Source organism: Flavobacterium sp. 2755 (assembly GCF_031455715.1).
Lineage (GTDB): Bacteria > Bacteroidota > Bacteroidia > Flavobacteriales > Flavobacteriaceae > Flavobacterium.
This window is the reverse complement of the sequence record NZ_JAVDTG010000005.1, coordinates 1-56,111: the sequence shown is the minus strand read 5'-3', so window position 1 is coordinate 56,111 and position 56,111 is coordinate 1. Positions and strand designations below refer to the sequence as shown.

The following is a 56,111-nucleotide window of genomic DNA, read 5'->3' as shown; positions in this document are numbered from 1 at the left end:
TACTACTCTAATATTATTTTTAACTGTATACCTTGGAATGCTGGCACAAATCCCTTTGGGAATTATTCAAGTAATTTCAGCTGTTTATTTAACAATAAAAACATTTAATCATTCGGATTATGCTAAAAAAAACCTAACCTATTATTGGATAGCAACAGTTTCTGAACTTACATTATTTCACATACAACATTACTATTTTCCAACATCAAACGACGCAATCGAATGGTCTTTAATGGTCATTTTCCCTATGTCAATTGCAATTTATTTTTATGTAATAATGAGAAAAATAGTAGCTGAATATGAATATAATCTAGGATAATGAAATAAACAAAAAACTAAAATTACCAAAATTCATTTTTCGGAAAAGTTTAGAACATAAATAACTATGAAAGCAATAAATTACCTCAATTATTTTTTTACCGGAGTTCCAGCTATTTTAATCTTGATTGGTCTCTTAGACAATTCCCCTCTTTCTGGCCTCTTTGTATATGGATTGCTTTTCAGCATTTTGACAGGATTATTTCAGGTTGCAATTGGAGGAAGTATGCTTGCCGATGAGCCAAGAGATAGAAATCTTCAATTATATGTATACGGAGTTATTTTCTATTTTATAACCTTATTTATTATCAACCCTTTTTTACCAGAGTACTTTTTTAAAAAACATTTCATATTTGGAATGCCAGCTGTCCTCGCCTTATACCTTTCAATAATAATTTACAAAAAAGCACACAAATGAACTTCTTAAAAGCAGAATGGAAAAACTTAGCACTTTTCAATTATGAAGTTGATGCTAAATTATTGGAAAAATATATTCCTGCAGGAACTGAAATAGATATCTGGAACAACAAATGTTATGTTAGTCTTGTTGGATTTATGTTTAAAAACACAAAGGTTTTAGGATTGAAAGTTCCGTTTCATGTAGATTTTGAAGAAGTGAATTTAAGATTCTATGTAAAACGTTTTGAAAATGGTGAATGGAAACGCGGTGTAGTTTTCATTAAAGAAATTGTTCCTAAAAAAGCTATCACTTTTATCGCTAATACTTTGTATCAGGAACATTATGAAACTCAGAAAATGAGACATGAAATTATTGAGAATGAGAATACCAATACTTTTATTTATCAATGGAAAAATGAGAAAAAGTGGAATACAATTAAACTGGAAACCAAAAATGTTTTAACTCAAATTGAAATTGATTCTGAAGCTGAATTTATAACAGAACATTATTTCGGATATACAAAAATTGATGAAGAAACAACTTTTGAATATGAAGTACAACATCCAAGATGGGAACAACTGGAAGTTTTAAATCATACAATTGATATTGATTTTGAAAAAACTTATGGAAAGGATTTTGGATTTCTTCAGCACACGCAGCCAACTTCAGTTTTCATGGCTAAAGGCTCAAAAATCACCGTTAAAAATAAAAGAAAACTACAGGCAATTCCAGTTTTAGAAGAAATGTATTAACCCATAAATAAAACCAGTCATGAATTTCAACATCATTGGATATTTAATATATCTCAGCATTACGACTTTCATCATTCTAAAAGTTGGAAAAATCTGCTACAAAAACGGAAATATTTATGTTGCAGATCTGATCCCGAATCACGCTGACATCTGCCAAAAAATTAATCAGGTTTTGCTTTTAGCTTATTACCTCTTAAATATTGGTTATTGCGCTATGACTTTAATTTCCTGGCAGAAAATTATTTCATCAACACAATTGATTGAAACTATCTGTATAAAAACAGCTGTCATAATTTTTATTATTTCAATTCTGCATTACCTCAACATTTTAATTATAACAAAATACATTCAAAAACTAATTCATAACAACAAAAACTAAATATTATGGAAACTACAAAAATCTTAATCGGTTATAGCATTTATTTACCAGTTGCTTTATTTTTAACTTATTACGTTTCTAAAACGCTTTTTAAAAACGGAAAAATCTTTATGCTTGACATCTTTAAAGGCAGAGAAGAAATTGCTGAGGCAACCAACAAACTTTTTGAAACCGGTTTTTATCTTTTAAACATTGGTTTTGCCTTAATGATCTTAGAAATGCAATTATATAGAGACAGTTATCAGGAATTAATTGAAAACTTAAGTTATAAAATTGGAGGATTTTCTATTTATCTTGGCATCATGTTATTCTTCAATTTGTATTTCTTTTTTAGAGGAAAACGAAAAGCTAAAGAAGCTCAAAGAGAAGAAAGATTAGTCTTTAAAGCATAAAAATTCCTAAACAAACCCGACAGGTTTTAAAAACCTGTCGGGTTTAAAGAAAACCATAAATCATAAAAAAATGACACATCAGGAAATACTCAGAAAAGTGCAATGGAAAGATTTGAAAACGCTTAGCTTTAAAGAAATGCTAATTGAAAACAACTTGACAATTCCGTGGTTTCTAGTTTCTATGACACTTGCTTATTTTGGTTATTATTTAGCAGCCATTCCTTTTTCAGCTTTTTTCTTTTTAGCCGGATTAAGACAAGTGCATAATGGTTTTCATAATTCATTGGGAACCAACAAATTCTTAACCTGGTTTACACTTTATTCTAATAGTATTTTATTGATGGTTTCAATTCATGCCGTTAAATTCAATCATATCCGACATCATAAATATTGTTTGTCTGAGGAAGATTACGAAGGAAAATCAGCAAAAATGACTTGGTACGGCGCTATTCTTTATGGACCAGTTCACATGTTTTTGATTCATAAAGTAACTTTGCAGAAAGGGAATAGAAATTATGTCAAAAATGTAATCTTAGAACTTTTTTCAATTGCTGTAGTAACCTTTATAATTTTCTATTTTCAAATTCATTTCCTGATCTATCATTTTATTATAATGGTCTTCGCCGAATTTTTAATGGCTTTCTTCGCGGTTTGGACAGTGCATCATGATACAGAAGATTCTCCGGAATTTGCCAGAACACAGCGAGAAGGCTGGAAAAACAAAATTACTTTCAGCATGTTTTATCATTTAGAACATCATTTATTTCCGGCAGTTCCAACAATTAAATTACCAGAACTGGCAAGAAGAATTGATGATGTATTTCCAGATATTGAAAAAAAGAATACTTTTTAATTGACAAATAATGTTCGCCACTAATTGCACGAATTTTCACGAATTAATATTCAACAAAAACATTTCCAAAAAAATTAGTGGAAATTCGTGCAATTAGTGGCAAAAAATCTACCCTCAATGAAAAAACTCATAATCGCAGCCGGAACTGGTTTTCTCGGACAAGTTTTAGTCAATCATTTCAAAGATAAATTTGAAGAAATTGTAATTCTGACTAGAGGAAAATCGCATAGAATTGACAAAATTAAATATGTAAACTGGAACGCCAGAACTTTTTCCGGCTGGGAAAATGAATTAGAAAACGCTTCAGTTTTAATTAATCTCGTTGGAAAATCTGTTGATTGTCGTTATACAAAAGAGAATAAAAAAGAAATTCTTTGGTCCAGAATCGAAAGCACCAAGATTCTAAATAAAGCAGTTTTGAATTGTAAAAATCCGCCAAAACATTGGCTGAATTCATCAACAGCAACTATTTATCGTTTTTCTTTAGACAAACAAATGGATGAAGTTGATGGAGAAATTGGAAATGATTTTTCCATAAATGTGGCTCTTTCCTGGGAAAAAGCATTCTTTAAAACCGAAACTCCAAATACGCTAAAAACAGCTTTGCGAACTTCTATTGTTTTAGGAAAAAAAGGAGGCGCTTTAATTCCGTTGAAGACTTTGGCTAAAATTGGTTTTGGAGGAAAACAAGGAAAAGGAAATCAGTTTGTAAGCTGGATTCATGAGGCAGATTTTGCGAATGCGGTTGATCTTATTATTCAAAAAGAAATTACAGGCGTTATAAATGTGGTTTCTCCCGAACCTATTCGAAATGCCGATTTTATGAAAAAACTTCAAAAAACTGTTGGTTTTCCTTTTGGAATTCCCTTAAATAAATTCTTTCTGGAAATTGGAGCATTCTTCATTCGAACAGAACCTGAATTGATTTTGAAGAGTAGAAATGTGATTCCGAAAAGGCTTTTGGAAAATGGATTTCAATTTAAATTTGGAGATATTGATAATGCTTTTAAAAATTTATTAAAAAAATGAATTGGACCTTTACAGGTAGACGGACTTTCACACTATTATGTGGGCCACTTATTTTTGCAGTGATAAATGGTCTTAATACCAATTGGAGTCCAAACAATTATTTTGATTTTTTTCAACTATATCCACTTACAATACTCATCGGGCTTCTATTTTCCCTGCCAACTTATGTTTTTTATATTGTTCTTTTTACCTTTTTTAAAAACAAAAAGATAAAAACGATTAATGAAAAAACATCTCTAATTATCATCGTAATAATTGGAATTTTTATAACAACAGCACTTATAAATGGAACTGTATGGCTTGACCTTGCCATATCTTATTCAATCTCATCAATTATAACAGGATTATTTTTTACGCAATATTTTAAAGATCAAGAAGAATCATGACAACAATACACCTCACAACAAAAATAAAAGCCTCAAAACAAATCGTTTTTGACGCCTCACGAAATATCGATATTCACCAGCAATCTGCAAGTCCTACAAAAGAAAAAGCAATTGCCGGCGTGACATCTGGTTTAATAAATTTAAACGAAACGGTAACCTGGCGTGGCAGACATTTCGGGTTTTATCTCACGCACAAAACCCGAATTCCCGTGATGGATTTCTACGATTATTTTGTGGATGAAATGGAAGAAGGAAAATTCAAATCTTTCAGGCATGAACATATTTTTGAAGAACAAAATGGTGTAACAATCATGAAAGATATATTACAATACGAAACTCCGTTTGGAATATTTGGAGAACTTTTCGATATTTTATTTTTAGAAAAACATATGACTCAGTTTCTTTTGGAAAGAAATAAGGTTTTGAAAGAAGTTTCAGAAAAACTTAGTTAAGATAATTTTCTTACTTTTATAAGTAATTCATTTCTGAATGATTCAGATAAATTAATCAAAAACATACTTATGAAATTAAAAACGATATTTACTGTACTTCTTTTTACTGTTTCTTTTATTGGATTTTCGCAAAGCAATTGCACAACTTTAAAAGGCTGCGAACGAAAATTATGTGAGTTAAATACAAAATTAACCGCTGCTAAAAAAGCAGGAAATCAAAACCAGATAAAAGGTGTTGAAGATGCTATCGCGCAGACCAAGAAAAACTGTACCACAAAAACAGTCAATAAAGATCTGGACAAAAAAGTTAAAGAGAAACAGCAAAAAGTAAACGAAAGAACTGCTGATTTGAACGAAGCTATTAAAGACAAAGAAAGCAAAAAAAAAATCGACAAAAAAAGAAAGAAATTAAATGAAGCAAAAGCTGATTTGAATAAAGCTTTGGCGGAACAAAAAACGAAATAGATTATTGTTGATTTGTTTCACGCAGTCTCGATAGCTATCGGGAGCAGACCTGAGCAGATTAAAAAAATAATTTCAATTGCCTCCAGCTTTAGCTGGAGGAGAAATAGGATTAGATATTCTTGGCTTTAGCCAAACTTTATCATTTGGCTAAAGCCCTCTTAGGAGACTTATTTTTTACCTCCAGCTAAAGCTGGAGGCAATTAAATCAAAATTTATTTTCAAACTCTACAATTCAAACATAGCCCACGGTTTCAACCGTGGGAAACGTTGTCAAAAGAAACCGTCCCAATGGTTGAAACCATTGGCTATGTTCAATAGAAAATAAATAATATATTTTGGAAAATGAATTTTCTCGTTTTACGGTTTGCGTGAGGGATAGAAGCGGATAGCCCACAGCCTGACGAAGGAAGTGCGAGGACTTGGAGCGGATAGCCCGACCCGGAGGGGCACGCCCAAATTATTTAGAAATTTTGACTTCTTTTTATAAAAACGCAATCATCAGCCACCAAAAGATGGGCACACTTTCTACCCAAAAAGAAGTATAATATCGAGAGCGATTTGTATTAGCAAAAAAGATAAAAAGCATTAAAGTCACAACCATTATCAGGTTGATAATAAGATCGTGAAGCGTAAAAGACAAAATTCCTAAAACCCAAAAAGGAACTAAAAGAGAAAATCCTAAAATCTTAGTTCGTTTTACTCCAATGGTTTGCGGAACGGTTTGCAAATGCGGATCATCATTAGCTAAATCTATTATTTCAAAAACCAAAATCAGGACAAAAACCAATACAAAACGCTGGACGCATTTTATAAAAAAGTTAGCTGTAAAGGGAATTTCGGCATTAATGTATGGCAAAACCAAAGTCGCACCAACCCAACAAAGTGCTACGATATAAATTTTTACACCTGCCCAATTTCGGGCATTTTTTCTGTTTGGAAAAAACGGTAAAGTATAAAGTGCTGTTATGGCAAAAATTACTACGGAAACAATTTGGGTAATTCGCTTTAGGTGGAAAAAATAATAGCCGACTAAAATGACCGAAATGAAACTTAAAACAGCGATAATTTTTAATTGAATGCCAACCGGTTTTCTTTTCACGCGAACCAAAGCATCATATTTTACAAAATTATATCCTACAATTGTTCCGAAAAAAACAAACAATGCCATAGGTTCATCATACTGAATATGAAAGAAATGAAAAGTAATACGAACTAAAGCATAACACGATAAAGCCACGTGAATACTGCTGTTTAAATAAAAATCTAATATTTGTTTTAGAAGTTTCATGCCTCAAATCTAATCAATTGGTAACAAATCAACTCTTTAGTTATAAATTTGATAAAAATTGAAGTTAAAAATACCCATTAAATTATTAATAATACTTAATTTTGCGCCACAAAAAAACAACACATTTACTATAAATTGTAATAAACCTTGTAAAATCGTATAGAAACACTCGGTAAATTACTTTTGATCTTTAAAAAAATAGACTGCTACAGATGAAAACAGATGCTTTTGCTTTAAGACACATTGGTCCAAGAGAAACAGATCTTCAACACATGTTACAAACAATTGGCGTTGACTCGATCGAACAACTTGTTTATGAAACCCTTCCGGACGATATTCGTTTAAAAGCGCCTTTGAATTTGGATCCTGCAATGACAGAGTATGAATTTGCAAATCATATTCAGGAATTAGGAAAGAAAAATAAAGTATTCAAATCATATATTGGTTTGGGTTATCATCCAACTATTGTTCCGGCTCCAATTCAAAGAAATATCTTCGAAAACCCGGGATGGTATACTGCTTACACGCCTTACCAGGCAGAAATTGCTCAAGGTCGTCTTGAAGCAATTTTAAATTTCCAGACTACTGTTATCGAATTAACAGGAATGGAAATTGCAAACGCTTCTTTATTGGATGAAGGTACTGCTGCTGCAGAAGCTATGGCGTTATTATTTGATGTTCGTACGAGAGATCAAAAGAAAAACAATACACATAAATTCTTCGTTTCTGAAGAAATTTTACCTCAGACTTTATCAGTTTTACAAACACGTTCAACTCCTATTGGAATTGAATTAGTTGTTGGAAACCACGAAACATTTGATTTTTCAACTGAGTTTTTTGGAGCTATTTTACAATACCCAGGAAAATATGGTCAGGTAAATGATTACAGCGCTTTTGTCGCTAAAGCAAAAGAAAATGAAATCAAAGTTGCCTTTGCTGCTGATATTTTATCATTGGCTGCTTTAACTTCTCCGGGAGAAATGGGAGCTGCGGTAGTGATTGGAACTACACAACGTTTTGGTGTACCAATGGGTTACGGTGGTCCTCACGCTGCATTTTTTGCAACTAAAGACGAATACAAACGCTCAATGCCAGGTCGTATTATTGGAGTTTCTATTGATGTAAACGGAAACCGTGCTTTACGTATGGCATTAGGAACTCGTGAGCAGCACATTAAACGTGAAAAAGCGACTTCAAATATTTGTACAGCTCAGGTTTTACTAGCGGTTATGGCTGGAATGTATGCAGTTTACCACGGACCAAAAGGATTACAATATATTGCAAACAAAGTTCACGCATCGGCAGTTACTACTGCTGAAGCTTTAAATAAATTAGGAGTTTTCCAAACTAACACGGCTTACTTTGATACTATTTTAGTAAAAGCTGATGCTCAAAAAGTAAAAGCTGTAGCGGAGAAAAACGAAGTAAACTTCTTCTATCCTGATGCTGACTCAGTTTCGATTTCATTAAACGAAACAACTTCAATTGCCGACATCAACCAAATTATTGCCATTTTTGCTGAGGCTTTAGGAAAAGAAACTTTCACTGTTTCTGAATTAACTGAAGCAAGTCAATTACCGGCTTCATTAGAAAGAACATCGCCTTTCTTAACGCATGATGTATTCAATAATCATCATTCAGAAAGTCAGATAATGCGTTACATCAAAAAATTAGAGCGTAAAGATTTATCATTGAATCATTCAATGATTTCATTGGGTTCTTGTACGATGAAATTAAATGCAGCTTCAGAAATGTTGCCTTTGTCAATGCCAAATTGGAACAGCATTCACCCGTTTGCTCCAGTTGAACAAGCTGAAGGTTACATCACAATGCTTAAAAAATTAGAGCAGCAATTAAATGTAATTACAGGATTTGCTGGAACAACATTACAGCCAAACTCAGGAGCTCAAGGAGAGTATGCTGGTTTAATGGCTATTCGTGCTTATCATTTATCAAGAAACGAAGGTCACCGTAATGTATGTTTAATTCCATCATCGGCTCACGGAACAAATCCTGCTTCTGCAGCAATGGCTGGAATGAAAATTATCGTTACTAAAACGACTCCGGAAGGAAATATTGACGTAGAAGATTTAAGAGAAAAAGCGATTGAGCATAAAGATGATTTATCTTGTTTAATGGTAACGTATCCTTCTACTCACGGAGTTTTCGAATCTTCAATTATTGAAATCACTAAATTAATCCACGACAATGGTGGATTAGTATATATGGATGGTGCAAACATGAACGCGCAAGTTGGATTAACAAATCCTGCTACAATTGGTGCTGATGTTTGTCACTTAAACTTACACAAAACATTCGCTATTCCTCACGGTGGTGGTGGACCTGGAGTTGGACCAATTTGTGTGAACGAAAAATTAGTTCCGTTCTTGCCAACAAATCCAATCTTAAAAGTAGGCGGAGAACAAGCGATTACAGCTATTTCATCTGCACCTTACGGATCTGCTTTAGTATGTTTAATTTCTTATGGTTACATCACAATGATGGGAGCTGAAGGATTAAAAAGTGCTACTGAACATGCAATTTTGAATGCGAACTATATGAAATCTCGTTTCGAAGGACACTATCCAATTCTTTATACTGGAGAATGCGGAAGAGCAGCGCACGAAATGATTTTAGATTGCCGTTCATTTAAAGAAAACGGAATTGAAGTTGGTGATATCGCAAAACGTTTAATGGATTACGGTTTCCACGCTCCAACGGTTTCTTTCCCGGTAGCAGGAACTTTAATGATTGAACCAACTGAATCTGAAGATTTAGCAGAATTAGATCGTTTTTGTGATGCTCTTATTTCGATCAGAAAAGAGATTGAAGCTGCAACTGCCGATGATAAAAACAATGTATTGAAAAATGCACCTCACACATTGGCAATGTTGACTACAGATGCTTGGGATTTCCCTTATACTAGAGAAAAAGCGGCTTACCCATTAGAGTATATTGCTGAAAATAAATTCTGGCCATCAGTTCGTCGTGTAGATGATGCATACGGTGACAGAAACTTAGTTTGCAGCTGTGCTCCTATTGAAGCTTATATGGAAAACTAAGAAATTATTTTTCTTATAAATATTCAAACCCGACAAGTTTTAAAAACTTGTCGGGTTTTGTTTTTGTTTCAAGTTTCAGGTTTCAAGTCTAAACAAAAACTTGAAACCTCAAACCTGAAACAAAAAAAACTTTTACTACCACTTTGACTTCAATCGTTTGAAATCTCGGAAAAATTAAAAAATCATTAGAAAATAACCATTATATCATTCAAAAAATCGTTATTTCATAATTATATGCATGCATAGTATTTTTTATGATAGTTATCATGTTTTTATTTATACTTTAGCAGGAAATTTATCGGATAATTAAGGAAAAAAATGAAAATAAAAATTATTGGCATTGGGAGTTATATTCCTAATTTAGAAGTAAAAAACACAGATTTTGACAAGCATATTTTTTTGAATGAAGATGGAACCCCTTTTGGTTACCCGAATGAAGTCGTAATAAAAAAATTTAAAGGTATTACCGGAATTGAAAATCGCCGTTATGCCGAACCTCAATATACAGCATCAGATTTAGCTTTTTTTGCAGCTGAAAAAGCAATTGCAAATGCGGGAATCGATGCCGAAACTTTAGACTACATTATTTTTGCCCACAACTTTGGCGATGTAAAAACCGGAACGCATCAAACTGATATTTTGCCAAGTTTAGCGACTCGTGTTAAAAACAAATTAGGTATCAAAAATCCTAAATGTGTAGCTTATGATATTCTTTTTGGATGTCCGGGGTGGATTGAAGGAGTTCTTCAAGCCAATGCATTCATTAAATCTGGAATGGCAAAAAGAGTTATGGTAATTGGTGCAGAAACACTTTCAAGAGTTGTTGATGATCACGATCGTGATTCGATGATTTATTCTGACGGAGCCGGAGTTTCTATTTTAGAAGCTTCTACTGATGAATCTGGTCTTTTATCTTATGAAAGTGCTACTTATGCTAATGATGAAGCAAATTATCTTTTCTTCGGAAAATCATACAATCCAGATTTAGATCCGGATATTAAGTACATCAAAATGTATGGTCGTAAAATTTACGAGTTTGCTTTAAGCAACGTTCCATTAGCTATGAAAAGTTGTTTGGATCAAAGCGGAATTGGCATTGACGATGTGAAAAAAATCCTGATTCATCAGGCAAATGAAAAAATGGACGAGGCTATTATCGAACGTTTCTACAAATTATACGATAAAACAGCTCCTAAAGATATTATGCCAATGAGTATTCATGATTTAGGAAACAGCAGTGTTGCAACCGTTCCAACTTTATACGATTTGATTCTACAAGGAAAAATTGAAAATCAAGAAATCAACAAAGGCGATGTTATCATTTTTGCTTCTGTAGGAGCCGGAATGAATATCAATGCTTTCGTTTATAGACATTAATTTATAGTAATCAGTGTTCAGTTTTTAGTATTCAGCGCATTTTATGCAGAATTTAATTTCCGTTTAAAAAGAAATAATTAATTCCACTGACTAAAATCTGAACACTGTAAATCTAATAACTACACTGTTCACTAAAAACTGAACACTGAATACTTTTTTAGTATATTTGCGACCTAATTAAAATCAAGAACGATAGCTTGTTTCGTTCCTCGCAATAACTATGTACGAAAAAACGTTTCCGAATAAAAGATTCAAACTTACTTTAGAGTTTTTACAAAAGCACGTTAGCACATCAGAAACCATTTTTGATTTTGGTGTACCAAATCCGTTTTCTAAAATAATGGAAGAAAATGGTTATACCGTAAAAAACACAAAAGGCGAAGATTTAGACAACGATCAAACGGCTTTACAAACAGAAGATTATACTGTTTTTACGGCATTTGAAATTTTCGAACATCTGCTAAATCCATATACAATTTTAGAAAATGTAAAATGCGATAAATTGTTAATTTCAATTCCGTTACGTTTATGGTTTTCTCCGGCATATCGCTCAAAAACTGATATGTGGGACAGACATTATCACGAATTTGAAGATTGGCAGTTAGACTGGCTTTTAGAAAAAACGGGATGGAAAATAACAGATCGTTTGCAATTTACACATCCGGTAAAAAAGTTTGGATTGAGACCTTTACTTAGATATTTCACTCCAAGATATTATCTTGTTGTTGCTGAAAAAGTTAAGAACTAAGATTGCAGATTAACGATTTTTGATTTTTGATTTATAGATGACTTTTACACAATCTAAAATCTGAGATCTAAAATCTAAAATTTTTCACATGAAATACTATATCGTCATTCCCGCGCACAACGAGCAAGATTTAATTGGCCTGACTTTACAATCATTGGTTTCTCAAACTGTTTTGCCATCAAAAGTTGTGGTTGTAAATGACAATTCTACTGATAAAACAGAAGAAGTTGTTTTGGGATTTGCAAAGGATAATCCTTTCATTTCTGTTGTAAACAAAACTTCAGATGCGATTCACCTTCCGGGAAGCAAAGTAATTCAGGCTTTCCAAAAAGGTTTTGAAACTTTGGATTCTGATTACGATATTATTGTAAAAATAGACGGCGATTTAATTTTTCCTTCAAATTATTTTGAAACCATAATTAAACATTTTGAATCCGATCCAAAAATTGGAATGGCTGGCGGATTTTGTTATATCGATAAAAACGGCGAATGGGTTTTAGAAAACTTAACCGATAAAGATCATATTCGCGGTGCATTAAAAGCATATAGAAAAGAGACTTATCAGCAAATTGGCGGTTTAAAACCGGCAATGGGCTGGGATACTGTAGATGAATTATTGTGTAAATATTACGATTGGAAAATTGTTACCGATGAATCTTTACATGTAAAGCATTTAAAGCCAACAGGCGCTAATTACAACAAAACAGCTCGTTATAAACAAGGCGAAGCTTTTTATACTTTAGGTTATGGTTTTTGGATCACGGCAATTGCTTCGGCAAAACTGGCGATGATGAAGAAAAAACCTTTCCTGTTTCTAGATTATATCAAAGGATTTTTGAAAGCTAAAAAAGCTAAAACTCCTTTATTAGTTACCTCTGAACAAGCTAAATTTATTAGAAATTACCGTTTACAAAAAATGAAACAAAAGCTTTTCTAGTTTTTTAAAACTTAAAAAACTGTAAAGTGAAACGGTAAACTGTAAACTAATCCTTAATTTAGCCAATATTTGTAAAACTTATGATGCTAATTCGTTATTTATCCCAAATAGGAAGATATTTTTTAATGCTTAAAGAAATTTTCAATAAACAGACTAAATGGCCTGTTATGAAAAATTTGATTTTCAAAGAAATCGATGACTTAATAATCGACTCTCTTGGTATCGTTTGCTTTATATCTTTTTTTATTGGAGGAGTTGTTGCCATCCAAACGGCTTTAAACTTAACTAATCCATTAATTCCAAAATATTTAATTGGTTTTGCTACACGTCAATCTGTAATTCTGGAGTTTGCCCCCACTTTTATTTCGGTAATTATGGCCGGAAAAATGGGATCTTACATTACTTCAAGTATCGGGACAATGCGTGTTACAGAGCAAATCGATGCTTTAGAAGTTATGGGTGTTAATTCCTTAAACTATCTTGTTTTCCCTAAAATAGTAGCTTTATTAATGTACCCTTTTGTAATTGGGATTAGTATGTTTTTGGGAATTTTTGGCGGATGGCTTGCTTGTGCATACGGCGGATTTTCGACCAGTCAGGATTTTATTCAGGGTGCTCAAATGGAATTCATTCCGTTTCACATTACATATGCCTTCATTAAAACTTTAATTTTTGCAATGTTATTAGCTACAATTCCATCTTTTCACGGATATTACATGAAAGGTGGAGCATTAGAAGTGGGTAAAGCTAGTACGGTGTCATTTGTTTGGACATCTGTTTGTATTATTCTTTTTAATTATATATTAACTCAATTATTATTAGGATAATGATAGAAGTAAAAAATATAGAAAAATCATTTGGTGACAGCAAAGTTTTAAAAGGCGTTTCGACGGTTTTTGAAACTGGAAAAACCAACTTGATTATTGGACAAAGTGGATCTGGTAAGACTGTTTTATTAAAAACTTTACTAGGAATTCATACCCCGGATTCGGGAACAATTGAATTTGACGGAAGAGTTTATTCGGAATTAGATCCGGATGAAAAAAGAGAATTAAGAACTGAAATTGGAATGGTTTTTCAGGGAAGTGCCTTATTTGACTCAATGACTGTTGAAGAAAATGTCGCTTTCCCTCTAAAGATGTTCACAAACGATAATAAAGCTAAAATCAAAGAACGCGTTGATTTTGTTTTAGAAAGAGTAAACTTGGTTGATGCACACAAAAAACTTCCTTCTGAGATCTCTGGAGGTATGCAGAAACGTGTGGCGATTGCCCGTGCGATTGTAAATAATCCAAAGTATTTATTTTGTGATGAACCTAACTCTGGTCTTGATCCAAATACCTCAACTTTGATTGATAATTTGATTAAGGAAATTACAGAAGAATACAACATCACAACTGTAATTAATACGCACGATATGAACTCTGTAATGGAAATTGGAGAGAATATTGTTTTCTTAAAAAAAGGAGTAAAAGCGTGGCAGGGAACTAAAGAAGAAATCTTTATAACTTACAACAAAGACATTGTCAAATTTGTTTACTCTTCAAACTTGTTTAAAAAAGTACGTGAAGCTTATTTGAAAGGCTAGAAGTTTTTTAAATTTCAATTATATAGGAAATCTCAATAAATAAAATTCCAAATTCCAATCTTAGTAAATTGGAATTTGGAATTTTTATAATAATTCTCTCTAATATTTTTTGCTTAAGCCAAAACCAACTGTTACTCCTGCGCCAATAAAAGTGTATTTTCCAAAATTTCCAAAAAGCTTAACACCAACACTTGGAATTATGGCATTATAGATAAGTCTAGATTTCTTTTTTGAATAAAACCATTTGTAATTAGCTTCAAAAGGTACACCATAATAACTTATAGATTTAGCCGAAAAAACCTCTTCAGATTCAAACTCTTCATGATCAATTGATTCTACTAGTTTTTTCATTTCTAAATTATTACGACTCACACCAACCGAAACGCTATAAGAATGATTAGAGCTCAGCCAGCGTCTTCCATATAAAAAAGCATATTCTTTATTATCTTCTGATTTATAATATCTCGGCATTATGATATAATTATCTGATCTTTCAGAATATCCTACTGCATTTGTAAATCTAAAAGTAAAAAGATTTTCTCCGGTTTGATAATTCAATTCCAAACCTCCGGAAATACCAACACTCTGACCAATTGTAGGCCCTCCAAAACCTTCAAAATAAATTATTGGGTTTGAAGTTTCATTGGTTTCTTGTGCATAAATTGAATTGGAAAGCATTAGAACAAAAATAATCTTAAGTAGTTTTTTTATCATAATCTATTTATAAGAATGAAATATTTTCTAAATATAGACAAATCGAATATCTTATATATACGTAAAACTAACCGTTTTTGAAATTCAATAAAATTGGGGAAATCTCAATAAAAAAATTCCAAACTACAATCTTAATAAAATTGGAATTTGGAATTTAATATATTGGAATTTTTATATTCTAATGATTACCGGGCAGAAGTTCAACCTCAGCATTTGGATTAAAAAGATAGGTCTTTCCTGAACTTATTTCGAGACATTCAAAACGTTTGGTTCTAACCGCTATTTTCTTGAATATTTTACCGTTTTTAATTCGGAAGACACTTCCGTATGGAATTTCAAAAACATAATTTTTATCATTGGTCAAATCATATTGTTTTAAAGCCAAAGATAAAGTAGTATCTGTATCGCTGCTCGCCGAAGGGTTTTTAAAATGACGTGCCAATAAAGGCAGCAAATGACTCGGAAATATTTCTGGACGAATAAACGGAACCATTAAACGCTGAAAAGAATATTTCCACTCATTTCCGTGCGGTTTTATATTTCTCCCAAATTTCTCAAAAGCAACTAAATGGGAAATCTCATGAATCAGCGTAATCAAAAATCGGTATTTATTTAAACTCGCATTAACCGTAATTTCATGTTTACCGCTCGGCCCTCTCCTATAATCGCCATGACGCGTCTGACGCTCATTTACGATCTTGAGATGAACCTGATTGGCTACAATCAAATCAAAAACAGGCTTTACTGCATGTTCCGGAATATATTTTGCTAATGTATCGCTCAAAATAATTATGAATTATAAAGTATGAGTTATGAGTTATTTTTCAATTGGAATTTAATTATGGGTTCGTTGATGAAACTTCAAGTACTTTTCCATTAAAATATTTATTTCCATTTAATGTAAAATCGTAAATATAAGTCGCCATTCCTTCAGCAGAAATTGGAGCCTGATAACCTGGGAAAGCTTCATTCAGCATTTCGGTTTGTACAGAACCCAAAGCTAGAACATTAAATGAAATACCTTTCTCTTTATATTCTTCTGCTAATAATTCGGTTAAAGTAATTACTGCACCTTTACTTGAGCTGTAAGCTGCTAATCCTGCAAATTTTAAACTTCCTCTTACACCGCCAATTGAACTTATTGTTACAACGTGGCTTCCTTTTTGTAAATACGGCAGACAAACTCTGGTAAGATTTGCTACAGCAAAAACATTTACTTTATAAATACTTTCAAAATCAGCTTGTGTGGTTTCTGCAAAAGGTTTTAATAACAAAGCTCCGGCATTATGCACAACAGCATCGACTTTTTTCCAGGTCGAAGAAAGAAAATTTTCTACTTCCTGCAAAGCAGTTTCATTGGCTAAATCAATTGACAAGCAAGTTACGTTTTGATGTTCTAAAAGTGTTTTTGGAATTTTTCTCGAAATCGCTAAAACCTGATTTCCGGCATTGGCAAACTGCAATGCTAATTCATATCCAATTCCTCTACTCGTTCCGGTAACAATAATATTTTTCATGCAGCAAAAATAAGCAAAACCAAAATAATGGACTGTTATTTATTCATTACAATTTCTTCTGTTGGAGTTGTCGCAATTTTAGTTACAGCAGGTAAAAACTCCTGAATAAAAGCCGTCATGTGCGGAATATCCATTACTTTAAATTCATCTGAAACGTGGTGGTAAAAATCGAAATTCTCAAAATCAAAAGTACTTATCGATTGACACGGTTTCCCGAAAGCTTCAAAAAACGAAAAGTTATCAGATCTGTAAAACAGTTTATATTCGGCTTCTTTTGGTAAAAAACCAATTGTCTTTTTTCCGGTATATTCATTTATTTTTTCGGCCATATTCGATTTATCAAAACCTGTTATGTATGCCAAATAATCACGTTTCATAGGAACGCCAATCATTTCGATATTTAATTGTGTGTATAAATTGAAGTTCTTTGCTTTAAGTTTCGGAGCCATACTTTTTGATCCCAAAAGGCCTTTTTCTTCTCCGGCAAAAAACACAAAAAGAATACTTCTTTTATTGGAATGGGTTTTACTGAAATATTTTGCCAATTGCGCCACAGCGGTTACACCCGAAGCATCATCATTGGCCCCATTAAAAATTTGGTCAGCTTGTTTCTTTTTTTCAATTCCGATATGATCGTAATGTGCACTTAAAACAACATATTCATTTTTAAGAACCGGATCTGTTCCTTCTAAAACGCCAACAATATTAAAAGCCGGAGATTTAAAATTAGTCAAGGTATCTCTATAAGAAGCGAAATATGGTTTTACATTATTCTTTTTAAAGAAATCTTCTAAAAAAACTGCCGCTTTTTCTATTCCTTTTGTTCCCGTTTCACGTCCTTCTAATTCATCTGAAGAAAGATATTTTAAAAAATCAGAAACCTCAGATTCTTCCACTTTATAAGTTATTTCAGTTGATTCTGATTTCGATTCTTTTTCACTTACAGCTGGTGTGCTCGTTTTACAGGCAATAAAAACAAATGGAAGAAGAAAGTATAGTTTTTTCATAAACGAAAGTTTGATGCTCTTTAGATTAAATTTCTAAAACTGCTGATTTAAAATATTTTTTATACACTTTAAATACCTGAATACTTCCCAGAATTATGAAAAAAGCGGGAATAAAAACCGGCATTATATACTCTGAAAAATGATTCGTTTTTTGAAAAAAAGTCTGCAAAATTACAATCAAACTAAACATCCCAAAAAAAACACCAATCAAAGTTCCTGCAATATAATAATATTTTAACTTTCTTTCGATGGTAATGTACTTTCCGTTAAGCAAATATAGATTCCAGCTCGCCCAAAAAGGAAGCTGTAAAAAATTGAAACAGTTTAAAATAATCCCAATTACAAACGGAGAATAGATTAAATAGTTCTGTAAAATTCCGTTTGATTTTGTTTCCTGATTAAAATTGAAATAAAAAGCAAAGGCCAAAACAAACATAAATCCTACCGCAAAAAAATCAATAATCTTCATTAATTTTTTATTGTTAGTGAGTTGTTTAGCAAAAAGCAGTGTGAAATAAATAACAAAAGTTTCTACTACAATAACTCCGAATAAAAAGAAGACTAAATCATGAAGTCCCGATTTGGTATAAATTTCTAATCCAACAAGGTTTAAATATCCTAACGGAATTGAGCCCAGAAAACTCACGACAAATCCAACTAAGCTATTTTTTAAACTTTTCATTTTTAAAAGTTCATGATTTTATTGTTTTGCGCCAAATGCAGTTTGTACTCGCGCATTCCCACTTTGTAATCTAAATATGGAACTCCCATTTTATGGTTTTCAACACTTATTTCATACATATAAGTAATATGTCTTGCCAGTTCTTTCCAGGCAAACCATACGGAATGTTTGGGATCGTAAATGTGCGTAGGCTCGCTCGCGGCGCCGTTGAGTTCTACAATTTGAAAATTTTCTCCTCGTTCTAATTCCTCAAAAGTGTTGTACATGATATCAAAACGTCCGAAATAGAATCCCGGAATTTGAGTTGCAATTTCATCAATTGTCTTTGTTAATTTTGGTGTAATCCAATCACTTCCGTCAAGAAATTTTGCCCCTCGGGCATGATTGCCAAATGGAACTAAATTTAATGTTTCGTCTTTAGGCAAAATTCGCTGCAGCTCTTCTCCATATTCTTCTTTTAAAACCTCAAACTGCAGTTCAAATCTGGGAGTTTGTTTGATTAAATTTTCAATTGTAGATTTTCCGTCTCCGGTTACAATCAAAAATTCTTTAGAAACAATTCCTGTAATTTTTCCGTTTTTTTGAAGCGGACGGCGTACGTAAAAAATACCGACTTCTTTTTCAAACGGAATAAGATCCTGCAGTAAAAAATCAAAATTTGCTTTACTCGCATAATCAGTCAATTCAGAAACAGTTTTTATTTTTTTTACTCCAGAACCGCGCAATCCAATATCTGGTTTTGCGATTAATGGAAAATAGATTTGTTTTTCGACCAGTAAATTAACGATGTCTTTTAACTCCGTTTTCTCCCGAATCAAAACTGTTTTGGGATAATGTTTTTTAGGCAGTAAATCGTAAATCTGTTTTTTACTTTCCATAATAAAACCGCCATTTTTAATTTTGGGATTGGAGGCATTAAAGAAAAAAATTGATCTTGCTTTGACCGCATAATAAGCCCAAAGAAAATAAATAGGAATGTATAAAACCTGAAAGGGCCAATATTCCCAATTGGTTACTTTGTGAAAAAATAGTTTCATAGGTTTACATTTTAAATTCGAATAAAAGAGGTTGAAAAATCTTCTGTTTTTATTAAATCGTAATATTTCATTGCACCTTTATTTTGTTCTGTCACCACTTGCGTCACGCTTAATGTTTTCATCATATTTTCTCTGTTAATGATTAAACCGTTTTGCACGTCATCGCTGTGTGTATTTTTATGAAAATCCAGCATATCCAGAGCCGAGATTTCATTTTTATCTTTTACAAAATCAAAAAACCAATTGGATCTTTCTTTTCTAATTTCTTCAGGATATAAAGTAACCGATGACCAAATGTGGTTTTGAGTTTCATTCAGCTTTGTTGTTCTTTTACTGAAACCATCCCAAATCAATTCATACAACATTTTTTCCTGATACAAAACCAGTGTAAAAGGTTCAATGTTATGGAGATCAATTTGTGTCCAAAAATCCTTAGGTGAATCCTTTTCAATAATATCCAGAACAATTAAACCGCGGCTTTTTCGATACGGAAGTACAGGAATATGTTTTGTAATTCCGCCATTTAATAAAACCAAAACAGTTCCGTTTTCATCCATTGCAAACCAGGTTCCTCCTGCTTTTGAATCTTTTGGATACATTATATTTTTGCCATTGTGACAGTAATTTCTGGGCACAACAGCACCGGGACGAATTACTTTTTCGTCCCGGTTTGAAGTAATAATGGCAACTCCTTTATTATTTATAAAACTTACTGTACACATTGTTTTCTATATTCGATAGTCGAGCGCGCTACGCCAAAATTTTCATCTACTAAAATATTCTCAAATTGCAGCACAGCCACTTTTATTAAAGCCTGATGATGCACGCAATGTTCCAGATTATAAAGCAATTCTCTGTAATAATTACTTTGAATTCTCATATTAAGTCCATCAATAAACTGCTCCAGAAACATTATTTTATTCTCGCTTTGCAATCCGGCTTTAATTTCGGTAATGCATTGTTTTGCAAATTCGGTCTCCGTTTGAATTCTGATATTTCTCTCGCGGTTATCATAATTTATAATTCCCGATTCATAGCCATTTTGAAGACATTGAAACATTTCCAGAATATGTCTTGTGTGCTCGCCAATAGTGGCATTGCTTAAAGCCTGACAGGATTTTGAATAATCTTTATCAGATAATTGATTTAATAAATCCGTTAACTCATCTAAACTCCGGCGTATTGATTTTAGTAACATAACTTTTAATTTAGAAGATTAAACAATTTGTTTTTATTGAAATAAAGCAAACCTAAACTGCATAATAATGTAATAACAGCTAAAGCAAAAAGTAATCCGCCGTCGTTTTGAACCTCAATTCCTAAAACAAATAAATGTGACAAAATAGCGCCAATCATAATTCCGGCTGCGCCAAGTGCGCCAAGCCATGTTGTTTTGGGCATTAAAATCAAAACTGCGGCAATCAATTCGGCAATTGCAGAACCAATTCTTCCGTAAGGTTCTATTCCTAAAGTCGAGAAAATATAGATACTTTCTTCTGCTCCGCTGAATTTAAAAAACAAGGTTTGCAATAAAATTACCGAAGCCGTTATTCTCAAAATCCATATTAAAATTTCCTTTTTCATGGCTTCGGGTTATTTGTATATTTTTTTCCAGTTGTTATCTGCCTTCACTTTTAACTCTGCTTCATCCGGGTTCCAGCTTTTCAGGGTATTATTAAAATAAGCATTGTAGAACAGATAAAGTTTTCCATCGCTGATTTTAAAAGTCTCTGGATTAATTTCTACTTTTTTACCTGCACTTCCCATTGCATACGCGCACCATCCGCCATATTGAGGTTCATATTTTGATGGATTTTTCAAGAACGCATTTTTATTTTCAACTGAAGAAAAATTATAAGTCACTCCCTGATATGAAGTTGAAATTTCTTTTTTCCCTTTAACTGCTTTTCCCTGATTAAAATAGCCAACAGGATCATAACCCTGAATTCCTATTTTATTTTCTAAATTATACTGGCTCACTCTTTTGGCATCATTTTGAGCAAATGAACTGCCTGAAACTAAAATCAATAACAATAATACTAACTTCTTCATCTTTGTTTTATTTAAGGTTTTTTAATACTGACACTAATAATTCTGTGGAAATGCGCTGTTTAATATCTGGCGAGATATATTCAAAAAGTATATCGGCCTCAGTATTAACAACAAAAACAGAAGGAACTGGCAGTAAACTGGTATTGATTCCTTTAGAATGTACGTTAATTACTGATTTGTAGTTTTCCGGAACCTGATAAGCAATTCCTACGGCTTTTATCAATTCTCCTTTTGAATCAGAAAGTAAGGTGTATTTTACTTTGTCCTTTTCTTCTGTGATTTTTAAATTTTCTGGAGAATCCGGACTTACGGCTATAATTTGATAACCTAAGTCGATGATTTGTTTTTCGGCTCCAGCCAATGCCTGCAAATGTAAATTGCAATACGGACACCAGCCGCCGCGATAAAAAACTAGAACTGTTTTTTTCTTTTTAAGTAATTCTGAAAGGTTTACATCTGCATTTTCAGCAGTTTTTAAAGTAAACTCCGGGATTTTTTCTCCTATTAATAAAGGAGCAATATCAAGCACCGATTTAGGAATCTCGCTTTGCGCGTGAGCAGCAGAGGTTAGCGCTGCCACAAAAATTAAAAGCATTTTTTTCATAGTGTAGTGGTTTTACATCTTTTTGATGATGTAAAATTATTGTACTATGAAAAAGCAAAATGTCGGCTAATTTACACTTCGCTTAAAATAATTATAATTTGGTGATATCCTGAATGATAATTTCTTTTCTATTATAACTTATGAGCTGGTTGGTTTCCATTTCATTTAGTAATTGCGTAGCTGTTTGTCTTGAAGTACAGATAATTTGAGCAATATCATTTTGGGTTAAATAGTTTTCAATTGCTACCATGTTTCCGTTTCTAACGCCTTCTTGTTCTGCCCAGTCTTTTAGGAATTGGTACAATCTCGTTTTGGCATCTTTAGAAATTAAATTGGCATAACTATTTTTAACGCGCTTCATTTTTAACCCAACAAATTTGGTATATGAAAGTGCCAAAGTTGGATTTCGCAGCAATAAATCTTCAAAGTCAGACATTAAAAAACTACAGATTGCAACATCATCTGAAAGTACTTTTGCATATTCTTCGACTTTATTGTCTGTTTCCAAAGTCAATTCGCCAAATAAATCTCCTTTTTGAATAATGTCTTTTATCGTTTCATTACCATCATCATCAATGGCAACAATTTTTATATTCCCTTTTTTAAGTAAAAAAATACGTGGCACATCTGAAGAAGAAAAATAAATAATTTCTCCTTTTGATGCTTTTTTAAAACCGGTAATAATACACAATTGCTTGATTTGTGAATAACTCAGCGTTCTAAACAATTTATGATCCCGCAAGTACCAATATTTTAAATCTTCGTACATAAAAATTAAATCTGTTGGTGTAAATGTAATTAAATTAACAATAAATCTAATTATAAGTTTTAGGAACGCGGATGACACAGATTCGCTTCGCGAAAACGCGGATTGACACAGATTTTTATTTTCCTAACATAAAAAAATCCGTTTTTATCAGTGTTTTCGCGAAGCGAATCTGTGTCATCCGTGTGCCAATCTAAAGCCCAGAAAAAACAAAAACCTTTTAAAGCCTAAACTTCAAAAGGTTTTTATGAATTATTTTATAGAAAATTATCCTGCGATAACAGATCTTGAAATAACGATTTTTTGAATTTCTGAAGTTCCTTCGTAAATCTGAGTGATTTTTGCATCGCGCATAAAACGTTCTACATGGTACTCTTTTACATAACCATTTCCTCCATGAATTTGCACTGCTTCAACCGCAGTATCCATTGCAACCTGTGAAGCGAATAATTTTGCCATTGCACCACTTACGTCATAATTTTTATGCTGGTCTTTATCCCAAGCCGCTTTCATACATAAATGACGAGCCGCTTCAATATTAACCGCCATATCTGCCAGTTTAAAAGCAATTGCCTGATGATTACAAATTTCAGTTCCAAAAGCTTTACGCTCTTTAGAATATTTCAAAGCCAGTTCATAAGCTCCGGAAGCAATTCCTAAAGCCTGAGACGCAATACCAATTCTACCTCCGGCAAGCGTTTTCATAGCAAATTTAAATCCGAAACCGTCTTCACCAATTCTGTTTTCTTTCGGAACTTTTACATCACTAAACATTAAAGAGTGTGTATCAGAACCGCGAATTCCCATTTTTTGTTCTTTTGGACCAATAGAAAAACCTGGCATATCTTTCGTCATGATCAAAGCATTGATTCCTTTATGTTTTAATTCAGGATGCGTTTGAGCAATTACCAAATATACAGAAGCTGTGTTTCCGTTTGTAATCCAGTTTTTTGTTCCGTTTACTAAATAATGGTCGCCCATATCAATCGCAGTTGTTTTTTGCGAAGTAGCATCACTTCCTGCTTCTGGCTCACTTAAACAGAAAGCCCCGTGAATTTGACCTGAAGCCAATCCCGGTAAATATTTTTGTTTTTGTTCTTCCGTTCCAAACTCTTGTAATCCCCAGCAAACCAAAGAATTATTTACAGACATTACTACAGAAGCCGAAGCATCCACTTTAGAAATTTCTTCCATTGCAATAACATAAGAAATTGCATCAAGTCCGCTTCCACCGTATTTTGGATCAACCATCATTCCCATGAACCCAAGTTCACCCATTTTTTTAACCTGCTCGGTTGGAAAAATTTGTTTCTCGTCACGTTCAATAACTCCGGGTAATAATTCATTTTGAGCAAAATCTCTTGCAGCTTGCTGAATCATTAAATGTTCTTCGGTAAGATTAAAATCCATAGTTTTTTTTTTATTGTTTTTTCTAAACCGAATTCAGAATTCAGTTTTGTGGTTTTTTATTTGTTTTTTTTGAAAAGCCAATTTATGGTTAAAAGGCTTCCAAAGATAATTTTTAAATGCGGATTTTACAATGCATGCATATAAATTTAATAGATCGACAAGAATAACGATAACGTTTTCGTAATAATTTATCATTTGCTTCAAACATACTATAATTTTGCAGCTTTTTTTGTAAAATACAAGATTAAAAAATGCGGTTTAAAAACCTCAAAAAAGTAAATTTCAAGCCATTTTCTCCGCAGAAAAGATTAAACAATTCCTAAAGCGCGTAAATCTACGTAAAGCTAGTCTTACTAATTTGATTACTAAACCGATAGAGTAAAAAAAATCAAAAACAACTAAAAAAAAACTTCCAAAAAAAGACAATAATATTGATAAATTAACATTATTTTTGCCTTAAAATTAAATAATTGACAGAGCATGAAAAAGATTTTACTAGTACTTACACTCCTTTTAACTTTACAATTTTCAGCAGTTTCTGCCCAGACTCATTTAGAAGTAAACGGCGTTACTGTTCCTAGAAAAATAGAATATCAAAACAAAACTTTACAGCTTAACGGCGCTGGCGGCAGATCAAAAATGTGGTTAGAAGTTTATGTGCAGGCCTTGTATTTATCGCAATTAAGCCAGGACCCAAAGTTTATTATTGACAGTGATACTGAAATGGCAATTCGAATTGAAATTACATCATCTATGGTTTCTTCGAATAAATTAACTAAAGCAATGAATGTTGGTTTCGAAAAATCTGCAGGAAGTAATCTGGAACAATTACGACCAAGAATCGAACAATTCAAAACATACTTAAGCGATGCAATTACAGAAAAAGATGTATTTGTTTTAGCTTACAATCCACTTGACCAAACTATCAATGTTTTTAAAAATGAAGTTTTGAAAGGAAAAGTTCAGGGATTTGATTTCAAAAAAGCATTATTCGGAATCTGGCTTTCTGATAAACCAGTTGACGAAACTTTGAAAAAACACTTATTAGGAATATAATCCTTAAAATTTTACATATTCAGAAAGCCGAAAACCTGATAGTTTTCGGCTTTTCTTTTTTGTTTAATAAATTTGATACAAAATACATTATTCGCATTATTCTATTTTATACATTTACACAAAATAAACATATCACAACAAAATGAAAGATTTATTACAACAATTTGAAAATAAAGCACCTGAAATTGTTTTTAACTGGAAAGATTCTGAAACAGAAGCTGAAGGATGGACTGTAATTAATTCGCTGCGCGGAGGAGCTGCCGGCGGAGGAACAAGAATGAGAAAAGGCTTAGACATGAACGAAGTTTTGTCGCTTGCCAAAACAATGGAAGTTAAATTTTCTGTTTCGGGTCCGGCAATTGGCGGTGCTAAATCTGGAATAAATTTTGACCCGAATGATCCTCGCAAAAAAGGAGTTTTACAGCGTTGGTACAAAGCGGTTTCTCCATTATTAAAAAGTTACTACGGAACTGGAGGAGATTTAAATGTTGATGAAATTCACGAAGTAATCCCAATGACAGAGGAATGTGGTGTTTGGCATCCGCAGGAAGGTGTTTTCAACGGACATTTTAAACCTACAGAAGCTGATAAAATTAATAGAATTGGTCAATTACGTCAGGGTGTAATTAAGGTTATCGAAAACCCAAAATTCTCACCAGACGTTACAAGAAAATATACTGTTGCTGATATGATTACCGGTTATGGCGTTGCCGAAGCGGTTCGTCATTTTTACGCAACTTACGGCGGAGACATTAAAGGTAAAAAAGCAATCGTACAAGGTTTTGGAAACGTTGGTTCTGCAGCTGCCTTTTATTTAGCTGAAATGGGAGCAAAAGTGATCGGAATTATTGATCGCGACGGCGGATTAATTAAAGAAGATGGTTTTTCTTTTGAAGAAATCAGAACGTTGTTTTTAAATAAAGACGGAAATAAATTAGTTGCCGATAATATGATTCCGTTTGAAGAAATCAATTCTAAAATCTGGACAATTGGTGCTGAAATTTTCACGCCTTGTGCTGCTTCAAGATTGGTTACTCAAAACCAAATCGACAGCTTAATTGCAAATGGATTGGAAGTTATTTCTTGCGGAGCGAATGTTCCTTTTGCTGATAAAGAAATTTTCTTCGGTTCTATTATGGAAGAAGTGGACCGTAAAGTAAGTTTGATCCCGGATTTTATTTCAAACTGCGGAATGGCAAGAGTATTCGCTTATTTCATGGAGAAAAAAGTTCAAATGACAGATGAGGCTATTTTTAACGATACTTCTGAAATTATAAAAAATGCAATTGTAAAAGCGCACGCATTAAATTCATCAAAAACAAATATCAGTGCAACGGCATTCGAAATTGCATTGAAACAGTTAGTATAATTTATTTTATACTTTATATATAAACGAGCCGAATCTGGCTCGTTTTTTTGCCACAGATTAAAAGGATTATTTGGATTCCTGCTTTGTGAACTTTGCCTTCAATTTAGCCCACAGATTTACACAAATTAAAACAGATAAAAACTTTGTGTTCCTTTGCGTTAAACCTTAGCGTGCTTTGCGGTTAAAATCAAAATCCAGCTTTGAGAACTTTGCCTCCTATTCAACGCAAAGATTTACACTATCTAAATAGAAAAAACTTTGTGCTTCTTTGCGTAAACCTTGGCGAACTTTGCGGTTAAAAACAAAACCCAGCTTTGAGAACTTTGTCTCCTATTCAGCTCACAGAGTTACACAATTTAAATAAAAAAAAACTTTGCGTTTCTTTGCGTAAACCTTGGCGAACTTTGCGGTTAAAAACAAAACCCAGCTTTGAGAACTTTGCCTCCTATTCAGCCCACAGATTTACACAAATCTAAACAAATAAAACTTTGCGTTCTTTGCGTAAACCTTGGCGAACTTTGCGGTTAAAAAACAAAACCCAGCTTTGCGGTTAAATTACCCACGGCTCTTTCTTTCTAAACAATTTTTACTAATTTTAAACGTTTTTAATAATACAATTACAAAACTCTGAATCGAAATTAGTTCAATGAAAACGAACCAGTATAAAATTAATCCTAACAAAGCAAGTGCTGCTATTTCTTCTGATAAAAAGAAATCGCTGGCACTTACTATTCTTATATATACAGCCTTAATTGTTTTATTATTTTTTATACGTTTTTGGCCTCCATACAATCCTGAAAATAACGTTGCACTTGCAGATGGCGGTGGAGGCGGTGGCGGCGTAACGGTAAATTTTGGCGACAGCGATTTAGGTTCTGGAGCCAATTATAAAAGCGAAGTTCTGAATGTAAAAAATGAAGTAAAACAAGCTCCGGCAAAAGCAGTCGAAGAAGAGGCTATTATTTCTCAGGAAAATTCAAAAGCCGATGAAACTGATGTTGTAATACCTGTAAAAGAAAAACCTAAAAAACCAACTCCGGTTGAAAAACCAATACAAAAACCTGTTCCCGAAAAACCAAAAGTTTCAAATTCTACAAACGATGCTTTATCAAGCATTTTAAAAGGTTCGAAAAAAGGCGGCGACGGCGATGATAAAGCAGCAGGAAATAAAGGAAAACCGGGAGGAGATTTAAACTCTAAAGGTTATTACGGATCTGGCGGCTCAGGCGGAGGAACCGGAGGCGGTAACGGAAGTGGAACTGGAATTGGTACAGGAAGCGGTTATGGACCGGGAAGCGGTGGTGGTTCTGGCGGAGGATCAGGATATTCTTTAAATGGTCGAAAAGCTTTATCTAAGCCAGCTCCAAAATATACTTGTAACGAAGAAGGAACTGTTGTAGTTGAAGTTACGGTAGATCAAAATGGAAAAACCGTGAGTGCAACTGCCGGAATAAAAGGAACTACAAACAAGGCTAGTTGTTTATTAGAACAAGCAAAAATAGCCGCATTAAACACAAAATGGTCTGCCGATGAAAATGCAGCCGCAAAACAAGTTGGAAAGATTATTTATAATTTTAACTTGAATTAAAACACGAATTTCACGGATTTTCACGAAATCTGTTCTCATAAAAAAAGGCTTTCTGATTCTCAGAAGGCCTTTTTAATTTATTCATCACGCTTGTCTTTGCGAGGAATGAAGCAATCTCACTTCTATAAGTAAACGCAAAGATATACTTAGTGAGGTTGCTTCGTTCCTCGCAATGACTTTGATTATGTACATTTTTTACTTCGGACTCGTAGCAATTACAAACTTCAAGTTATTCTTCACTCCTATCTGCAATACATCAACTAAATCCTGAACTTGCAAATTAAACGGAATTCGGACTACGACAGTTTGATCTTTATCTGCTCCAATTTTATTCATTAAAGTAGTTTCTAATTTTTCAAAAGCAACGGGCTGTTTGTCGATATAGAATTGTTTGTCTTCTGTAACCGATAAACTGATTAACTGTTTATTCGTTTTTTCATTTGATTTCGCTTTTGGAAGCGTCATCTTAATAACATTTGGGTTTGCCAGTGTTGAAATAATAAGAAAAAACAACAACAGGAAAAACATAATGTCACTTAAAGATGAAGTCGCAACCTCAGCGTGAAATCTTCTTTTTCTCTTAATCGACATACCTTATGATCTTTGAATTATGTTTACAAATTCTAATATCTGTTTCTGAATTTTTAAAGCAAAATCATCAATTTTTCCGTTCAGTAAGTGGTAAGCACTATAAGCAATAATACCCACGATAAGTCCTGAACCGGAACTGATCATTTTCTCGTATAAACCTCCGGAAATATTTCCGATACTGATATTTTCTGTAACTGAAATACTGTAGAAAATTTTAATTACCCCAGAAATAGTTCCGATGAAACCAAGAGTTGGCGCAATACCAGCGATAAGACCTAAATGACCTAAACGTCTTTCCATTTCGCCAATTTCGATATCGGCGGCGCGGTCCATGTTAGATTCGATTTCGGCAATTGGTCTTCCAATTACTAAAACGCCTTCTTTTAAAATATTTCCAACAGCTGTATCATTTCTTTCTACAATTGTTCTGGCTAATTCAATGTTTCCGGCGTGTAATTTATCGGCAACATCCTGCATTAATCTGGCATCAATTCTTGAAGCTTTTTGGATATACAAGTAGCGTTCAAAAATTACGTAAATCGTGTAAAACAATAAAAATGCGATTGGTATTAGGAAGAAACCTCCTTTTAAGATAAATCCTAAAACAGAAATTTCAGTTTCTGGGTGAGCAATTTTTTCGATCACTACGTTTGAGGCGTTTGCGAGAGTATCAGCTTGTAGTTGAATGGAGCTAAACATATTTTAATTCTGGTTTTTAATAATTAATTCTAAAAAATATTTCAATTTTGCAATAAAGATAATTTTCATTGTTATATTAAACTAAAAAAACTGGAAATTATTTCAATCAGCAACTATTTTATCCAAACAAAATGAACTATCAGGAAACAACAAACTGGATGTTTAATCAATTACCAATGTATCAGCTGCAGGGTGCTTCGGCATACAAAGAAGACCTGACAAACATCAAGTTACTGGCAGAACATCTTGGTAATCCCGAAAAGAAATTGCAGACGATTCACGTTGCGGGAACAAACGGAAAAGGATCAACATCGCACATGCTGGCTTCGGTTTTGCAGGAAGCGGGTTATAAGGTAGGTTTATATACGTCGCCACACTTAAAAGATTTCAGGGAAAGGATTAAAGTAAACGGCCTGGAAATTTCAGAAGATTTTGTTTGCGAGTTTATTTCCAAACACAAAGATTTTTTTGAAGCCAATGATATGAGTTTTTTTGAAATGTCCGTTGGTTTGGCATTTGATTATTTTGTTTCAGAAAAAACAGATATTGCGATTATTGAAGTTGGTTTAGGCGGAAGACTGGATGCAACAAATATTATTACGCCTTTGGTTTCGGTAATTACTAATATTGGTTTAGACCACACGCAATTTTTAGGAAATACGCTTGAAGCTATTGCGGGCGAAAAAGCGGGAATTATTAAACCAAATGTTCCGGTTGTTATTGGCGAATATACAGATGAAACTCAGCCTGTATTTTTGGCTAAAGCCGAAGAAAACAATGCACCGATTTCTTTTGCTTCAGATTTAATCGATCAAATTTATTTGTCTGACTTAATTGGGGATTATCAGTTTCATAATAAAAAGACGGTTCAGCAGACGATTTCAATTCTGAACAATCAAACCGATTTCAAAGTTTCGACAGAACAATTAAAAGAAGGTTTATTGAATGTGGTAAAAAATACTGGTTTACAAGGAAGATGGCAGCAGCTTGGAGAAAACCCAAAAATTATTTGTGACACGGCGCACAACAAACACGGATTAGCTGTTGTGATGAATCAGCTTCAAAATGAAAAATATGAAAAACTGCATATTGTTTTGGGTGTTGTAAACGATAAAGATTTAGATTCTATTTTACCGCTTTTTCCGAAAGAAGCGCAATATTATTTTTGCAGTCCGAATTCGGCAAGAGGTTTACCGACTGAAACGCTTCAAAATGCGGCTGAGAAATTTAATTTAATTGGAGAAAAATATGATTCTGTTGAAAGCGCTTTCGCGAAAGCCAAACAAAACGCTTCAAAAAATGATTTTATTTATGTTGGCGGAAGCACTTTTGTCGTTGCCGAATTGCCTTTGTAACAAGTAAAACTTAAATCTTAGAAAAAAGTCTAAAAAAACCGATTTAATAACAAATTCATAAACAGCGAGATATAGTTTATTTTTAAAAAAGTTTTATTTTTTATTCGATTTTCTTTGCAGAACTCAAAAACTAGCGTATATTTGCACTCGCAATCACAAACGATAGCAACCTAGTAAAATAGGGCGATTAGCTCAGCTGGTTCAGAGCACCTCGTTTACACCGAGGGGGTCGGGGGTTCGAACCCCTCATCGCCCACCAAGAAACTCCTTAAGAAATTAAGGAGTTTTTTTTACGCTTTTGCGAATGTTCAAGGATTATAAATCCACCTTCATATTTGGGGAGATACTCAAGCGGCCAACGAGGGCAGACTGTAAATCTGCTGTGTGAACTTCGCAGGTTCGAATCCTGCTCTCCCCACAAAAAAGTCCTAATGAAAATTAGGACTTTTTTTATGCTCATTCAAAAAATATCTAAAACCTTAAAATCATGCGATTCCTTTTTTATGCGCGAGCAGGAAAAAGTATTAAACAGATAAGAGACACGCTTGGAGTTTTATCAAATAAAAGTTCTATTTTTAAAACAAAAAAATACCAACATTCTTTAGACATACCAACCCAATTTTGAGGTAAATAAGCCGAACATCATTAAACATATATCCTATTTAAGAGTAATTTTATGAAAAAAACATTCTATTCTGTATTAATATTAATTATAAGCCTTTCTTGTACAGAAAAAAAGACACAAAAAGAAAACACTATAATTAAAAATATTAAATCCGATTCGGTTGTTAAAATAGATGATGATGAATTAGAAAAAGATTCAGATTGTGCATTTGATGACAATTACAAAAAAATAACAGAAGAATGGCTGAGTGAACTTGAAATCAAAAAATATGTTTGGGATTCAAAAAGTAACAAAGCGACATTAATATATAATAATGATACTCTAACTGTGTATAAAGGCGGCTGTACCCATTTTGTCAGTTCAGTAGAAATTAAAACCAATATTTACCCAAATAAGGAATTAGACAGTACTTTGATAAGAAAAATTAACGATGTAGCCTGTAAATTTAAATTTAATAATTATTGTAAAAAGCTTATTGAAGGTCAATTTAAAAAAATTGATAATAGTAATTCATCATTTTTTTTGGAGTTTGAAGATGATGATCCAGAAGACAATTTAATTTCTGAAGGAATAGAAATTTCAGAAAAAGAAAAACACACAATTATTACAATATCAGAGTATTATAATTAAAACTACTACTAACAGTGGTTTAGCATAATAGCTATTAATCGATAAGAAACATGTTCGATTTGTAGCTTTACAATCTACTTTTTATAAAGCTCAATTTTTCTTCTCCTGCTGGCGCGAGCGTCTCGCTCGTGCATAACCCTGTGTGTTCACGAGCGAGACGCTCATTTTTTTCTTAATTCATTTTTCGAAATATATTCTACTCAAATGGTATTTCAAACCAAACTAGAGAATCATAATCTAAGTATAAATCAGCCAAAAAATCACCTTCTTCGTCAGTATTCATTAAAAGGCTTTCACGTTGTATTTCACCATTCTTAATAATTAGTATAATAATTTCAGAAAGCGGATAAGAACTGCCCGGATCTTCAGTATAAAGCACAATAAAACTATCAATTTTAAATTCTTCTACAATGGTAATTATTTCTTTTCCCATTAAAGACAAATTTGCTTTATTAAAAATTAAATTATTAATGGTTTCATAAAGACTAAATTCATTTTTAGCATCTTCAATATTTCCTTTTAATGAAAAATGCGTATAATCTTTGTTACAAAAGTGCTCATATTTATCCGGTATTTGACCTATCAAATCCTTTGTTATTAATTGTGCATTAATCTTATATCCGAAGAATTTCATATACAACTACAATTTATTTTTTTAATAAAACTAAGCCAAAATTAAATGATTTCAACTTGTAATTTTCAATTATTCTAATATAGATATTAAAATAAACGCAAAGCATTGTCATTTCGACTGAAAGGAGAAATCTCACTCGACAATCGACAAAGATTGGCGACATACTTTGTAGAATTTCTAGTGAGATTTCTCCTTTCAGTCGAAATGACAAGATTGTGTAACTTCCAAAAATTAAAAACAAAAAAGCAAATTCATTTGCATATTGTTGTCACGTATACTATATTTGCGACAACAATTTAATTTTAGAAAAAATGAGAGAACTTACATTTGCATCACTACAGGTAAAAAATTTAGAAGCATCAAAAGACTTCTACGAAAAGAAATTAGGATTTGAAGTTGGAAATACTAATCCGCAGGCTTGTATTTTTAAATACGACGAAGGAAAAGCAAGTTTTGCTATTCGTACTCCGCTTGAACCTTTAGAAGATCGAGAATTAGGAGTTGGCGTAGCACTTTGGTTTGCCGTTACCGAAAATGTAGACGAATTAAAAGAGAAATTTATAGAAAACGGAATAACAACAGCGGGGCCAATTATAGAAACTCCGTTTGGAAGAGCTTTTCACGTAAAAGATCTTGACGGTTATAAACTTACTTTTTTGGAGACAAAATAAAAGTAAATAATCAGTAATTTTAGAAACAGATTAAGGAAGAAAAAAATTCCGCTATCCACAATCTACTAAAGGTTCTGATGGCTATCTTTGAAACCAATAAACTTGATTTTTAATACTGACACAAATGCTTCAACATTATTATGGCTAAGGAAATTAATTTTCATTTTAAAAGTCCAAAAGACAGCCCTGGGTATTTACTTGGACAACTAACAATGCTTTGGCAACGCAAACTAAAAAAAGTTTTAGATCCGTTAGATTTAACACAGACTCAATTTGTATTATTGGCTGCTTTGGGCTGGCTTTCAAAAAAAAGTAATTCTGTAACACAAATTGACATTGCGAACCAAAGCAATGCCGACAGAATGATGGTATCAAAAGTATTGCGAACGCTGGAAGAAAAAGGTTTTATTACAAGACATGAACACGAAACTGATACAAGAGCAAAAACTATTCGATTAACGAATACAGGCGAAACAATTTTGCAAAAAGCTCTTATTGAAGTAGAAAATGCCGATCTTGATTTCTTTTCTTCTTTAGATGAAAATCTTCCGTTGTTTAATTCTAATATGGCAAATCTTATTGATAGAAATAAAACAGAGTAAAAGTGCTTCGGCATAATACTTTCAATCCGCTTGATAAACATCTAAAAAGCCCCATTATTTCTAATGGAGCTTTTTTATTTATCAAAATTCTCAAAATGAATTTTCTACTTAAGAAGTAATTTTAAGCTTATACCCTTTTCCGCGTATAACAACAATTTGGACATTCGGATCATGTTCCAGTTTTTTTCTAAGCTTTGATATGAACATATCCAGACTGCGGCCCACAATAACGCCTTCATCTTCCCATATCTCTTTTTGCAGTCGGCTTCTCTCTATGGTCTCGTTAGGAGACAATGCAAAAATGAGCAATAAACGGGTTTCCGTTCCGGTGAGGTCTAATGTTTTTTCATTTATGGTCAGCTTACGGTTTTTCGCATCAAATACTACCGAGCCTAAAGTGAACAAACTAGCAGAATCATTAGGTAAAGTTACTTTCGGCTTAGCAGATCTAAAAAAAATAAACCCAACAAATGCTAAAAATGACAGGCCGCCAACCAAAAAATATTTATTCTTTGCTGTATAAATACCCAATGGTTTAAATTTGATGTTAATCATGTAACATGCTTTGGGCTGTTTTCTTCCTTTACATGGTACAATATCATCTTTCTTATTTTCTGAAATAGCATATCCATAAGCTACATTGGTATTTTCACAGTTCACTACGTTAACAACATAATCATGTGCGAGTGGATCTTGGGCTAAAAAGCGCTGCGTAATATTCACCAAAGAGTCCGTTTGAAAAGTAAATTCATTCTCAAACCTGATCTGGTACTCATTTTCAGCGATCTTTTTTACGGGAAGAACCCTTGATGTTTTATCTCCCGATTGTAAAAGTAGTTCATGACCAATTCTGCGGAGCAAAATTTCCCTTCTTGCAATAGCAAACTCGTCACCATCAGTTTTACTGAAAGCTACGCAGATTGCAAATATAAATAAAAGCAGTATCAATCCAAAGATGTACTTGCCTTTTCCGGAGAGGAGATTTCGACTCTGATGCATAGTGTCAAATTTTTATTTACAAAGTTTACATTTTTATTTACAATCTAAGTTACTCAGGCTGAAATATCTCAGAGTAATTTTGTTACAGCAACTTTAAAGAATGTGAAAAATAAAATGAATGTCTAACACGAACAAGATTTATCAGGAGATAGATCTATTTTAATTAAACCTCAAAAAATATGAAAAAAATCATTTATGCGGTGATCTTACCGCTGGTTTTGGTAAGTGGGCTAGTTTTTACAAATTGTGAAATTAAAAATGAAACTCCTAAAAAACCAATCCAAAAAACACTCTCTATTGCTGAAAGGAAAGCCAAATTAAAAAAATGGGAAGCAACCCCTGATGGTGTAAAGTTCAAAAACTGGGAAATGTCTCCCCAAGGTAAAAAAGTACTTGCCGGCGCTGCTAAAATAAGCAAGTATACCCATGACTTTACTAATATGGAGGCTGTTGTAACTTCTCTTTCTCTTCCGCCGGGATCGCTATTAGGTTTTGGAGTGATGGCCAGGATTGATGGCGAAGATTATATTCTGAGATTTGAGCCAGAAAAGTCCCAACTTCAGCAATTGTACAGTCTGAAAGTTAACGACACAATAATTTTAAAAAGCCATGGTGTATCATATGCGCCCAAGTATTCGTATCCAATAATATCGGGCAGCTATGTAGAACGCGATAATAAAGTACTTTATAAACGTGTGCCTCGCAAAGGTGGCTGTTAAAGTGAACAGACAAAGTAAATCTACGCAAGTAACTACAAAGATTGACGATTTCCCTGCGGAGTTACTTGCGAAGATCTCTCCCTTCGGTCGAGATGACAAGATTGTGTAAATTGCAAAATCATAATTTCCCTCTTTCTAAAATTTAAATAATTTAGACTTGTATTAACTGAAAAACTATTTTCAAATCTTCCCTTTTCCTAGTATCTTAGCGGTAATTTCTCAAAAACTATAGAACAATTTAATTTATAAGATTTTATGAAATCCGATTTATCAGAAAATGAAAAAATTGTTGTGGAATTTCTTAAAATGGTACAAGAAAGACAATCCTCAAATGAGCTTGAAAAGTTTTACCATTCAGAAATTGAGCAAATTGAATATCCAAATGCAATTGTAAAAAATACGGTAAATAGAAATCTTCAAGATTTAAAAGATGGTGCAGACAGAGGAAAAATGATTTTATCGAAAGAAGAATATGAAATCAAAAATCTTTACTCTTTTGAAAATGTTGTAATTCTTGAAGCGACTTGGAAAGGAACTTTATCTGTTTCCATAGGGAATATTTCAGTTGGTGAAAAAATGGTTGCTCATTTTGCTCAATTTTTCGAATTTAAAGATGGAAAAATATACAGACAGCGAAATTATGACTGCTTCGATCCATTTAATTAAACTTAACTGGAAATAATTTAAATCTCTCCAAATAAACACAAAGATTTGTCATTTCGACTGAAAGGAGAAATCGCACTTGGGAATCGACAAAGATTGGTGATATACTTTGTGGAATTTCTAGTGCGATTTCTCCTTTCAGTCGAAATGACAAGATTGTGTATTACAAAACCGCATTATCGTAACGTAAACATATCCATGCGAGGTTATATCTTCTAAAACCCTATAACAATTTTTAACTATATTTGACGTTGATTGTTTTATTTGGCAGCTTTTTTGTTGAAAAGAAAATCGAATCATCAAACCCAAATCTTAAAAATGAAAACAAACCTAATAACTCTTTTATTTGTATTTGCTGTTATAAATACGTTTGGGCAAACGCCAGCCGTATCAAAAACTACCAATACTAATAATAAAACTTTACCGCCTAGTGAACAGGTCACGAATAAAGCTGTAAGCGGGCTTAAAAAAGTTCCTTTAGATGAAGCGTCAATTTTAATTTATGATTACGACGGCGCTCTTTTTTCATACGATTTAGAATCTGAGCAAATTGGCTGGACTGTAAAAGCTACAAGTCCTTTTACTGAAATGTGCGCCAATAAAGTAACTATTTCTAATGGCGTTGTATACATTCCGTTTATAAATGGTGAAATTGTTGCAGTAGATAACCAAAGCGGTGATGTTTTTTGGAAATCAAGATTAGGAAATATCACAGATCAAATTGTTCTTAAAGATCAGGTTCCGGTTGTAAATAATGGAAAATTATATATAACTGCTCAAAACCAAAACGGAAGCAGTAATATTTATGCTCTTGACACAAAAGATGGAAGTTTAGCATGGACTTACAAACTGGATACTCCAACTAACGACATTCCGGTACTGTTTTTTAACAACAAAGTTTTTGTTCCGAGTGCTTCCAATTTATATGTTTTTGATGCCAATACAGGAAAAGTCCTTGCTCAAAAAAGCTTTGACCAAAGCATGCACAGTAAACCTGTAACAGATGGTGAAAATGTATTTATAGCAAATGAAAAAGATGTACTTTTTGCACTAACTCCAGATAAATTAGACATTTTATGGCAATTTAAATTACCAGAAGATCAGTATAATATTAAGGAACGCATCTTTACTAAAGACAAAAAATTATATTTTGCTGCACAAGGCACAACAGTTTCTTCTGTATATGCTGTAGATTCAAAAACAGGAACTCAGATTTGGAAAAGGGATTTTCAAAATGATAATGTAGAATACATAACGGAGGACAGTGATAATATTTGGGGCTATACTAAAAAAGGAAGGCTTTTTCAGCTGGACATAAACAATGGTGAAATTGCATTCGAATTGAAACTAACAACTCAGCCTATTTCAAATATTGAATTTCCGATTGATGATACTATATTTTATTATTGTGATGCCGGTTTAATTAAATTTGATTTAAGCACCAAAGATGAAGATTTATATTATATGCGAACTTCTATTAAAGATGATGTTTATACCGCATTTCTAAAAATAATTAGATAAAATAAAAAACTCCAAAGTCATTTGATTTTGGAGTTTTTCATTTAAAATATGTTATTTATCATTTCATCAAGCTGATATTGGTTAGACCTCCATCAGACAAGATTTCTGTTCCAACAATAAAAGCAGAATCATCTGACGCCAGAAATACAGCTGCATTTCCAATGTCTGACGGAAGACCTTGTCTGCCTACTGGAGTAATATCTATCCACATTTGTTTTACAGCATCTAAGTGTTCCTCCGGTACTAATTTTCCAAATACTGGTGTGTCTATAGATCCCGGCGAAAGTGTATTTACACGTATTTTTCTTGGCAATAAATCTAGTGATAAACCTTTTGCCAATGATATAATGGCAGCTTTTGCTGCCGAATAAATTGCCATTCCCGGCGCAGCGCGATGTGCCGCACTCGACCCAATTAGTATTATTGACGCACCATCATTTAAATAGGGAAGTGCTTTTTTTACCGTAAAATAAGAACTTTTCAAATTCAAATCCATATATCGGTCATAACCTTCTTCGGTAATATTTTCGATATCAGCCATAGGAACGCCGTCGACAACACCGCCAGCATTTACTACCAATACATCTATGTTTCCGAATTTTTCAGCTGTTTTTTTAAATATGTTTTCTAAGTCATCGCTTTTGGTTACATCTCCGGCAATACCTATAAAATCTGATTTTAAAGCTGCTACAGCATTATTTAATGTTACTTCATTTCTTCCGGTTATAGTTCCAGAAGCGCCTTCATTTTTGAATGCTTCTGCAATACCAAAACCTATTCCGCTATTACCTCCAGTAATTACGGCTACTTTATTTTTTAATTTGCTCATTTTGTTCTTTTAAAAATTAGAAATAATTATAATCCGAAAATCCCTCCCGAAACAGAAATTTTCTCTCCGGTAATCCACCCTGAATCGTCCGAAGCTAGAAATACGGCTACTTTTGCAATATCTTCCGGCTGTCCGGTACGTCCAAGAGGTGTGCTGGCAACAAATTTTGTTTCGGCTTCACTGCCAATAAAACCTGCAGAATGTGAACCTTCTGTTTCTACGATTCCAGGTAAAATAGAATTGATTCTGATATTTCTTCCGATAAATTCTTTAGACAAAGAAATAGTAATGGCGTCTAAAGCTGCTTTGGTTGCAGAATACACAGATCCTGTTGGAAGAGGTGATTTACCTGCTTCGGAACTGATATTGATAATATTTCCGCCTTTTTCACCAAACAATTTTAAAGCTGCCTGAATGGAAAGTAATGATCCTAAAACATTGATATTAAATTGTGAATGGAAAGATTGTGCTGACAATTCTTCAATTGGCGCATATTGATAAATCCCTGCATTGTTTACCAAAATATCTAATGTCCCAAAAGCATTTTTTGTTTCTTCAAAAAGTCTGTTTACATCAGATTCGTTTGAAACGTCGCCTTGTACTGCAATTGCTGTTCCTCCATTATCTTTTATCGCTTTTACTACTTTATCAGCATCCTCTTTACTTGATGCATAATTCACTACAACTTTAGCACCTTCTGCTGCAAAATATTTAGCTATAGAAGCGCCAATTCCTTTTGAAGCGCCAGTGATTATTGCTACTTTATTTTTTAATTTACTCATTTTTATAATATTAAATTATGTTACTGATGCAAATTTATGTCAGTTTAATTTATTTTAGTAACTTTGTAACTAAAAGTAACAGTAACCTTGAAGTAACAAAGTAACCTTATGGAATGTAATTTACGCGAGAAAGAAAAGCACAAAAAAGAAATGATGGCTGTGCAGGATTCAATGGATGTATTGAGCGGAAAATGGAAAATATCTATTATTTCTTCTATTTGTTATTATAATGAAAGAAGGTTCTCAGATATCCTGAATGATGTTGTGGGCATTTCAAACAAAATGCTGAGTAAGGAATTAAAAGAGCTTGAAATAAATAAACTAATTAAAAGATTAGTTCTTGATACGCAGCCCGTAAGTGTCCATTATGTTCTTACGGATCATGGAAAAACACTTCAGACAATTATTAATAACTTGACTGATTGGGGAATTGAACATCGAAAAAAAATTATTGAGGAATAATTTTAATGGTTTCATAGAAAAACAAAAACCTCCAAAAAATCATTTTTGGAGGTTTTTTATAGATATATAATCCCTACGGGATATTCATTTATTGGGTTCTTATTTTTCTATCGACTTTTAGCTCCTAACGGAGTATTTCGTAAAAATTAAATATCGGTAAATAATCAACATTTTTTATATTATTTCTTCTTTACAACTTCTGTAATCCTACTTTAAAATTTTTCTACAGAAGGTTTTTTCTCCAATAAAAGCTTATTTAAATGTTTAAATGCAAGCATTAGCTGTTCACCAATTTCATAGTTATGAATGTCAATATCCAGAGCTTCTTTTTTCCATTTATTATTTTTTTCATTTAATAAAAAATCAGCCCAAATAATAATGCGTGCAATATCTCCCGGTTCTTTTATTGGCCCTTTAAATCTGTAAACAACTGTAAAGTTATAAATTGAACCATCGTCAAGAGATTTATCAAAATCTTTATTCATGGTTATAATTTTCAAAAAATCTCCTTCAAAGTCTACGCGAAGTCGTCTTTTTGAAGAGTTTTGCTCCCAGCCATAATTATTAATCATTTTAACAATATAAGATTTTGTTTCATCCAATGATTTTTCATTCTGCCCCTGACTGGCACAGAAAAACATACATAAAAGAATACTATATAATACTTTCATAATTCTTTCGCTTTAGTGTAACAACAAATATCACTACGCTAATATATAAGAAATATCTGAAACAATAAAAATTATCCCTCCACCAAACAAATCTCAAAAACCGTTTTCCCGTTCTCAGTTTTAAACGAAACATAACCGCCATGCGCTTCAATAATATTTTTAGAAAGCGTTAAACCAATTCCGGTGCCTTCGTTTCTCGTGGTGAAGAAAGGCAGGAAAACTTTATTTTCGATTTCTTTTTCGATTCCGTTTCCGGTGTCTGTGATTTTAATGTAAGTTCTGTTTTCTTTGGCTTCAGCAGAAATTAGAATTTGTTTTTGAGTTGTGTTTTTTAAGGCATAAACAGCATTCGTTAAAAGATTAATGATAACCTGTTCCGTTTGCTGCGGGTCAACATTAATTGGACGTTTTAATGAAATTGCGTTTACAACTTCAATTCCATCTTTTTTAAATAACGGATTCATGATTTGCAAACAATTTTCAATCAAAGGCTGCAGTTCTATTTTTTGTTTTTTGGGAGACGGAAGCATGGCTAATTTTCGATAACCTTCAACAAATTTCTGCAAATGATCGCTTCGCCTTAACATGGTTTCAACACTGTTTTTGATATCTTCTAAATCTTCTGCCGAAAGTGAATCTTGTTCTACCAAATCCTGCAGGTTTTGACAAATAGAACGAATGGGCGTTATCGAATTTAAAAGTTCATGCGAAATCACTTTCATCAAATTAACCCACGCATCTTTTTCTTTTTTCTCTACTACATTTTGGATAGAATCGAGTAAAACGATACAATACTCCCGTTCAAAAATCTCTGTTCTGGAGGCTTGCAAAACAAATGTTTGTGCGGTTTGTTCGTTTATACTAATTTCAACAGACGTTTTTATTTCATGAAAATCATCTTCTTCAATAATTTCACAAAGCGATGGCAATTGATTTTTAAGATATTTCCATTTCGAAACTTTGGGTACATTAAAATGAGACGAAAAATAATCGTTCATTAAAAAAATATTCCAGTCATTTTCCTGTTTTTCTAAAATAATAATTCCGGTTTCGATATTGTTTAAAATAGAACGGTAAATAATATCTTTTGAAATCTGTTCGTTTTGTCTGCCTTTTAAAGTATCGTACAATTGAAACAAATCACCATAATTTTTATTGGCTTTATGTTTCGTAAAATCTGATGAAAAATCATTCTGCAGAATCGAAGAAATGGTTTTATCGTAAAGCAAAACAAAATTGCGAACATAAAAATACATTTCGCGAATGAGCAGAAAAACAATAAAAAAGCCAAATATGCCCGTAAAAAGCAAATCGATTTTAAAGAAATAAATCGAAATTTCGATTCCCAAAACAATGGCAATTAATCGAAAAAAAAGTAGTTTATAAGTTTGCAATGTTTTAAACATTCTAGTTAATATTGATATTATATTTCTCTAAACGTCTGTACAAAGAACCTCTTGACAATCCCAGTTCGTCCGCAGTTTTACTAATATTATTACTGTGCTTAAGAAGCGCTTTTTCAATCGTCGCTTTTTCTACAGAAGAAAGCTGTATATCATCCGGGTTTTCATCATAAGGAGTTATGGTTTCTAAATCTAAATCAGAAACTGTGATTGTGTTGTTTTCACAAAGAATAACAGCGCGTTCAATTTTATTTTCCATTTCCCGAATGTTTCCGTTCCAGGCGTGTTTTTCAATTTGTTCCAAAACTTTTTTATCAAAAGTAATTTCACTTCTTCCGTATTTTTCAATCATTTTATCGAGGAGATATTCTGCCAGCGGAATTTTATCTTCGTTTCGTTCCCGAAGCGGCGGCAGCACAATCTCCATCGTATTAATGCGATAATACAAATCTTCTCTGAAGTTTTTATCGGCCACCTCCAGTTTTAAATTCAAATTAGTTGCCGTAATGATTCTAACATTCAAAGGTCTTGCTTTAGTTTCACCCAATCTTGTTACGGTTTTGGTTTGAATAACCTGCAATAATTTAGATTGCAAATGCAACGGAACATTTCCTATTTCATCTAAAAAAATAGTTCCGTTCTGCGCCATTTCAAAACGTCCGGGCGTATCGGTTTTTGCATCGGTAAAAGCACCTTTTGCGTAACCGAATAATTCACTTTCAAAAATATTCGAATTCAACGAACCTAAATCAACTGCTACAAACGGATTGTTTTTTCTTTCAGACTGGCTGTAAATATGATGTGCCAAAACAAATTTTCCGGTTCCGTTTTCTCCAAGAATTAAAACATTGGCATCGGTTTTGGCTACTTTATCTGCCAGTGAATATGCTTTTTTTATTATTTCAGAAGTGCCTAAAAAAAAGTCATTATCGGTTTCAATCTCTTTGTTCTTTTTTTGTTCTTTTCGGGATTTGTCAACGGCTTGTTTTACAGACTCTAAAAGTTTCTTGTTTTCCCAGGGTTTTAAGATATAATCAAAAGCACCCGATTTTAAGCCTTCAACCGCAGTTTCAACTTTTCCAAAAGCGGTCATTAATATCACAACCGTTTTTGGCGAAAGCGTTTTTATTTCTTTCAGCAGATACAAACCTTCTCTTCCATCTTCAAAACCTATTCTGTAATTCATATCGAGCAAAACGACATCGATGGTATTTTTTGACAATAATTCGACTATTTTTTTCGGATTATTAAGTGTGTGAATGTTCTCAAAATACTTTTTCAGGTACACTTTTGATGCAAAAAGAATGTCTTCCTGATCGTCGATGATTAATATTGATGCGTTTGTCTTTTTCATTTTTGTTCGGTTTTGGACAAAAGGTGTCCAATTGTGGACACTATAGATTTTTTTCGGATAATAAAATTTTAAAAATAAGGCAGTTACAAGGTTTAAATTTTTGGCATGAAAATCACTTTTCTACTTGTAAATCATTAATTATTAACGCCTTCTTGAAGTAAAAATAGCAAAATAAATATCTATAAATCGCATTGTTAATTATCTTAATTTTCGGGCGTGTTTCTTTTACTTCAGAAGACAAAAAAATCAGAAAACGAATAGCAATCAAACATTAAAAAATCAATTATGATTACGATCAAAAAACTTTCTAAAATTTTTAGAACCGAAGAAGTAGAAACAAATGCTTTAAGCGAAATTTCATTAACTATAAATGAAGGCGATTTTGTCTCGATTATGGGACCGTCCGGAAGCGGAAAATCGACTTTATTAAATATCATCGGATTATTAGACAGCGCTTCTGGCGGAAGTTATGAATTGCTGGGGCAGGAAATGATTGGCCAGAAAGAGAAATTAAAATCGAAAGCCCGAAAAGAAAATATCGGGTTCATTTTTCAGAATTTTAATTTAATTGATGAATTATCGGTTTATGATAATATCGAACTGCCCTTGATTTACAATAATGTTCCGTCATCTGAAAGAAAGAAAAAAATAGAGCATATTGCAGGTGTTTTAGGTATTGCACATCGTTTGAAACATTTTCCGCAGCAGCTTTCGGGCGGGCAGCAGCAGCGTGTAGCGGTTGCAAGGGCTTTAATTAATGACCCTAAAATTATTCTTGCCGATGAACCTACAGGAAATCTGGATAGTAAAAACGGAAATGAAGTAATGGAATTATTGACAGATCTTCATGCTGCAGGTTCTACGATTTTGATGGTGACGCATTCTGATTATGATGCTTCTTTTTCGCAGAAAATAATTTTAATGAAAGATGGTGTTATTCTTTCTGAGAAATTAAATCAAAGAAATGTGGACGTTTTAGTAACTTCTAAAAACTAAGGTCATGCTGAAAAATTGGATTAATGTTTTTACGTATCATATAAAAAACAATAAGCTGTTTACGGTTTTGAATGTTTTGGGATTGAGTATTGGAATTGCGGGTTTAATTTTTGCGATTTTGTATTGGAATGACGAACAGAGTTATGATCAATGGAACCCGAACAAAGACAATGTGTTTTTAGTAGCCAATCAAATGGACCCAACGACCTATTGGGCTTCAAGTTCAGCGCCTATTGGATCTGCTATAAAAAATATAAGCCCAGAAGTTGAATCTTTTTGTTATTTAAACGGCTATTACGATAATGAAATTATTCGTTACAATAATAAAAAAGTGCAGTCTGATAAAATTGTTGTAGCACAGAAAAACTTTTTCGAATATTTTCCTTATTCCTTTATTGAAGGAAATATAAAAAATGCGCTGCCAGATGTAAATAGTATTAGTATATCTCAAGATTTGTCGCAGCAGCTTTTTGGAAACGAGAGTGCTTTAGGGAAAAAAGTAGTTTTACAAAATCAGGTTTTAGTTGTTAGAGGTGTTTATAAACTAGACAAAAAATCGGTTTTTAATCCTTCCTGTGTAGTCAATTTTATGGACACACGAGTGAAAAACAATATTCAGCAATGGGGAAATTTTCAATTTATTCTTTTATTAAAATTAAAAAATCCAGCTGATGCAGAACTTGTTACCAAAAATCTGGCTAAAATTTATTATGAGAACATGATAGCACCTCGGGCAAAAGCTCAAGGTATGAATCCACAAGAATTTATTCAAAAATTTGGAGAAGTAAAACCTCATTTAGAGCCGTTATCGATTGTTCGTTTACATACTAAAACCGGTGGTTTGATAGAATCCAACGGGAATTATCAGTTATTATTAATTTTTGCCGGATTATCAATTTTAGTCTTAATACTATCAATTGTAAACTATGTCAATTCTGCTACTGCAAATGCTGTAAAAAGAGCTAAGGAAGTTGGTGTTCGTAAGATAATTGGAGCTTCGAAAATAGAAATCATACAACAGTTTATTTTTGAAACTGCAGTCATTTCATTGTTTTCTATTTTAATATCGCTTGTTATTGTAGAACTTTCCCTGCCGTATTATAATGTTTTTTTAGAAAAAACACTTGTATTACAAAGCAATCAGTTTTATCTTCAGCTTTTTGTTATATTCATTATAATGATAATTGCAGCAGGAATTTTTCCGGCGGTGTATGTTTCAAATTTTGATGTTTTAAAAGTATTGCGAGGAAATTTTGCCCGAAGTAAAAATGGTATCTGGCTTCGTAATGGAATGTTGATTTTTCAATTTGCTGTGGCGGCTTTCTTTATTATTGGTTCTTATATAGTATATCAGCAGATTAATTATATGAACTCAAAGGATGTAGGTTTTAACGGAAACCAGATTTTGAACATCTCTTATCGAAATATTTATGGTGAAAAAATTAGCCCTGATGATAGAATGCGCAAATACAACAGCATTAGAAATGAATTACTGCGTATTAAGGGAGTAAAAGAAGTTTCTGGCGGCGGATTTGTTTTGGGAAGCGGTGCAAAATCGGTAATTTCATATCATTACAAAGACATAAATATAGACGGAAATAATATTCCGGTAGACTTTGGTCTTCTTGAAATGATGAAAATAAAAATCGTTAAAGGGCGCTATTTAAGTCCGGATTATTCTCAGGATACTATTAGTTCTATGCTGATTAATGAAACCGCTTTAAAATTATTAAACGAGAAAGATCCGATAGGAAAAAAAATTAACTGGGACGGAAAAAAAGCCATTATCGTAGGAGTTGTAAAAGATTTTAATATTGGAAATCCAGGCGAAGCCATACCTCCTGTCACTATATTTCATTTTAAAAGTGTGCCGTGGTTTACGAGCCTTTTGAACAATATTTATGTAACAGCCGATCCTAAAACCATGTCGCAGACTATAGCCGATATAGAAAATTTGTGGACAAAAAAAGTTGATTCTGACTATCCATTTTTATATGATTTTGTAGATAAAGAATATAAAAAATCATACAGCAGTTATGTAAAACAAAAAAATCTTTTCTCTTTATTGAACATTATCGTAATTACAATCGCGCTTTTCGGATTATTTGCTTTGGCTTCTTATTCGATTGAAAGACGAATGAAAGAAATCGCTATTAGAAAAACTCTTGGTGCAGAAACGAATGTTTTATTAATGGAACTTTGTAAACAGTATATCTTTTTCTGTATAATTGGTTTTTTAATTGCTTTATTCCCTGTTTATTATTTACTAAATAAATGGCTGGAGAATTTCGCCTATAGAATTACCATTTCTATGTATCCTTTTTTAATTGGATTTACAGCTTTACTTTCATTAACATTATTAGTTGTTCTTTCAAGGGCTTATCAGGCAACAAAAGTTGATGTTTTGAAATATTTGAAATATGAATAAATTCAGTTTGCATTAAAATAAAAAAGACTCCAAATATTTTGGGAGTCTTTTTTATTCTTTAGATATATACAGCTGAAGATTATTTCCTTTAACAATTTTCAAAAATAAATAAAGGTTTTCTACACAATCAAAGTTCCAAAAATTCATTTTGTATTTATCTACATTTTTTACCAGATATTCCATTTGATTTAAAACCCAATCCAACTCAGTTATTGGAATTTTTTGGTAAAACAAATTCCAATCCCATCCTTCACCTATTTGATAATCTCTAATAAATTTCGGGAGTTCTATAAAACTTACTCTCTCAACTAAAAGGTGATTAATTTGATTGAAATATCCCTCCCACATGCTAAAATGGTAAATTTGATTTTCTCCCTGTCGAAGCTGAATAATCTCATGCGAATTTGGTGCTTTCTCAAAAATATTTAATTTGAACTCGGTATCTTTATTATTACAATACAAACGTATTTCACCTTCTCCTAAAAAATTAGAATAAAAATCCAATTGTACATTTTCAAATTTCATCTTTATTACTTTGTTTCTGATTAAATAAAAAACATTTAAAATATTCTTCTCAAGATTATATGATTGTCATCCTTTTTTTGAGAATCTAGATTTAAATCTTTCCAATATTCCTCCATAAAACTCAAAAAATCTTTGTTGGATGAGCTTGCTATTAAAAACTGTTTAAAATCAATTTCCTTATTTGAAGTAAGATAAACATCTGATTTATCACCAAACTGCTTATCCCAATGAATTCCTAAAAAAAATATATCGTCACTATTAACATATTTTCTTCTAAGAATTCCTTTTTTAATTTCATCAAAATCCGGAAATTCCGATTCCTGAATATCTTGTTGAATGTTCTCTTGAAAATCAAAATAATCTCCACATAAAATATCTCCTGAACTAAGTAATTTATATTCTTTGGTTTCTTTATTAAACGCTACAGGACCAACGCCAACCAAATGCCCTCTTTCATCATCATCTTCATAATATTTATGTTTATAATAGGCAAAAGTATATTTTTCAGAATCTTCTACTTTGTAAATTGTATAGTCACTTCCTATTTCTTCGTCGACAACTTTTTGAGCAAGTTTAGTATCCATTTTTTAATCCAGATTAGAGAAGATTAAATTAATCATTTAAAACAAAGATATCTTTCAACAATGCTATTTTTTAACCATAAAAAAAACTCCAATAGAATTGGAGTCTTTTTATAAAATCAATTTGAACTTTTTACCAAGGACTTACTCCTGTTTCATCTTCAATGTCATTACTAAAGAATTGTCCATTCGGTCCGTTTTCATCTGTTACCGTATGTTTAATAATAAATGATGCTGCACTTTCTACAGTTCCAGGTCCACTATGATGATTAAAATCTGTTGCGGTGTAACCCGGATCAATTGCATTTACTTTAAAAGACAAATCTTTTAGTTCAAAAGCCAGTACAATGGTATATGCATTTAATGCTGATTTTGAAGTTCCATAAGCTGCCGATTTGAAATCGTAATATTTCCATGATGGATCACTATGCAAAGTCAAAGAACCAAGTCCTGAAGTTATATTGCTGATTCTTGGACTGTCTGATTTTTTAAGTAATTCTAAAAAAGCCTGAGTAACACTTATAACACCAAAAAAGTTTGTTTCAAATACATCTTTAATGTCTTTTACGCTGGTATCTGAAGCCGTTTGAGGAAACTGACCGCCGCTTATTCCTGCATTATTAATCAGGATATCTAATTTTCCCTGCTCGTTTTCTACAATATTCTTTGCTGCTAAAATGGAATCCGGATTGGTAACATCAATCTCAATGGCTTTTATGTTTTGAAATCCATCTTTGTTTAATTGTTTTACAACTTCATTTCCTTTTTCAAGATCGCGGCTTCCTAAATAAACAAACAATCCTTGTTTTGAAAGTTGTTTTGTTATTTCTAATCCTATGCTTCTGTTTGCTCCTGTTATTAATACTGATTTCATTTTTAAATTGTTTTAAAATTATAATACAAAGTTGGTTACTTTGAAAATGGAATCTTTTGTCATTTGGCAAAAAGCAATTTTAACTGATATTTTTTCTAATTCTGCTTAATGACGATTGTGTAATTCCTAAATAAGAAGCCACATAAGATAACGGAATGCGATTGATTACATTTGGATAAATTTTCAGAAACATTAAATAACGTGTAGTGGCATCTTCTGAAACCAGCGGACTTCTTCTTTCTACTTTTTGTCTCAATGCTTTTGAAATAATTCTGTGCACAATAGCGTCCCAGCCAATAATTGTTTCTAAAAGTTCCCTCCAGTCTTTTTTAGAAAAAACCAAAAGTTTACAATCTGTTATCGCCTGTACATAAGCATTCGAACAAATATCATTGTCGAAACTTTCCATATCAACAACCAGATTATTTTCGTCGATAAAATATTTGGTAATTTCTTCGCCTCTATTGTTGTAATAACAAACGCGGGTAATTCCGTCTAAAACAAAACCGACTTGCTGAGCAATTTTTCCGGCTTCCGAAAAATATTCATCTTTCTTAAGTTCCAATACAGTTGTTTTACTCGCAATTAAATCCAGCTGATGCTGATTTAAAGTTCCAAATTGCAATATATAATCTATAAATTCTTTCATAGAGGCAAGTTAATCAAAGTTATTGGTGCAGAATTTGTCATTTGGCAAAAACGATTTAAAACATAAAAGTTATTTTCTGAGCAAATTTTCGGTGCTGGATAAGAATTCTTCAGTCGCTTTTTCAATATCAATATTCATTCTTTCGGCCAAAACGGTCAGCCACCAAATTGATTCTCCTAATTTATGTTTAAGTTCCTGTTCTGTATTTCCTTTTGGCCATCTTCCTTGTTGCGACATCACATTACGGCCAACTAAGCCGGCATCTGTCAAAAATGCTAGTGCATCTTCTTCTATTGTCCATTCACTTCCGTGATGAGATAATTCTAATTCGTGATAACGCTTTCTTATTTCTAAAGAACGTTCTTTTAGCTGTTCAAAATTTATTGATGCCATAATTTAATTTTTATTGAATTGTTCCTGAAACGCGATTGGACTAATATTCGTTTTCTTTTTAAATAATTTATTGAAAGACTGCGGATGCTCAAAACCTAATTTATAGGCTATTTCAGAAATCGAAAAAGTTCCTTTCGTAATATATTCTTTTGCTTTTTCTATCAATTTATCATGAATAAACTGCTGTGTATTTTGCCCCGAAAGATTCCGAAGCAAATCGCTTAAATATCTGGCAGACAAACCTAATTCATCTGCAACAAACTGGACGGTTGGCAAACCATTTTCAAGAGGTTTCTCGTTATTAAAATAATCTTCGAGTAAAATTTCTAATTTTGAAAGCACATCATTATTAACCGCTTTTCGGGTAATAAACTGTCGGTTATAAAACCGATTACTGTAATTCAGTAAAAGTTCAATTTGCGAAATAAGCACGTCTTGACTAAAATTATCGATCCGTTCCTTCAGCTCATTTTGAATATTAGCAAAGACGCCTAAAATAGTTTCTTTTTCATTTTCTGATAAATACAAAGCTTCAGATGCCGTATACGAAAAGAATCCATACTTTTTAATATTGGCATTTAAAGTATACGGTCGAATAAAATCAGGATGAATATTTAATGACATTCCGCTGTAATCGGCTTCTTCCTCCTGCATTTTTAAAATTTGTCCGGGTGAAACAAACGACATTCCGCCTTCTTCAAAATCATAAAAACCATGTCCGTAACGAAGCTTGCCCGAAAAATGAGTTTTAAATGATATTTTATAAAAGTCTAAAATAATTCCGTTTTCAAAATCTTTTGGGTCAAATATCGCTTCACCATAATTCAAAATACTAATAAGCGGATGCATGGGCTTTGGCTGTCCCATAGCTTTATGCAGTTCTGAAATGCTGTTGAATATTTTAGGCTGATTTTTCATTTTACAAATTTATAAAATGTTCGACTGGCGCAATGTTCCAGCTTACTGTACTTTGATCAATCATATCATGTACAACAGAATCGCTAAGTTCCGTCATTAATTTATGCATGGCATCTGTACCTTCTGCTGCGCTTTCCCAAACCAACATATCGTAAACAATTCCCTTTTTCAATTCGAAAATTGTTCTGGAACGAAATCCTTTTTGACGTTTTAAAAATTCGTCGATTGCTGCATTCGCTTCAATAAATTGCTGTGTTGTAAAACCATTTAATTTAAAAGTCGTTAATTCTATCGCTTGATTTTTCATCTTATTTTAAATTAAAAAGTAAACATTGCTTTTATATTCTGTACTTGAGTTTCAGCACCATTTTTCAATCTTTCATTGTATAACGCATTAGCATCATTTCCGGCAATATATCGCAATTGATTTTTATTATCCGTCGCTGCTTCATATATAATTTGAGCAACATCTTCAGCGTTTGTATAATTCTCTAATTGCTCTGCACTGTAACCTTTACTAACTTCTGCGGTTAATTTTTCATACGCTTCATGCTGTCCAACTTCCATAGAACGGATGGCAAAATCGGTTTTCATTCCGCCAGGAGCGACAACTTTAACCTGAATTCCGAATTGGGTTAATTCTGAGGCAAGACTTTCTGAAAAACCATCAACACCAAATTTTGTTGCACTGTAAATAGAACAAGTCGGAAATCCAATTAATCCGAAAGTAGAAGTAACATTTATAAAAGTACCGCTTTTTTTCTCACGAAAATGTGGTGTAAAAGCTTTTGAAATTCTAATAACACCAAATAGATTCGTAACAATCTGGCGTTCGATTTGAATTTCGCTTAAAGATTCTAATGCTCCAATTAGTCCGTAGCCTGCATTGTTTAATACAACATCTACAGAATATTTCTCTGTAATGTTTTTGATTGTTTCAATAATTTGTTCCGAATTTGTAACGTCAAGCGGAAGTACGATTACGTTTTTTAATGAAGTTAATTCTGTTTCCTTTTCCGGATTTCGCATTGTGGCAATTACCTGCCAACCTTTGCTTTGAAATAATTTTGCTGCTGATTTTCCTAAACCAGTTGAAGCTCCTGTAATAAAAATTGTCTTTTGCATTTTTAATTGTTTTAAGATTATAATGCAAAGATCAGCCGAAGCCTGAAGTTGTTTTTAGTCATTTTGAACAATTGGTTAGCCAAAATGACGATTAAGAAATAAATTAATCACCGCCACAGCCACCGCATGAACTTCCGCATGAGCTGCCACAAGAACTCCCGCATGAGCTTCCTCCAGAACTTCCACATCCTGAATTACTGTTTGATGACAAAAAGTTGTTATTTGCAGGCATGACCAAAGGCATAAAAGAAGCTGTCAGTCCTCCGTATAAAAAATAATTCCACTGCCAGTCTTGTTCAACATTAGTATTACTTTTTCCTTCTTTAAAAGAGGAGTGAATTGTATGAAAAAATAAATAGTTCACTACTTTCTTATAGTAACGATAAGAGATCGCTGCTAAAATTATGGTTATAATAACAATATTAGTTATAGCTTTTCCTCTAGAAACTCCTGTAATAATTCTGCTAAAGCCTATATTTAAAAGAAGTCCAAAAACTACCAGCGTTACTTTTATGATAAATAAAAATTGCTTAGAATCTAAAATCGTTTCTCTAATTTTTTCGACTCCTTTTTTTAATTGTTGAAATATTGGTTTGTTTATAATTAACTGATGTAACTGTAGATAAGGTATTAAATCATATTCTTTCATGATCTCAATAACACAATTTTCATATTGATCGTTTGTTAGCGTATCATCGATTAAGTTTAATTTATTGCCTGTAACCTGAATTCTTCTATTTTCAATTAAATTATTTACGACTCCATGAATTACATAGTCTAGATTATTTTTTTGAAAGAAGACCAATTCTAAAGGTGTGAGATTGCTAATGATTAATTTCGACTTAATTTTTTCAATCAACGAATCACAAGTTTTCTTAACAAATTGCATCAATAAAAAGGTTATCAAAGCGAACAAGAATATGTAATACCATGCAAAATATGGATTACCAATTTGAATTAAAACTGGTTTTATAAGAAGAGAAATAGGAAAACTTAAAAGTGTAAATGCTCCTAAAAAAAATATTTTTAATATTCCGAGATTATAATTAGCGTTGTCTAATTGGAGAGAATCCATTGGATTTCCAAGAGTCCAAATTTCTTCTGGCTGTTTTCCAAAATTTAATTCGTATAAGTTTTTAGTAACTTCTTTTGCTTTATGGAATTTCTCGTGTTCCGCTTTATTGTGTGTTGACGGAATATGCTCAATTCTTTTTGCCAAAATTGTACAGAGATCAGAATACGAATTGGTAAAAATTAAATGCTGATGCCATACAATATCTACAATTTCTGAAGGCGAAACCATTTCGTTTGAAGTTGCGGCCAGATACATGAATTTTTTATATTCTAAAATCGCTGTTTTAGTAAAGTAAATAGTCCAACTATTTTCGAATGCTAATCTTGTTGAAAATCCGTATTGATCATTTGGTTTGTCGAGATCAAAATTTTCGATTTGATTCCAAAGTTGTGTATCCATAAATAATTAAAGCTCTTTCGTTAAACGATCTAACTCTTTCAATAAAGTCGGCATTCTAAATTCGCCCGCCATAGTTTCAACTTTTTGGAAAGCTTCTTCTAAATCAATTCCAATAGATGTTACAAATAATGGTTTTGCGCTGTCGCCTCTTAACAAAGGCTTTTTATCTTTTTCGATACTTGCAAAATTAGTTTTGGCCACACCAATGATCGGAATTTTACTATTTAGCTTTTCATATAAACGTCCGCCTAATCCATACTTTTTATCATCATCTAAATATACGAATCCGTCCACAATTATAGCTTCTATATTTTCCAAATCAATTTGATTTAACAAACTGATAATACACGGTAATTCTCTTTTGTAAAATTCTCCCGGAATATATTCCGCAACATTATCAATTATTTCTGTGTGAACTTTAAAGTTTTTGTCTTCATTCCAATTCTCAAATTCAAGGCAGACAGTTTTTGCTTTATTATCAAAATAATAAGTATCGAAGGCTAATATCATATTTGTTTTTATTCTTTAAACTCTTAATGAACCACGGAAACCTCTCGCAGCATAATACGAATCGGCACCATTATGATATACAAAAACGGTATCATAACGAAAATCTGAAAAAATTGCTCCGCCCAATTTTCTGATGTTTGCAGGAGTTAAAATCCAGCTTGATGTTTTAGTATCAAATTTTCCAAGTTTTTGAAGTTCGCGGTATTCATCTTCATTCAAAATTTGAATCCCCATTTCTGAAGCCATGTTTACAGCACTGTCTTTTGGCTTATTCTCTTTTCTTTTTTCTAATGCCTCATGATCGTAACAAATACTTCTGCGTCCTTTTGGACTTTCTGCTGCACAATCATAAAAAATATATTCATTTGTTTTTTCATCATAGCTTACAACGTCTGGTTCTCCTTCAGTTCTTTCCATTTCGTCAAGAGACCAAAGTTTTTCAGGATTAGCTTTTAGCTTTGACTCAACTTTTTCCCATTCAATATTTTGATGACGATGTTTATTATTTTCAAAACGTGCTTCAAGAATACTTAACAATGATTCTTGCTGTTCTGATGACAATTTATATTTTTGATTATTCATGACTTTTGAATTAATTATTTGGAAATAAATTCAGAGAGATATTTTTCAAGCTTTTCTATATTCTCTTTTTGTCCCTGATCTGCTTTGTGAGCTTTTACAATAATATCAAACATTTCTTCAGAATCGAATAAAAGTGTCCAGTCTAGTATTGTTTCTGAATTTTCAGATTCAAATAAAACAGTTGTAATAAAATGCGGATTGAAATGTTCGAAGACAATTTTTCTAAGTGGGATAATTTCTTTAAAGATACTGCGGTTTGGGTAATTCTTTCCATCCGGTCCATGCATTGTTAAATTCCACTCGCCTTCTTCCTTAAAGTCCATTTTATGAATTGTATTTGTAAAACCGTTTGGTCCCCACCAATTTGCAATATGTTCGGGATTTTCCCACATTTCCCAAACTATATCCGTTGGAACTTTAAGCAATATTTTACTTTGAAGTATTCTATTTTGAATATTATTTTCACTTTCCATATTTACCTGACTGATTTAATCATTCAAACCTTTCCCTTCTAAAATATTTGGGATATTTTTTTCAACTCTCGATTCTCTGGTTTTAGATTGTTTCGGTTGAGAAAAATGCAAAAGATAAGCCCTTTGTCTTCCAGGTGTAAGTGCAAAAAAAGCTTTTTGCAAATCAGGCATAGTATCTAATTTCTTCTGAAATTCTTCAGATACTTCAAATTCGGAAGTTTTTTTCAGTTCTACTTTCAAACCTGCTTTTTCAATTTCTATTGCTTGATAAATATATGTTTTTAAAATATCTTTTAAATCAATTATTTCTTTAAGATTAGTAAAACGTATTTGTCTTGCCGCTTGTACATTCTCAGATTGCTGAATCAAAATATTATCTGTATCTTTTAACAGAGCACCTTTAAAAAACAAAAAGGCACAATAATCTTTAAAAGCATGAATTAAAACAATATTGGCATTTTGAAAAGTATAACATGGAACTCCCCATTTTAATTCTTCAGTTAACTGACAATCGAAAGCGATTGTCCTCATTAAATCTAATTCTTCCTGCCATTTCTTGGCTTCATCAAAAAAGAAATCAACTTTTGGATTTGCATTAATTTGTGACATTTCAATTTTCTTTAAAAATAATCTTTCAGAATAGGGGAAAGATTTCAATTTAAAATTAAAACTTTTTTTTGATTTAATGGTACAATTTAAAAGCCCAACAAACTAGAAGAATATATTATTTAAGAGCAAAATAGAAATAAAAAATCTTTAAACTCTATAATTTAACGAGCAAAAAATAAGTTTTAAGACATTATCTATGGGCAAATATACTCTAGTTGTCATTTTAATAAAAAGACGTGTTAAAACATATTGTTGTAAAAGAAACAAATATTACTCTCATTCCTAATAATAATTTTATAAATATCTTTTCGAATCTGGAATTTCTAAACTGAATAAACATAGCCTGCGGTTTTACCTGCAGGGATTCTGGTATTATCACACGTTATTTCTTTGAATTTAGTTTACAAAACATTTATAAAACAAAAAATCCTCATCAAATAAATGATGAGGATTCTTCAAAGAAAGGCGACGACATACTCTCCCACAATACTGCAGTACCATCTGCGCAGGCGGGCTTAACTACTCTGTTCGGGATG

65 protein-coding genes and 2 tRNA genes (1 of these 67 running past the window's edge) are annotated in these 56,111 nt (G+C 32.6%); 31 read left to right on the top strand and 36 right to left on the bottom strand.

The genetic code is table 11. From position 1 onward, the window contains the following. The 10 genes from J2Y38_RS12905 to J2Y38_RS12860 form a co-directional block, all read left to right on the top strand. Positions 1-319, top strand: partial view of a hypothetical protein gene (locus J2Y38_RS12905; RefSeq protein ID WP_309843150.1) — the 3' portion only. 38 nt of this gene lie to the left of the window's left edge; 319 of the gene's 357 nt are visible here — the last part of the coding sequence; its start codon lies beyond the left edge, outside the window; it ends in the stop codon at positions 317-319. Between the two features lie 66 nt (positions 320-385). Further along, positions 386-736: a hypothetical protein gene (locus tag J2Y38_RS12900; protein WP_309843147.1), complete on the top strand. Its 351-nt coding sequence runs from the start codon at positions 386-388 to the stop codon at positions 734-736. Further along, on the top strand, positions 733-1,470 hold the full coding sequence (locus tag J2Y38_RS12895; RefSeq protein WP_309843144.1) for a DUF2071 domain-containing protein: 738 nt from the start codon (positions 733-735) through the stop codon (positions 1,468-1,470). The genes J2Y38_RS12900 and J2Y38_RS12895 overlap by 4 nt, the downstream gene beginning before the upstream one ends. 19 nt (positions 1,471-1,489) lie before the next feature. Continuing rightward, on the top strand, positions 1,490-1,849 hold the full coding sequence (locus J2Y38_RS12890; RefSeq protein WP_053470793.1) for a hypothetical protein: 360 nt from the start codon (positions 1,490-1,492) through the stop codon (positions 1,847-1,849). A gap of 5 nt (positions 1,850-1,854) precedes the next feature. Then, positions 1,855-2,241 (top strand): hypothetical protein, encoded by a 387-nt coding sequence (locus J2Y38_RS12885; protein ID WP_053470792.1) that lies wholly within the window; start codon positions 1,855-1,857, stop codon positions 2,239-2,241. A gap of 70 nt (positions 2,242-2,311) precedes the next feature. Next, entirely contained in the window at positions 2,312-3,094 is a 783-nt protein-coding gene (locus J2Y38_RS12880; RefSeq protein WP_309843141.1) for a fatty acid desaturase, read from the top strand. Positions 3,095-3,211: 117 nt separating this feature from the next. Next, positions 3,212-4,123, top strand: coding sequence for a TIGR01777 family oxidoreductase (locus J2Y38_RS12875; protein WP_309843139.1), 912 nt, complete (start codon positions 3,212-3,214; stop codon positions 4,121-4,123). Further along, the gene (locus tag J2Y38_RS12870) at positions 4,120-4,509 is read left to right on the top strand and encodes a hypothetical protein (RefSeq protein ID WP_309843137.1); all 390 of its coding nucleotides are present in this window, start codon (positions 4,120-4,122) and stop codon (positions 4,507-4,509) included. The genes J2Y38_RS12875 and J2Y38_RS12870 overlap by 4 nt, the downstream gene beginning before the upstream one ends. Beyond that, positions 4,506-4,961, top strand: coding sequence for an SRPBCC family protein (locus J2Y38_RS12865; RefSeq protein WP_309843135.1), 456 nt, complete (start codon positions 4,506-4,508; stop codon positions 4,959-4,961). The genes J2Y38_RS12870 and J2Y38_RS12865 overlap by 4 nt, the downstream gene beginning before the upstream one ends. 69 nt (positions 4,962-5,030) lie before the next feature. Beyond that, positions 5,031-5,426 (top strand): DUF1090 family protein, encoded by a 396-nt coding sequence (locus tag J2Y38_RS12860; protein ID WP_309843132.1) that lies wholly within the window; start codon positions 5,031-5,033, stop codon positions 5,424-5,426. Positions 5,427-5,907: 481 nt separating this feature from the next. Here J2Y38_RS12860 and J2Y38_RS12855 read toward each other — a convergent pair whose 3' ends face one another. Then, positions 5,908-6,714 carry a hypothetical protein gene (locus tag J2Y38_RS12855; RefSeq protein WP_309843131.1) on the bottom strand — a complete coding sequence of 269 codons (807 nt, stop codon included), beginning with the start codon at positions 6,712-6,714 and terminating at the stop codon, positions 5,908-5,910. 212 nt (positions 6,715-6,926) lie between these two features. Between J2Y38_RS12855 and gcvP the strand changes: the two genes are divergently transcribed. From gcvP to J2Y38_RS12825, 6 genes are all read left to right on the top strand, one after another. After that, positions 6,927-9,776 (top strand): aminomethyl-transferring glycine dehydrogenase, encoded by a 2,850-nt coding sequence (gene gcvP / locus J2Y38_RS12850; protein WP_309843128.1) that lies wholly within the window; start codon positions 6,927-6,929, stop codon positions 9,774-9,776. 318 nt (positions 9,777-10,094) lie between these two features. Then, positions 10,095-11,153: a ketoacyl-ACP synthase III gene (locus J2Y38_RS12845; RefSeq protein WP_309843125.1), complete on the top strand. Its 1,059-nt coding sequence runs from the start codon at positions 10,095-10,097 to the stop codon at positions 11,151-11,153. Between the two features lie 220 nt (positions 11,154-11,373). After that, complete coding sequence (locus J2Y38_RS12840) at positions 11,374-11,901, top strand: methyltransferase (protein ID WP_053470784.1); 528 nt, start codon at positions 11,374-11,376, stop codon at positions 11,899-11,901. Positions 11,902-11,989: 88 nt separating this feature from the next. Then, complete coding sequence (locus J2Y38_RS12835) at positions 11,990-12,838, top strand: glycosyltransferase family A protein (protein WP_309843122.1); 849 nt, start codon at positions 11,990-11,992, stop codon at positions 12,836-12,838. An 80-nt stretch (positions 12,839-12,918) separates the two neighbouring features. Continuing rightward, positions 12,919-13,665 (top strand): ABC transporter permease, encoded by a 747-nt coding sequence (locus J2Y38_RS12830; RefSeq protein WP_053470782.1) that lies wholly within the window; start codon positions 12,919-12,921, stop codon positions 13,663-13,665. After that, positions 13,665-14,426 carry an ATP-binding cassette domain-containing protein gene (locus tag J2Y38_RS12825; RefSeq protein ID WP_309843118.1) on the top strand — a complete coding sequence of 254 codons (762 nt, stop codon included), beginning with the start codon at positions 13,665-13,667 and terminating at the stop codon, positions 14,424-14,426. The genes J2Y38_RS12830 and J2Y38_RS12825 overlap by 1 nt, the downstream gene beginning before the upstream one ends. Positions 14,427-14,525: 99 nt before the next feature. Here J2Y38_RS12825 and J2Y38_RS12820 read toward each other — a convergent pair whose 3' ends face one another. From J2Y38_RS12820 to J2Y38_RS12760, 13 genes are all read right to left on the bottom strand, one after another. Continuing rightward, positions 14,526-15,140: a hypothetical protein gene (locus J2Y38_RS12820; protein ID WP_309843116.1), complete on the bottom strand. Its 615-nt coding sequence runs from the start codon at positions 15,138-15,140 to the stop codon at positions 14,526-14,528. 178 nt (positions 15,141-15,318) lie between these two features. Then, positions 15,319-15,924, bottom strand: coding sequence for a SprT-like domain-containing protein (locus tag J2Y38_RS12815; RefSeq protein WP_256636110.1), 606 nt, complete (start codon positions 15,922-15,924; stop codon positions 15,319-15,321). Positions 15,925-15,979: 55 nt separating this feature from the next. Continuing rightward, entirely contained in the window at positions 15,980-16,657 is a 678-nt protein-coding gene (locus J2Y38_RS12810; RefSeq protein WP_309843114.1) for an SDR family NAD(P)-dependent oxidoreductase, read from the bottom strand. 35 nt (positions 16,658-16,692) lie between these two features. Further along, positions 16,693-17,664 carry a M20/M25/M40 family metallo-hydrolase gene (locus J2Y38_RS12805; RefSeq protein WP_309843112.1) on the bottom strand — a complete coding sequence of 324 codons (972 nt, stop codon included), beginning with the start codon at positions 17,662-17,664 and terminating at the stop codon, positions 16,693-16,695. Positions 17,665-17,689: 25 nt separating this feature from the next. Beyond that, the gene (locus J2Y38_RS12800; RefSeq protein WP_309843110.1) at positions 17,690-18,346 is read right to left on the bottom strand and encodes a hypothetical protein; all 657 of its coding nucleotides are present in this window, start codon (positions 18,344-18,346) and stop codon (positions 17,690-17,692) included. Positions 18,347-18,348: 2 nt separating this feature from the next. Then, positions 18,349-19,383, bottom strand: a complete 1,035-nt coding sequence (locus tag J2Y38_RS12795; protein WP_309843107.1) for a D-alanine--D-alanine ligase — start codon at positions 19,381-19,383, stop codon at positions 18,349-18,351. A gap of 11 nt (positions 19,384-19,394) precedes the next feature. Next, on the bottom strand, positions 19,395-20,105 hold the full coding sequence (locus J2Y38_RS12790) for an NRDE family protein (protein ID WP_309843104.1): 711 nt from the start codon (positions 20,103-20,105) through the stop codon (positions 19,395-19,397). Beyond that, a complete protein-coding gene (locus tag J2Y38_RS12785; RefSeq protein ID WP_309843102.1) occupies positions 20,093-20,581 on the bottom strand; it encodes a DinB family protein in 489 nt (162 codons plus the stop codon). Before J2Y38_RS12785 ends, J2Y38_RS12790 begins: the two co-directional genes overlap by 13 nt. A gap of 5 nt (positions 20,582-20,586) precedes the next feature. Further along, positions 20,587-20,967, bottom strand: a complete 381-nt coding sequence (locus tag J2Y38_RS12780; RefSeq protein WP_309843099.1) for a DoxX family membrane protein — start codon at positions 20,965-20,967, stop codon at positions 20,587-20,589. A gap of 9 nt (positions 20,968-20,976) precedes the next feature. After that, positions 20,977-21,435, bottom strand: a complete 459-nt coding sequence (locus J2Y38_RS12775; protein WP_309843096.1) for a YHS domain-containing (seleno)protein — start codon at positions 21,433-21,435, stop codon at positions 20,977-20,979. Positions 21,436-21,442: 7 nt separating this feature from the next. Then, positions 21,443-22,039, bottom strand: a complete 597-nt coding sequence (locus J2Y38_RS12770; protein ID WP_309843094.1) for a peroxiredoxin-like family protein — start codon at positions 22,037-22,039, stop codon at positions 21,443-21,445. A gap of 91 nt (positions 22,040-22,130) precedes the next feature. Further along, on the bottom strand, positions 22,131-22,808 hold the full coding sequence (locus tag J2Y38_RS12765) for a Crp/Fnr family transcriptional regulator (protein WP_309843091.1): 678 nt from the start codon (positions 22,806-22,808) through the stop codon (positions 22,131-22,133). Positions 22,809-23,072: 264 nt separating this feature from the next. Then, positions 23,073-24,215, bottom strand: coding sequence for an acyl-CoA dehydrogenase (locus J2Y38_RS12760; protein ID WP_291150551.1), 1,143 nt, complete (start codon positions 24,213-24,215; stop codon positions 23,073-23,075). 480 nt (positions 24,216-24,695) lie between these two features. Here J2Y38_RS12760 and J2Y38_RS12755 point away from each other — a divergent pair, with 480 nt between their 5' ends. The 3 genes from J2Y38_RS12755 to J2Y38_RS12745 all read left to right on the top strand — a co-directional run bounded on the left by J2Y38_RS12755 (position 24,696) and on the right by J2Y38_RS12745 (position 28,228). Then, complete coding sequence (locus J2Y38_RS12755; protein WP_057124344.1) at positions 24,696-25,271, top strand: chalcone isomerase family protein; 576 nt, start codon at positions 24,696-24,698, stop codon at positions 25,269-25,271. A gap of 142 nt (positions 25,272-25,413) precedes the next feature. Continuing rightward, positions 25,414-26,640, top strand: a complete 1,227-nt coding sequence (locus J2Y38_RS12750; protein ID WP_309843085.1) for a Glu/Leu/Phe/Val dehydrogenase dimerization domain-containing protein — start codon at positions 25,414-25,416, stop codon at positions 26,638-26,640. Positions 26,641-27,286: 646 nt separating this feature from the next. After that, complete coding sequence (locus tag J2Y38_RS12745; protein ID WP_309843083.1) at positions 27,287-28,228, top strand: energy transducer TonB; 942 nt, start codon at positions 27,287-27,289, stop codon at positions 28,226-28,228. Between the two features lie 195 nt (positions 28,229-28,423). On the opposite strand, the gene J2Y38_RS12740 is transcribed toward J2Y38_RS12745, so the two are convergent. Further along, the gene (locus J2Y38_RS12740) at positions 28,424-28,819 is read right to left on the bottom strand and encodes a biopolymer transporter ExbD (protein WP_309843081.1); all 396 of its coding nucleotides are present in this window, start codon (positions 28,817-28,819) and stop codon (positions 28,424-28,426) included. Between the two features lie 3 nt (positions 28,820-28,822). Beyond that, the gene (locus J2Y38_RS12735) at positions 28,823-29,518 is read right to left on the bottom strand and encodes a MotA/TolQ/ExbB proton channel family protein (protein WP_309843079.1); all 696 of its coding nucleotides are present in this window, start codon (positions 29,516-29,518) and stop codon (positions 28,823-28,825) included. A 131-nt stretch (positions 29,519-29,649) separates the two neighbouring features. On the opposite strand from J2Y38_RS12735, the gene J2Y38_RS12730 reads away from it, so the two are divergent. From J2Y38_RS12730 to J2Y38_RS12715, 4 genes are all read left to right on the top strand, one after another. Beyond that, positions 29,650-30,873 carry a folylpolyglutamate synthase/dihydrofolate synthase family protein gene (locus J2Y38_RS12730; protein WP_309843078.1) on the top strand — a complete coding sequence of 408 codons (1,224 nt, stop codon included), beginning with the start codon at positions 29,650-29,652 and terminating at the stop codon, positions 30,871-30,873. A gap of 181 nt (positions 30,874-31,054) precedes the next feature. Continuing rightward, positions 31,055-31,132, top strand: a tRNA-Val gene (locus J2Y38_RS12725). 78 nt (positions 31,133-31,210) lie between these two features. Beyond that, a tRNA-Tyr gene (locus tag J2Y38_RS12720) sits at positions 31,211-31,291 on the top strand. A 258-nt stretch (positions 31,292-31,549) separates the two neighbouring features. Beyond that, complete coding sequence (locus J2Y38_RS12715) at positions 31,550-32,128, top strand: hypothetical protein (RefSeq protein ID WP_309843076.1); 579 nt, start codon at positions 31,550-31,552, stop codon at positions 32,126-32,128. A gap of 196 nt (positions 32,129-32,324) precedes the next feature. Here J2Y38_RS12715 and J2Y38_RS12710 read toward each other — a convergent pair whose 3' ends face one another. Further along, positions 32,325-32,762 carry a hypothetical protein gene (locus J2Y38_RS12710; RefSeq protein WP_056200368.1) on the bottom strand — a complete coding sequence of 146 codons (438 nt, stop codon included), beginning with the start codon at positions 32,760-32,762 and terminating at the stop codon, positions 32,325-32,327. Between the two features lie 311 nt (positions 32,763-33,073). On the opposite strand from J2Y38_RS12710, the gene J2Y38_RS12705 reads away from it, so the two are divergent. Then, a complete protein-coding gene (locus tag J2Y38_RS12705) occupies positions 33,074-33,433 on the top strand; it encodes a VOC family protein (protein ID WP_180861148.1) in 360 nt (119 codons plus the stop codon). Positions 33,434-33,573: 140 nt separating this feature from the next. Next, a complete protein-coding gene (locus tag J2Y38_RS12700) occupies positions 33,574-34,035 on the top strand; it encodes a MarR family transcriptional regulator (protein WP_309843073.1) in 462 nt (153 codons plus the stop codon). 108 nt (positions 34,036-34,143) lie between these two features. Here J2Y38_RS12700 and J2Y38_RS12695 read toward each other — a convergent pair whose 3' ends face one another. Beyond that, positions 34,144-35,034, bottom strand: a complete 891-nt coding sequence (locus tag J2Y38_RS12695) for a winged helix-turn-helix domain-containing protein (protein ID WP_309843070.1) — start codon at positions 35,032-35,034, stop codon at positions 34,144-34,146. A 179-nt stretch (positions 35,035-35,213) separates the two neighbouring features. On the opposite strand from J2Y38_RS12695, the gene J2Y38_RS12690 reads away from it, so the two are divergent. From J2Y38_RS12690 to J2Y38_RS12680, 3 genes are all read left to right on the top strand, one after another. After that, a complete protein-coding gene (locus tag J2Y38_RS12690) occupies positions 35,214-35,753 on the top strand; it encodes a hypothetical protein (RefSeq protein ID WP_309843068.1) in 540 nt (179 codons plus the stop codon). 255 nt (positions 35,754-36,008) lie between these two features. Then, entirely contained in the window at positions 36,009-36,419 is a 411-nt protein-coding gene (locus tag J2Y38_RS12685) for a nuclear transport factor 2 family protein (RefSeq protein WP_309843066.1), read from the top strand. Positions 36,420-36,734: 315 nt separating this feature from the next. Further along, a complete protein-coding gene (locus J2Y38_RS12680) occupies positions 36,735-37,937 on the top strand; it encodes a PQQ-binding-like beta-propeller repeat protein (protein WP_309843064.1) in 1,203 nt (400 codons plus the stop codon). A gap of 58 nt (positions 37,938-37,995) precedes the next feature. Here J2Y38_RS12680 and J2Y38_RS12675 read toward each other — a convergent pair whose 3' ends face one another. Together J2Y38_RS12675 and J2Y38_RS12670 are read right to left on the bottom strand one after the other, a co-directional pair. After that, positions 37,996-38,766, bottom strand: coding sequence for an SDR family oxidoreductase (locus J2Y38_RS12675; protein ID WP_309843062.1), 771 nt, complete (start codon positions 38,764-38,766; stop codon positions 37,996-37,998). 26 nt (positions 38,767-38,792) lie between these two features. After that, positions 38,793-39,548 carry an SDR family NAD(P)-dependent oxidoreductase gene (locus J2Y38_RS12670; protein ID WP_291146106.1) on the bottom strand — a complete coding sequence of 252 codons (756 nt, stop codon included), beginning with the start codon at positions 39,546-39,548 and terminating at the stop codon, positions 38,793-38,795. 108 nt (positions 39,549-39,656) lie between these two features. Here J2Y38_RS12670 and J2Y38_RS12665 point away from each other — a divergent pair, with 108 nt between their 5' ends. Next, positions 39,657-40,010: a helix-turn-helix domain-containing protein gene (locus tag J2Y38_RS12665; RefSeq protein WP_056200345.1), complete on the top strand. Its 354-nt coding sequence runs from the start codon at positions 39,657-39,659 to the stop codon at positions 40,008-40,010. Positions 40,011-40,222: 212 nt separating this feature from the next. On the opposite strand, the gene J2Y38_RS12660 is transcribed toward J2Y38_RS12665, so the two are convergent. The 3 genes from J2Y38_RS12660 to J2Y38_RS12650 all read right to left on the bottom strand — a co-directional run bounded on the left by J2Y38_RS12660 (position 40,223) and on the right by J2Y38_RS12650 (position 43,438). Beyond that, the gene (locus J2Y38_RS12660; RefSeq protein WP_309843056.1) at positions 40,223-40,681 is read right to left on the bottom strand and encodes a hypothetical protein; all 459 of its coding nucleotides are present in this window, start codon (positions 40,679-40,681) and stop codon (positions 40,223-40,225) included. 71 nt (positions 40,682-40,752) lie between these two features. Further along, complete coding sequence (locus J2Y38_RS12655; protein WP_309843053.1) at positions 40,753-42,087, bottom strand: HAMP domain-containing sensor histidine kinase; 1,335 nt, start codon at positions 42,085-42,087, stop codon at positions 40,753-40,755. Position 42,088: 1 nt separating this feature from the next. Next, on the bottom strand, positions 42,089-43,438 hold the full coding sequence (locus J2Y38_RS12650) for a sigma-54 dependent transcriptional regulator (RefSeq protein ID WP_309843050.1): 1,350 nt from the start codon (positions 43,436-43,438) through the stop codon (positions 42,089-42,091). 285 nt (positions 43,439-43,723) lie between these two features. On the opposite strand from J2Y38_RS12650, the gene J2Y38_RS12645 reads away from it, so the two are divergent. Then, positions 43,724-44,434: an ABC transporter ATP-binding protein gene (locus tag J2Y38_RS12645; RefSeq protein ID WP_309843046.1), complete on the top strand. Its 711-nt coding sequence runs from the start codon at positions 43,724-43,726 to the stop codon at positions 44,432-44,434. Between the two features lie 4 nt (positions 44,435-44,438). Next, the gene (locus tag J2Y38_RS12640) at positions 44,439-46,862 is read left to right on the top strand and encodes an ABC transporter permease (RefSeq protein WP_309843044.1); all 2,424 of its coding nucleotides are present in this window, start codon (positions 44,439-44,441) and stop codon (positions 46,860-46,862) included. Between the two features lie 51 nt (positions 46,863-46,913). On the opposite strand, the gene J2Y38_RS12635 is transcribed toward J2Y38_RS12640, so the two are convergent. The 13 genes from J2Y38_RS12635 to J2Y38_RS12575 form a co-directional block, all read right to left on the bottom strand. Beyond that, the gene (locus J2Y38_RS12635) at positions 46,914-47,387 is read right to left on the bottom strand and encodes a hypothetical protein (protein ID WP_309843042.1); all 474 of its coding nucleotides are present in this window, start codon (positions 47,385-47,387) and stop codon (positions 46,914-46,916) included. A gap of 35 nt (positions 47,388-47,422) precedes the next feature. Beyond that, entirely contained in the window at positions 47,423-47,971 is a 549-nt protein-coding gene (locus J2Y38_RS12630) for a hypothetical protein (protein ID WP_309843040.1), read from the bottom strand. 130 nt (positions 47,972-48,101) lie between these two features. Continuing rightward, complete coding sequence (locus tag J2Y38_RS12625) at positions 48,102-48,842, bottom strand: SDR family oxidoreductase (protein WP_309843038.1); 741 nt, start codon at positions 48,840-48,842, stop codon at positions 48,102-48,104. Positions 48,843-48,921: 79 nt separating this feature from the next. Further along, positions 48,922-49,491, bottom strand: a complete 570-nt coding sequence (locus tag J2Y38_RS12620) for a Crp/Fnr family transcriptional regulator (protein WP_180861188.1) — start codon at positions 49,489-49,491, stop codon at positions 48,922-48,924. Between the two features lie 69 nt (positions 49,492-49,560). After that, positions 49,561-49,884 carry a MazG-like protein gene (locus tag J2Y38_RS12615; protein WP_256636143.1) on the bottom strand — a complete coding sequence of 108 codons (324 nt, stop codon included), beginning with the start codon at positions 49,882-49,884 and terminating at the stop codon, positions 49,561-49,563. 3 nt (positions 49,885-49,887) lie between these two features. Continuing rightward, positions 49,888-50,802 carry a helix-turn-helix transcriptional regulator gene (locus J2Y38_RS12610; protein ID WP_309843033.1) on the bottom strand — a complete coding sequence of 305 codons (915 nt, stop codon included), beginning with the start codon at positions 50,800-50,802 and terminating at the stop codon, positions 49,888-49,890. A gap of 1 nt (position 50,803) precedes the next feature. Beyond that, a complete protein-coding gene (locus J2Y38_RS12605) occupies positions 50,804-51,109 on the bottom strand; it encodes a hypothetical protein (RefSeq protein ID WP_309843031.1) in 306 nt (101 codons plus the stop codon). An 11-nt stretch (positions 51,110-51,120) separates the two neighbouring features. Then, positions 51,121-51,927, bottom strand: coding sequence for an SDR family oxidoreductase (locus J2Y38_RS12600; protein ID WP_309843029.1), 807 nt, complete (start codon positions 51,925-51,927; stop codon positions 51,121-51,123). Positions 51,928-52,030: 103 nt separating this feature from the next. Continuing rightward, positions 52,031-53,401, bottom strand: coding sequence for a hypothetical protein (locus tag J2Y38_RS12595; protein ID WP_309843026.1), 1,371 nt, complete (start codon positions 53,399-53,401; stop codon positions 52,031-52,033). Positions 53,402-53,407: 6 nt separating this feature from the next. Continuing rightward, positions 53,408-53,911, bottom strand: coding sequence for an endonuclease V (locus J2Y38_RS12590; RefSeq protein ID WP_309843023.1), 504 nt, complete (start codon positions 53,909-53,911; stop codon positions 53,408-53,410). A gap of 15 nt (positions 53,912-53,926) precedes the next feature. Continuing rightward, positions 53,927-54,493: a DUF4256 domain-containing protein gene (locus tag J2Y38_RS12585; protein ID WP_309843021.1), complete on the bottom strand. Its 567-nt coding sequence runs from the start codon at positions 54,491-54,493 to the stop codon at positions 53,927-53,929. A 14-nt stretch (positions 54,494-54,507) separates the two neighbouring features. Beyond that, positions 54,508-54,966, bottom strand: a complete 459-nt coding sequence (locus J2Y38_RS12580) for an SRPBCC domain-containing protein (RefSeq protein WP_309843018.1) — start codon at positions 54,964-54,966, stop codon at positions 54,508-54,510. Between the two features lie 15 nt (positions 54,967-54,981). Further along, the gene (locus J2Y38_RS12575) at positions 54,982-55,575 is read right to left on the bottom strand and encodes a DUF1801 domain-containing protein (RefSeq protein ID WP_309843016.1); all 594 of its coding nucleotides are present in this window, start codon (positions 55,573-55,575) and stop codon (positions 54,982-54,984) included. Between the last annotated feature and the right edge of the window lie 536 nt (positions 55,576-56,111).

Excerpts from the sequence above, each read along its gene's own strand:
- J2Y38_RS12715 (WP_309843076.1), top strand. The coding sequence starts at position 31,550 with ATGAAAAAAACATTCTATTCTGTATTAATATTAATTATAAGCCTTTCT.
- J2Y38_RS12660 (WP_309843056.1), bottom strand. The coding sequence starts at position 40,681 with ATGAAAGTATTATATAGTATTCTTTTATGTATGTTTTTCTGTGCCAGT.
- J2Y38_RS12845 (WP_309843125.1), top strand. The coding sequence starts at position 10,095 with ATGAAAATAAAAATTATTGGCATTGGGAGTTATATTCCTAATTTAGAA.
- J2Y38_RS12750 (WP_309843085.1), top strand. The coding sequence starts at position 25,414 with ATGAAAGATTTATTACAACAATTTGAAAATAAAGCACCTGAAATTGTT.
- J2Y38_RS12730 (WP_309843078.1), top strand. The coding sequence starts at position 29,650 with ATGAACTATCAGGAAACAACAAACTGGATGTTTAATCAATTACCAATG.
- J2Y38_RS12770 (WP_309843094.1), bottom strand. The coding sequence starts at position 22,039 with ATGAAAAAAATGCTTTTAATTTTTGTGGCAGCGCTAACCTCTGCTGCT.
- J2Y38_RS12710 (WP_056200368.1), bottom strand. The coding sequence starts at position 32,762 with ATGAAATTCTTCGGATATAAGATTAATGCACAATTAATAACAAAGGAT.
- J2Y38_RS12680 (WP_309843064.1), top strand. The coding sequence starts at position 36,735 with ATGAAAACAAACCTAATAACTCTTTTATTTGTATTTGCTGTTATAAAT.
- J2Y38_RS12630 (WP_309843040.1), bottom strand. The coding sequence starts at position 47,971 with ATGGATACTAAACTTGCTCAAAAAGTTGTCGACGAAGAAATAGGAAGT.
- J2Y38_RS12900 (WP_309843147.1), top strand. The coding sequence starts at position 386 with ATGAAAGCAATAAATTACCTCAATTATTTTTTTACCGGAGTTCCAGCT.
- J2Y38_RS12600 (WP_309843029.1), bottom strand. The coding sequence starts at position 51,927 with ATGCAAAAGACAATTTTTATTACAGGAGCTTCAACTGGTTTAGGAAAA.
- J2Y38_RS12870 (WP_309843137.1), top strand. The coding sequence starts at position 4,120 with ATGAATTGGACCTTTACAGGTAGACGGACTTTCACACTATTATGTGGG.
- J2Y38_RS12855 (WP_309843131.1), bottom strand. The coding sequence starts at position 6,714 with ATGAAACTTCTAAAACAAATATTAGATTTTTATTTAAACAGCAGTATT.
- J2Y38_RS12610 (WP_309843033.1), bottom strand. The coding sequence starts at position 50,802 with ATGAAAAATCAGCCTAAAATATTCAACAGCATTTCAGAACTGCATAAA.
- J2Y38_RS12685 (WP_309843066.1), top strand. The coding sequence starts at position 36,009 with ATGAAATCCGATTTATCAGAAAATGAAAAAATTGTTGTGGAATTTCTT.
- J2Y38_RS12665 (WP_056200345.1), top strand. The coding sequence starts at position 39,657 with ATGGAATGTAATTTACGCGAGAAAGAAAAGCACAAAAAAGAAATGATG.
- J2Y38_RS12785 (WP_309843102.1), bottom strand. The coding sequence starts at position 20,581 with ATGTTACTAAAATCAATACGCCGGAGTTTAGATGAGTTAACGGATTTA.
- J2Y38_RS12880 (WP_309843141.1), top strand. The coding sequence starts at position 2,312 with ATGACACATCAGGAAATACTCAGAAAAGTGCAATGGAAAGATTTGAAA.
- J2Y38_RS12760 (WP_291150551.1), bottom strand. The coding sequence starts at position 24,215 with ATGGATTTTAATCTTACCGAAGAACATTTAATGATTCAGCAAGCTGCA.
- J2Y38_RS12805 (WP_309843112.1), bottom strand. The coding sequence starts at position 17,664 with ATGAAAAAACTATACTTTCTTCTTCCATTTGTTTTTATTGCCTGTAAA.
- J2Y38_RS12775 (WP_309843096.1), bottom strand. The coding sequence starts at position 21,435 with ATGAAGAAGTTAGTATTATTGTTATTGATTTTAGTTTCAGGCAGTTCA.
- J2Y38_RS12625 (WP_309843038.1), bottom strand. The coding sequence starts at position 48,842 with ATGAAATCAGTATTAATAACAGGAGCAAACAGAAGCATAGGATTAGAA.
- J2Y38_RS12795 (WP_309843107.1), bottom strand. The coding sequence starts at position 19,383 with ATGAAACTATTTTTTCACAAAGTAACCAATTGGGAATATTGGCCCTTT.
- J2Y38_RS12705 (WP_180861148.1), top strand. The coding sequence starts at position 33,074 with ATGAGAGAACTTACATTTGCATCACTACAGGTAAAAAATTTAGAAGCA.
- J2Y38_RS12895 (WP_309843144.1), top strand. The coding sequence starts at position 733 with ATGAACTTCTTAAAAGCAGAATGGAAAAACTTAGCACTTTTCAATTAT.
- J2Y38_RS12640 (WP_309843044.1), top strand. The coding sequence starts at position 44,439 with ATGCTGAAAAATTGGATTAATGTTTTTACGTATCATATAAAAAACAAT.
- J2Y38_RS12595 (WP_309843026.1), bottom strand. The coding sequence starts at position 53,401 with ATGGATACACAACTTTGGAATCAAATCGAAAATTTTGATCTCGACAAA.
- J2Y38_RS12580 (WP_309843018.1), bottom strand. The coding sequence starts at position 54,966 with ATGGAAAGTGAAAATAATATTCAAAATAGAATACTTCAAAGTAAAATA.
- J2Y38_RS12645 (WP_309843046.1), top strand. The coding sequence starts at position 43,724 with ATGATTACGATCAAAAAACTTTCTAAAATTTTTAGAACCGAAGAAGTA.
- J2Y38_RS12820 (WP_309843116.1), bottom strand. The coding sequence starts at position 15,140 with ATGATAAAAAAACTACTTAAGATTATTTTTGTTCTAATGCTTTCCAAT.
- J2Y38_RS12605 (WP_309843031.1), bottom strand. The coding sequence starts at position 51,109 with ATGAAAAATCAAGCGATAGAATTAACGACTTTTAAATTAAATGGTTTT.
- J2Y38_RS12755 (WP_057124344.1), top strand. The coding sequence starts at position 24,696 with ATGAAAAAGATTTTACTAGTACTTACACTCCTTTTAACTTTACAATTT.
- J2Y38_RS12740 (WP_309843081.1), bottom strand. The coding sequence starts at position 28,819 with ATGTCGATTAAGAGAAAAAGAAGATTTCACGCTGAGGTTGCGACTTCA.
- J2Y38_RS12885 (WP_053470792.1), top strand. The coding sequence starts at position 1,855 with ATGGAAACTACAAAAATCTTAATCGGTTATAGCATTTATTTACCAGTT.
- J2Y38_RS12860 (WP_309843132.1), top strand. The coding sequence starts at position 5,031 with ATGAAATTAAAAACGATATTTACTGTACTTCTTTTTACTGTTTCTTTT.
- J2Y38_RS12650 (WP_309843050.1), bottom strand. The coding sequence starts at position 43,438 with ATGAAAAAGACAAACGCATCAATATTAATCATCGACGATCAGGAAGAC.
- J2Y38_RS12690 (WP_309843068.1), top strand. The coding sequence starts at position 35,214 with ATGAAAAAAATCATTTATGCGGTGATCTTACCGCTGGTTTTGGTAAGT.
- J2Y38_RS12875 (WP_309843139.1), top strand. The coding sequence starts at position 3,212 with ATGAAAAAACTCATAATCGCAGCCGGAACTGGTTTTCTCGGACAAGTT.
- J2Y38_RS12810 (WP_309843114.1), bottom strand. The coding sequence starts at position 16,657 with ATGAAAAATATTATTGTTACCGGAACGAGTAGAGGAATTGGATATGAA.
- gcvP (WP_309843128.1), top strand. The coding sequence starts at position 6,927 with ATGAAAACAGATGCTTTTGCTTTAAGACACATTGGTCCAAGAGAAACA.
- J2Y38_RS12890 (WP_053470793.1), top strand. The coding sequence starts at position 1,490 with ATGAATTTCAACATCATTGGATATTTAATATATCTCAGCATTACGACT.
- J2Y38_RS12615 (WP_256636143.1), bottom strand. The coding sequence starts at position 49,884 with ATGGCATCAATAAATTTTGAACAGCTAAAAGAACGTTCTTTAGAAATA.
- J2Y38_RS12695 (WP_309843070.1), bottom strand. The coding sequence starts at position 35,034 with ATGCATCAGAGTCGAAATCTCCTCTCCGGAAAAGGCAAGTACATCTTT.
- J2Y38_RS12670 (WP_291146106.1), bottom strand. The coding sequence starts at position 39,548 with ATGAGTAAATTAAAAAATAAAGTAGCAATAATCACTGGCGCTTCAAAA.
- J2Y38_RS12585 (WP_309843021.1), bottom strand. The coding sequence starts at position 54,493 with ATGAATAATCAAAAATATAAATTGTCATCAGAACAGCAAGAATCATTG.
- J2Y38_RS12765 (WP_309843091.1), bottom strand. The coding sequence starts at position 22,808 with ATGTACGAAGATTTAAAATATTGGTACTTGCGGGATCATAAATTGTTT.
- J2Y38_RS12800 (WP_309843110.1), bottom strand. The coding sequence starts at position 18,346 with ATGAAAAGTTTAAAAAATAGCTTAGTTGGATTTGTCGTGAGTTTTCTG.
- J2Y38_RS12840 (WP_053470784.1), top strand. The coding sequence starts at position 11,374 with ATGTACGAAAAAACGTTTCCGAATAAAAGATTCAAACTTACTTTAGAG.
- J2Y38_RS12745 (WP_309843083.1), top strand. The coding sequence starts at position 27,287 with ATGAAAACGAACCAGTATAAAATTAATCCTAACAAAGCAAGTGCTGCT.
- J2Y38_RS12575 (WP_309843016.1), bottom strand. The coding sequence starts at position 55,575 with ATGTCACAAATTAATGCAAATCCAAAAGTTGATTTCTTTTTTGATGAA.
- J2Y38_RS12780 (WP_309843099.1), bottom strand. The coding sequence starts at position 20,967 with ATGAAAAAGGAAATTTTAATATGGATTTTGAGAATAACGGCTTCGGTA.
- J2Y38_RS12825 (WP_309843118.1), top strand. The coding sequence starts at position 13,665 with ATGATAGAAGTAAAAAATATAGAAAAATCATTTGGTGACAGCAAAGTT.
- J2Y38_RS12865 (WP_309843135.1), top strand. The coding sequence starts at position 4,506 with ATGACAACAATACACCTCACAACAAAAATAAAAGCCTCAAAACAAATC.
- J2Y38_RS12700 (WP_309843073.1), top strand. The coding sequence starts at position 33,574 with ATGGCTAAGGAAATTAATTTTCATTTTAAAAGTCCAAAAGACAGCCCT.
- J2Y38_RS12620 (WP_180861188.1), bottom strand. The coding sequence starts at position 49,491 with ATGAAAGAATTTATAGATTATATATTGCAATTTGGAACTTTAAATCAG.
- J2Y38_RS12675 (WP_309843062.1), bottom strand. The coding sequence starts at position 38,766 with ATGAGCAAATTAAAAAATAAAGTAGCCGTAATTACTGGAGGTAATAGC.
- J2Y38_RS12790 (WP_309843104.1), bottom strand. The coding sequence starts at position 20,105 with ATGTGTACAGTAAGTTTTATAAATAATAAAGGAGTTGCCATTATTACT.
- J2Y38_RS12590 (WP_309843023.1), bottom strand. The coding sequence starts at position 53,911 with ATGATATTAGCCTTCGATACTTATTATTTTGATAATAAAGCAAAAACT.
- J2Y38_RS12635 (WP_309843042.1), bottom strand. The coding sequence starts at position 47,387 with ATGAAATTTGAAAATGTACAATTGGATTTTTATTCTAATTTTTTAGGA.
- J2Y38_RS12830 (WP_053470782.1), top strand. The coding sequence starts at position 12,919 with ATGATGCTAATTCGTTATTTATCCCAAATAGGAAGATATTTTTTAATG.
- J2Y38_RS12835 (WP_309843122.1), top strand. The coding sequence starts at position 11,990 with ATGAAATACTATATCGTCATTCCCGCGCACAACGAGCAAGATTTAATT.
- J2Y38_RS12735 (WP_309843079.1), bottom strand. The coding sequence starts at position 29,518 with ATGTTTAGCTCCATTCAACTACAAGCTGATACTCTCGCAAACGCCTCA.
- J2Y38_RS12655 (WP_309843053.1), bottom strand. The coding sequence starts at position 42,087 with ATGTTTAAAACATTGCAAACTTATAAACTACTTTTTTTTCGATTAATT.